This is a genomic window from Microbacterium sp., assembly GCF_049650565.1.
Lineage (GTDB): Bacteria > Actinomycetota > Actinomycetes > Actinomycetales > Microbacteriaceae > Microbacterium.
In genome coordinates this window covers 1-57,671 of sequence record NZ_JBASAK010000043.1, presented here as the reverse complement: position 1 = coordinate 57,671, position 57,671 = coordinate 1, and the positions used below count along the sequence as shown (strand labels likewise).

Here is a 57,671-nt window from a genome sequence, read left to right as displayed (position 1 = left end):
GGCGGCATCCGTCAGCCGGAACCGGGCCAGCAGGGCATCCGCCGCCGCTCCCGGATCCGGAAGATGCCGGAGCTTCCCGACCAGCACGAGGTTCTCGCGCCCGGTGAGAATCTCGTCGACCGCGGCGAACTGCCCGGTCAGGCTGATCGACCGGCGCACGTCGAGCGGCCGGGCCGCGACGTCGAAGCCGTTCACGGTCGCGCCACCGGCATCCGCCCGTGACAGCGTCGAGAGGATGCGCACCAGCGTCGTCTTGCCTGCCCCGTTCGAGCCCAGCAGCGCGAAGATGCTGCCGCGCTCGACGGTGAAGTCCACGCCCCGCAGCACGTGCAGGTCGGTGAAGGACTTCTGCACGCCGCGGACGGTGATGGCCTCGTTCATGATCCCGCTCCCTTCTCGGCGTCCTCGATGGCCTTCGTGAAGCGCGCGCGCTCCTTGTCCTGCCACTCCTTCGCGGCGTACGCCTTGGCGAACGTCTCCGCGAAGTCGACCGGATCGTCGCCGACGATGCCTCGCACCGGCGTGCCGTCGACGGCGGCCGCCTCCCAGAGGTCGGCCAGGTCGGTGAGCATGCGGATGATGACGTCGCCGTCGACGATGCCGCTGGTGTTCAGCAGATAGCGGTGCATCGCCTTCGCGGCGGTCCCGTACGGTTCCGGCAGGCCGTCGATGCGGGCCTTGTCCTGCTTGTACTGCTTCTTCTGCTCGAGCGATCCCGTGACCGCCTCGATCCACTTCATTGCCATGTCAGTTCTCCCTGTTCTTCGGGTTCAGTTCTTCGATGCGTTCTGCGAGGGAACTCCAGGTCCTCCAGAACTCGGCGAGCTCCTGCGAGCCCCGGGCGTTGAGCGTGAAGACCTTGCGCGGCGGGCCCTTCTCGCTGGGCACCTTCTCGACGTCGACGAGCTTCTTCTGCTCGATGCGCACCAGCAGTGCGTACACGGTGCCCTCGGCGATGTCCTCGAAGCCGCGGTCCCGCAGTTGCGCGGTGATCTCGTACCCGTACGCCGGCCGGTCGGCCAGCAGCGCCAGCACGATGCCCTCGAGCGTGCCCTTGAGCATCTCGGTCAGCTGCCTGCCCATCGGGTGCTCCTTGCTACTCAGTGTCATTGACTACCAGTACATAGTAACGCCGAGTACTGAGAATGCAAGAGGAATTTTATGTATACGCAGAACGGTTCAATCCAGCAAATATTGGCGTTAGGACTCTTTTGTGTATACGATGAGCGATATGAGCATCACCGTCGAGTCTCCGCGCGCCAGTGAACGCGCCTACGCGGCGCTGCTCGAGGAGATCCAGTCGGGCGTGCTGCCGGCCGGCGCCGTCCTGGCCGAGGCCGAGCAGGCCGAGCGCTTCGGAGTGAGCCGCACACCCCTGCGCGAGGCACTGCGCCGACTCGTCGCTGACGGCCTCGCCGTGCAGCAGTCTCCGCGGGTCACGGTCGTCGCGGCGCTGGATGCCGACGACATCCGCTCCCTGTTCGAGATCCGCCGCGCGCTGGAGGAGACCGCCGCCCGACTGGCCGCCCAGCGCGGGGACCGGGGTGCGTTCGCCGCGCTCGCGGCAGAGTTCTCGCACGTCGACCTGGCGGGAGACGACGGCCGCGACGCCTACTACGCGCTCATCGCGCGACTGGATGCCGAGATCGACGCCTCGCACGGCAACGACTACCTCACCTCCGCCCTGCGCACCGTCCGCACCCACCTCGTGCGCGTGCGCCGCATGGCGCGGGACAAGCCCGAGCGGCTGGCCGCCTCGGCATCCGAGCATCTCCTGATCGCCCGCGCCCTGGCATCGGGCGATGCCGAGCTCGCCGCGCACGCCACCCACGTCCACCTGCACAACGCCCTCACCGGCATCCTCGAATCGCTTCAGAACGAAGGAACCCCATGACCGTCACCCACCACGTCCGCGTCCATCGCTCCGAGGAGGAGCTGCCCCGTGAGGAGCAGCTGGCCTGGAAGATCGCCGAAGTCGCCACCGACCCCGTGGAGGCCCTGCCCGAGGTCGTCGAGATGATCATCAACCGCATCATCGACAACGCCTCGGTCGCAGCGGCATCGCTCACCCGCGGACCGATCATCGCCGCCCGTGCGCAGGCCTTCAGCCACCCGGTCTCGACCGGGGGAGCGGGGTCGACGATCTTCGGCGCCGAGCTCGACCACCGCACCAGCCCGGAATGGGCGGCGTGGGCCAACGGCGTCGCCGTGCGCGAACTGGACTACCACGACACGTTCCTGGCAGCCGAGTACTCGCACCCCGGTGACAACATCCCGCCCATCCTCGCCGTCGCCCAGCACGCAGGCTGCGATGGACGCGCGCTGGTGCGCGGCATCGCCACCGGTTATGAGATCCAGGTCGACCTGGTCCGCGCCATCTCGCTGCACGCGCACAAGATCGACCACGTCGCCCACCTCGGCCCCTCGGCCGCGGCCGGCATCGGCACCATGCTGAACCTCCCTGCCGAGACCATCTACCAGGCCGTCGGCCAGGCGCTGCACGTGACCACCGCCACCCGGCAGAGCCGCAAGGGCGAGATCTCCACGTGGAAGGCGCACGCCCCGGCGTTCGCCGGCAAGATGGCCGTCGAAGCCGTCGACCGCGCCATGCGGGGCCAGACGTCGCCCAGCCCGATCTACGAGGGCGAGGACGGCGTGATCGCCTGGATGCTCGACGGACCCGACGCCTCGTACGACGTGCCGCTGCCCGCTCCCGGCGAGGCCAAGCGCGCGATCCTGGACACCTACACCAAGGAGCACTCCGCCGAGTACCAGGCGCAGGCCATCATCGATCTGGCCCGCCGACTGGGCGTCGCCCGCCCCGAGCTGCGCGACCCTGCGAACATCGCGTCGATCGTCATCCACACCAGCCACCACACGCACAACGTCATCGGCTCCGGCGCCAACGACCCGCAGAAGTACGACCCGACCGCGTCGCGCGAGACGCTCGACCACTCGGTGCCGTACATCTTCACGGTCGCGCTGCAGGACGGCACCTGGCACCATGTCGATTCGTACCTGCCGTCTCGTGCGGCGCGGCCGGACACCGTCGAGCTGTGGCACAAGGTGACCACGGCCGAGGACCCGGAGTGGACGCGTCGCTATCACTCCATCGACCCGGCGGAGAAGGCTTTCGGCGGCCGTGTGGAGATCACCCTCGCCGACGGCTCCACGGTCGTCGACGAGATCGCCGTGGCCGACGCGCATCCGCTGGGCGCCCGCCCATTCGGCCGCGAGCAGTACATCCGCAAGTTCCGCATCCTCGCCGAGCCCGTGCTGGACGCGGCGGAGATCGATCGCTTCCTCGAGCTGGTGCAGCGCCTGCCGGAGCTGACCGCCGCCGAGGTGGGCGAGCTGTCCATCATCGCGAAGCCGGGCATCCTGGCATCCGCTCCCGAGGCGCCGACGGGACTGTTCTGATGCTGATGCTTCGACAGGCTCAGCAGCCCAGGGGTGGATCCCTGAGCCTGTCGAAGGGTCGCCCGTCCGATTCGAGGAGATTCTGATGCTGTACTCATCCACACCCGCGCACGAGAAGCGCCGGCTGTTCCGCGAGCGGCTCGCGAGCGGCGAACTGCTGCGGTTCCCCGGTGCGTTCAACCCTCTGTCGGCCCGGCTCATCGAGCAGAAGGGCTTCGAGGGCGTCTACATCTCCGGCGCCGTGCTCTCCGCCGACCTCGGCCTGCCCGACATCGGCCTCACCACGCTCACCGAGGTGGCCGGCCGCGGCGCGCAGATCGCCCGGATGACCGAGCTGCCGGCCATCATCGACGCCGACACCGGGTTCGGCGAGCCGATGAACGTCGCCCGCACCATCCAGACGCTGGAGGATGTCGGGATCGCCGGCACCCACATCGAGGACCAGGTCAACCCCAAGCGCTGCGGCCACCTCGACGGCAAGCAGGTCGTCGACGAGCAGACCGCGCTGAAGCGCATCCGCGCCGCCGTCGACGCACGCCGCGACGAGAACTTCCTCATCATGGCGCGCACCGACATCGCCGCCGTCGACGGGCTCGACGCCGCGAAGGACCGCGCGAAGGCGCTGGTGGATGCCGGCGCCGACGCGATCTTCCCCGAGGCCATGCGGACGCTTTCGGAGTTCGCGGCCATGCGGGATGCCGTGGACGTGCCGATCCTGGCCAATATGACCGAGTTCGGCAAGAGCGACCTGTTCACCGTCGACCAGCTGCGCGACGTGGGCGTGAACATCGTGATCTGGCCGGTGTCGCTGCTGCGCATCTCCATGGGCGCATCGGCCCGCGCACTCGATACGCTGATCGAGGAGGGGAATCTCACCTCCAGGCTCGGCGAGATGCAGCACCGCGCCGACCTGTATGACCTCATCGACTACGAGTCGTACAACCACTTCGACTCCGGCGTCTTCAACTTCACCGTCACGAAGGGCTGAGCAATGACCGAGGACATCAAGAAGGGCCTCGCCGGCGTCGTCGCTGACGTGACGGCCATCAGCAAGGTCAACCCCGAGACCAACAGCCTGCTGTACCGCGGCTATCCGGTGCAGGAGCTGGCGGCCACTCAGCCGTTCGAGGCGGTGGCCTACCTGCTGTGGAACGGCGAGCTTCCGGATGCCGCGCAGCTGGCGGCCTTCCGCACTGCCGAACGCGCGCACCGTGCGCTGACCCCGGCCGTGCAGGCCGCGATCGACGCGCTGCCGCTGGACTCGCATCCGATGGACGAGGTGCGCACCGCGGTCAGCGTGATCGGCGCGTTCGAGACCGCGGGCACCGGCAACGTGCTGGATGCCGTCGGCACGCCCGCCGAGAACCTGGACCGGAGCCTGCGGCTGTTCGCCGTGCTGCCGGCGATCGTCGCCTACGGTCAGCGTCGTCGTCGCGGGCAGGGGATGATCGAGTCGCGCGACGATCTCGACTACGCCGCGAACTTCCTCTGGCTGACCTTCGGCGCGGAGCCGGAGCCGCAGGTCGTCGACGCCTTCAACCGCTCGATGATCCTGTACGCCGAGCACTCCTTCAACGCATCCACGTTCACCGCCCGCGTCATCACCTCCACGCTCAGCGACATGTACTCGGCCGTGGTCGGCGCCATCGGCGCGCTGAAGGGCCCGCTGCACGGCGGAGCCAACGAGGCCGTCATGCACATCTTCGACGAGATCGGCGAGGCGTCTCGCGTGAAGGCATGGCTGGATGACGCGCTGGCGAACAAGCGCAAGATCATGGGTTTCGGGCACCGCGTCTACAAGCGCGGCGATTCTCGCGTGCCCACCATGAAGGCGGCACTCGACACCCTGATCGCGCACTACGACCGGCCGGATCTCGCGGCGCTCTACGAGACGCTGGAGAGCGAGTTCGTCTCGCGCAAGGGCATCTACCCGAACCTGGACTATCCGTCGGGCCCGGCGTACAACCTGATCGGCTTCGACACGCTCACGTTCACGCCGCTGTTCATCGCGGCGCGCGTCACCGGCTGGACCGCGCACATCCTCGAGCAGCAGTCCCGCAACGCCCTGATCCGCCCGCTGTCGGCGTACGACGGCGTCGATGAGCGCCACGTCGCCGGGTACGCGCCGGACACCGCGGCCATCGACGTGCAGCGGCGGCCGGAGGAGGCCGCCGGCTGACCGGCATCCGCTCCTCGAGACGTCGCTTCGGGCACGAGCATCACGCGAGAGCGTGGTTCTCGTGCCCGTTGCCTTTTCTGCCGGAGGGGACGCGGGCAAGGTCACGATCCCGTAACAGGGCTTGCAGGAGGCAAAATGTTTACGTAATCATTCTGATGTTGCCCGCGACATCGACCGTCGCCGGCAGGGCCGGCGGATCACCCTCCGGCCAGGAGAATCACCGAGAGGACATGCTTCGATGAAGCGCATGACAAAGCTCGCGGCCCTGGCGACCGCAGCGATCCTTCCGCTGTTCGCACTGACCGCCTGCTCCGGTGGCAGCGGCAACGGCGACGCCGGTTCAGGTGACGGCAACACGCTGACCGTGTGGGCGTGGGATCCGTCGTTCAACATCTACGCGATGAAGGAGGCCGAGAAGATCTACCAGAAGGATCACCCCGACTTCACGCTCAAGATCGTCGAGACGCCGTGGGAGGACCTCCAGGCCAAGCTCACCACGATCGCCCAGTCGCAGCAGACCAAGGAACTGCCCGACATCTTCCTGATGCAGAACAACGCATTCCAGAAGAACGCGATCAACTACCCGGACCTGTTCGCCGACTACAAGGACTCCGGCATCGACTTCTCGGAGTTCCCCCAGGGCGTCACCGCCTACTCCGTGATCGACGGCGTCAACTACGGCATCCCGTTCGACTCCGGCACCGCGGTCGACGCGCTGCGCACCGACGTGCTCGAGCAGGCCGGCTACACCGTCGACGACTTCACGGACATCACCTGGGACGACTACCTCGCCAAGGGCAAGGACGTGCTCGCCAAGACCGGCAAGCCGCTGCTGTCGGGCCAGGCCGGTTCCGCCGACATCCCGATGATGATGCTGCAGTCCGCCGGCGCGAGCCTGTTCGACGCCAAGGGCGAGCCGACCATCGCCGGCAACGACGTGCTCATCGACGCCATCAACAAGTACGTCGAGCTGGTCAAGTCCGGCGTGCTCGTCGAGGTGAACTCGTGGGATGAGTACATCAGCACCTTCGTGAACGGCTCGGTGGCGGGCACGATCAACGGCATCTGGATCGCCGGCTCCATCCAGACCGCCGAGGACCAGTCCGGCAAGTGGCAGGTCACCAACCTGCCCAAGCTCGACGACGCCGCGAACGCCACGAACTACTCCGCCAACGGCGGCTCGTCGTGGGCGATCAGTTCCAGCGGCAACACCGAGCTCGCCCAGGACTTCCTGAAGTCGACGTTCGCCGGCTCCGCGGCCCTGTACGACACGATCCTGCCGAAGTCCGGTGCCGTGGCGAACTGGATCCCCGCCGGCGACAGCAGCGTCTACGCGGAGCCCAGTGAGTTCTTCGGGGGGCAGCCGATCTTCCAGAAGGTCGTCGAGTTCGGCGCCCAGGTGCCCAGCAACAACACCGGCGTCTACTACTACGAGGGCCGAGACGCGGTCAGCGCCGCGATGACCAAGATCCTCGGTGGAACAAGTGTCAAGGACGCACTCGCCGAGGCTCAGGCCAACGTCGAGTTCGCGATGAAGTGACACCCCTTCGCCCGGGCGGGGAACAGAGCCCCGCCCGGGCATCCCCCTTCTCCTCCATGGAAAGCGAGCGCATCGTGGCGACTCAGGCGATCGTGACGGCCGGCGACGGCCGTCGCCGCCGGCGGAACAGCCCTCCGCCGGACTTCACCCCGCGGGACAGACCGTGGATGGACACTCGGCGGCGGCGCAGCCTGACCGGGTGGGGCTTCCTGCTACCGGCCGCGCTGCTGATCACGCTGCTGAGCTTCGTGCCGATGATCCAGGCCTTCCTGCTCTCGCTGCAGACCGGGCGCGGAGCGCGGCTGGCGTGGTCCGAGCCGCTGTGGTCGAACTTCGCGCGGCTGCTGGACGACGAGATCTTCAAGCTCACCATGTTCAACACGCTGTTCTACCTGGTGGTGCAGGTGCCGATCATGCTGGTGCTGGCGATGGTGCTCGCCAATCTGCTCAACGACCCCAAGCTGCGGGCCAAGGCGTTCTGGCGCACCATGATCTTCCTGCCCTGCGCGGTGTCGCTGGTGGCGTACTCGCTGGTGTTCCGCACCATGTTCGCCACCGACGGGCTGGTCAACGACATGCTGATGGGGCTGGGCCTCATGCACGATCCGCTGAACTGGCTCGGCGAGCCGTGGACGGCGCGGTTCGTGATCGTGATCGGCCTGCTGTGGCGGTGGACCGGCTACAACATGATCTTCTTCCTGGCGGCGCTGCAGAACGTGGACCAGTCCACGCTCGAGGCCGCGCGCATCGACGGTGCAGGCGCCTTCAAGACCTTCTGGTTCGTCACGGTGCCGCAGCTGCGGCCGATGATCGTGCTGACGGCGATCATGTCGATCAACGGCACGCTGCAGCTGTTCGACGAGTCCTGGGCGCTGACCCACGGCGGCCCGTCGTACAACTCGATGTCGATGTCGCACTACCTGTACGAACTGGCGTTCCTGAAGAACCCCAACGTCGGGTACGCCTCCGCGATCTCGTACGTGATCCTGATCATGGTCGCCGTGCTGGCGCTCATCCAGATGAAGGTGGGTGACAGGCGTGACTAGTCTCACGACGGATGCCGCAGCGGCGGCTGCGCGGACCCGACCCGTCAGGCGGATCAACTGGCGCCGCGTGCCCGGCTACGCGTTCCTCAGCGTGTTCGCGCTGTTCTCGGTCTTCCCGCTGTACTTCATGGTGGTCTCCGCCACCAACTCCACCCAGGACGTCATCGCATCGCGGATGACGCCGGGAGGGCACCTGCTGGACAACTTCGTCGCTCTGACGAAGCAGCAGGACATCGGAGCGGCCATGACCAGCTCGTTCCTCATCGCCATCGGCACGACGGTGCTGGCGCTGGTCGTCTGCGCCGTCGCCGGCTACGGGTTCGAGATCTACCACTCCCGCGGCAAGGACGTCGTGATGGCGATCCTCATGCTGGCCATGATGATCCCGTTCGCGGCCATCATGATCCCGCTGTTCCGCATGTTCGCGCAGTTCGGGATGGTCAACTCGCTGTTCGCCGTGATCATCCCGTCGATCTCGGTGCCGCTGCTGATCCTGCTGTTCCGGCAGGCGTCGCGCTCGTTCCCCTACGAGATCATCGAGGCCGCGCGCATCGACGGGCTCACGGAGCTGTCGATCTTCGCGCGCATCTACGTGCCCACCATGAAGTCCACGTTCGCGGCGGCAGCCGTGATCACGTTCATGGCCTCGTGGAACAACTTCCTGTGGCCGAGAGTCATCCTGCTCGACAACGCCGTGCAGACCATGCCCATGCTCATAGCCAACCTCACGGCCGGCTACGTCACCGATTACGGCGTGCTGATGCTGGCCGTGCTGCTGACCTCTCTTCCGACCATCGCCATCTTCCTCATCCTGCAGCGCGCGTTCGCTCAGGGGATCACCGGAGCCATCAAGTGACTTTCGACATCGACCGCATCGCCGACCCCGCGTTCTTCTCCGACAACCGCGTTCCCGCGCACTCCGACCATCGCTGGTTCGCGGACGCCGCTGAGGCCGGCACGGGGGCCAGCTCCTTCGAGCAGTCCCTGAACGGGCGGTGGTCGTTCCGCTGCGCCCGCAACCAGCACGAGGTGCCCGTCGGGTTCACCGACGCCGGATACGACGTGTCGGCGTGGGATGAGATCCGGGTGCCCTCGCATCTGCAGCTGGAGGGCTACGACCGCCCGCAGTACGTCAACGTGGGCTATGCCTGGGACGGGCAGGAGGACATCCAGCCCGGTCAGGTTCCCGAGCGCGACAATCCCGTCGGATGCTACGCGCGCACCTTCACGCTCGATGCGCCGCTGCGCGAGGGCGAGCGGCTGAGCGTGAGCTTCCACGGCGCGGAGAGCGCCATCGCGCTGTGGCTGAACGGGACGTACATCGGGTACAGCACCGACAGCTTCACCCCCAGCGAGTTCGACCTGACCGACGTCCTCCTCGAGGGGGAGAACCGCATCGCCGCGCAGGTGTTCAGCTACAGCGCCGGGTCGTGGCTGGAGGACCAGGACTTCTTCCGCTTCTCGGGCATCTTCCGCGACGTGGTGCTGTACCGCCGCCCCGCCGTGCACGCCGAGGACCTGCACCTGAGCACGCTCGTCGCCGACGACCTGGCCTCGGCCGACGTGGTGCTGCGGGTCGAGCTGGCGGGTGCGGGTTCGGCATCCGCTCGCATCGACGGCCTCGGCGAGCTGACGGAGCGCGAGGACGGCGCGCTGGTGCTGCATGTCGAGAACCCGCGGCTGTGGAGCACGGAGGACCCGCACCTGCACGACCTCGTCATCGAGGTGCGCGACGAGGCGGGGGTGGTGACGGAGGTCATCCCGCAGCGGGTCGGCATCCGCCGCTTCGGCATCGAGAACGGCGTTCTGTCCCTGAACGGCGCCCGCGTCGTCTTCAACGGCGTCAACCGCCACGAGTTCTCGCTGGACGGCCGCGTGCCCTCGCGGGCGACGACCGAGTCCGACATCCGGGCGATGAAGGCGCTGGGCGTCAACGCCGTGCGCACCAGCCATTACCCGAACGACTCTGCGTTCTACGCGCTCGCCGACGAGTACGGGCTGCTGGTCATCGATGAGATGAACCTGGAGACGCACGGCCGCTGGGCCAGCATCCGCGAGGGCGGTGCGTCGCTGGATGCTGCGCTGCCGGGCGACCACGACGAGTGGCGCCCCGCCGTGCTGGACCGCGCCCGCAGCATGCTGCGGCGCGACCGCAACCACCCCAGCGTCGTGATCTGGTCGTGCGGCAACGAGTCGTTCGGCGGCTCGGTGCTGCGGGACGTCGCCGACTGGTTCCGCTCGGCCGACGGCCGCCCCGTGCACTACGAGGGCGTGCACTGGGATCCGCGCTACCCCGAGACCACCGACATCACCAGCCAGATGTACACCACGGCGGCCGGCGTGGAGCAGCACCTGCGCGAGCACCGCGACAAGCCGTTCCTGCTGTGCGAGTACGCGCACGCGATGGGCAACTCCTTCGGCGGAGTGGGGGACTACATCGACCTCGCCTACCGGGATGAGCTGTTCCAGGGCGGGTTTATCTGGGACTTCGCCGACCAGGCCATCCGCATGCGCGACCGGTACGGGCGCGAGTTCTTCGGCTACGGCGGCGACAACGGCGAGGCGCCGCACGACGGCGACTTCAGCGGCAACGGCATCCTCTTCGCCGATCACACCCCCACGCCGAAGGCGCAGGAGGTGAAGAAGCTCTACCAGGGCTTCGTCGTGGACGTCACCCCCGCTGAGGTCGTGCTGACGAACCGGATGCTGTTCACGGCGTCCTCCGCGTACGAGACGCGCGCGACGATCTCCCGCGAGGGACGGGTCGTCGCCTCAGGAGTCATCGACACCGATGTCGCGCCGGGCGCTGCGGGGGCGTACCCGCTTCCCGTCTCCGTGCCGGACGTGCCGGGGGAGTACGCGATCGTCGTGTCGCTGCACCTGCGCGCGGCCACCGAGTGGGCGCCTGTCGGGTATGAGATCGCCTGGGGCGAGCACGTGGTGTCGGTCGGCGCGCCCGCGACGCGGGTCTCGGCGCCCACACCGCAGGTGGTGGAGGGCACGGTGAGCATCGGCGTGCACGGGCCCGGGTTCCATGTGCTGTTCTCGCGCATCTTCAACGGGCTGAGCTCGTACCGCTTCGGCGGCTCGCGGATGGGCGGGCGGGAGCTGCTCTCGGGCGTCGTGACGCCGAACTTCTGGCACGCGCCCACGTCGAACGAGCGCGGCTGGAACGGCCCGTTCGAGGAGGGGCAGTGGCTGCTGGCCAGCCGGTACGGCCGCGCCAGCGGCTACCACCAGCCGGCCGACATCTCGGTCTCGGTGGAGGAGCCCGGCGTGCGCATCGGCTACCGCTACGAGCTGCCGACGAACCCGGTGACGCACTGCGACCTCAGCTACCTCGTCGACGGCTCCGGCCGGGTGGAGGTCACGCAGCGGATGCACGTGCCGGAGGGCCTGCCGCAGATGCCGGAGTTCGCGACCATGCTGGCCATGCCCGCCGACTACGACCGGGTGCGCTGGTACGGCGAAGGGCCGGAGGAGTGCTACGTCGACCGGCGCGCGGGAGCGCGGCTGGGCGTCTACGAGCGCAGCGTCGCCGACATGCTCCCGGCGTACCTGAAGCCCCAGGAGTCGGGCAGCCGCACGGGCGTGCGATGGGCGGAGGTGACGGATGCCCGCGGTGTCGGCCTGCGCTTCGAGGGCGACCCGACCCTGGAGTTCTCGGCGCTGAGCTGGACGCCGGCCGAGATCGAGAGCGCGCAGCATCCCCACGAGCTGCCGCCCGTCCATCGCACGATCGTGCGCCCGGCGCTCATGCGCCGCGGCGTGGCCGGCGACGACTCGTGGGGCGCGCGCCCGCTGGAGCGGTACCTGCTGCCCACCGGCGACCTCGAGCTGCGCTTCGCGTTCCAGGGGATCTGATCCGCCGACGATCTACCTCGTCGCCCCTGTCGTCCTCATGGACGGCGGGGGCGGCGCCGTGCTGGCGCGTTCGACGAGCTCGGTGGCGACCGGGCCCGGGTTCTGCGCGGGCCGGTGCTCGATCTGGTCGATGAGCATGCTCACGGCGGCGGCCCCGACCCGGTCGAAGTACTGGTGGACGGTGGTCAGCGGCGGCTGGAAGTCCGCGGACATGCCCATGTCGTCGAATCCGACCACGCTCACCTCATCCGGCACGGTGCGCCCGGCGTCGCGGAGCGCGCGCATGGCGCCCAGCGCCATCTCGTCGTTGGCGGCGAACACGGCGGTGACCGACGGGTCGGCGGCGAGGATGCGTCCGGCCGCGTAGCCGGATGCCGTGCTCCAGTCGCCGTGCTGCAGCGGAGGCACCTCGCGGCCGTGCGCGCGCAGGGTGGCCTCCCAGGAGGCCGCACGATCGCGCGCGGAGAACGAGTCGCCGGGGCCGCTGATGTGCGACACAGTGCGGTGTCCGAGGTTCAGAAGGTGCTCGGTGGCCAGGCGTGCACCCTGGGCCTGGTCGATGTCGATGGAGGGGTAGGGGTGCGAGTCGCCGGTGGTCACGACGACGGCGGGGATGTCGGCGATGTGCGCGAGGTCGGAGGCCTCCAGCTCGTGGGCCTCGAGCACGACCAGCACGCCGTCCACGGCCTGCTCGGCGAGCCGGACGAAGGCGCCCGAGAACCCCGCCTGGGCGATGGTCCACAAGGGGGTCAGCGCCAGCGAGTACCCGGCCTTCGCCGCCTCGTTGGCGATGGCCTCCAGCGAGCGCATGTTGCCGTAGCTGGACAGGCCCGACATGATCACGCCGAGCGTGCGGAACTTCCCCGTCTTCAGGGCCCTCGCCGCGGAGTTCGGGCGGTACCCCAGCCGGTCCATCGCGGCCTGGACCTTGTCTCGGGTGGACGGCCGCACGATGTCCATGCCGTTGGCCACGCGCGACACGGTCTGCGCGGAGACGCCCGCCTCACGGGCGACGTCGATGATCGACGGCGCTCGCCACACGCGCGCGTCGGCTGATCGAGATGCCACAGGTTCTCCCCTCGCCCTCGCCACGATATCAACCGGCGCGCGCGGGAGCCGTCAGCTCGTCGGCAGCCAGACCCGCATGGTCGAGGGGCCGCGCTGCGCCCAGGAGTGGTACGGGATCAGCCGCACGTCGTGCGCCTCGCCGCCGCGACGGGCGATGCGCGCCCATACGGCGCCGTCGCGCTCGAACGGAGCGGATGCCGCATCCGCGACGGCCTCTCCGACGTCGGTTCCGAAGTCGGGCGACTCCAGTGCCATCACCTCGGGGCCGCGTTCGATCGCCACGCAGCCGCGGACCGCGTCCACATGAGGGTCGGCCACGGTGATCCGCGGCGTCACGGGCAGCTCCAGCTCGACGACGTCGCCGGCGCGGAACGCCCGGTGCACGCGCAGCGCGCCGGGGGCGGCATCCAGGGCCTCTGCCGAGCCGTCGCGGATGAACCGTGCGTCGGCGCCGACGGCCCAGGCGGGCACGCGCAGGCTCAGCGTCCACTCGCCGTCGTCGGCGATCGTCACCTGCACCGTGCCCTGCGACGGGTACGTCGTCTGCACGTCGAACGCGACGCGCGTGCCGTCGGTCAGCGTCGTGCGCACCGTGCAGGGCGCGAACTGGTGCACCTGCACCCCCTCGTCATCCGCGGTCGCGACGTACGCCGCCAGGCTGGCGAAGGTGCGCGCGAGGTTGTTCGGGCAGCAGGACACCTCGAACCACGGCGCCCGCATGGCCGACGAGGCCCGCGGTGAGGTGGCCTCGGAATCCACCTCGGTGGTGGGGGTGCGCTTGTGCAGGGTGTTCGCGTAGAAGAAGGCGCGGCCGTCGGGGGCGGGCGAGGTGGCGACCACGTTGAACAGGGTGCGCTCGATGAGGTCGGCATAGCGTTCATCGCCGTCGGCCAGCAGCAGCCGCCACGAGAACATGATCGACCCGATCCCCGCGCAGGTCTCGGAGTAGGCCCGGTCCGGCGGCAGCTCCCAGTCCTCGCCGAACGCCTCGTCCTGGTGATGCGAGCCCTGCCCGCCCGTGATGTAGGTGCGGCGCTCTGCGGTGCGCGCCCACTGCGCGCGCAGGGCGTTCATCAGCTCGGCATCCTGATTCTCGACGGCCACGTCGACGGCGGCGGCAGACAGGTAGTTCGCGCGCACCGCATGCCCGCGCAGCACCTCGGCATCGCGCACGGCCACATCGTCCTGGAAGTACTCCCGGCCGTACTCGATGTCTCCGAGCGACCCGCGGCCGTGCCGCTCGATGAACAGCGCCGCCTGGTCGATGTACTCGCGGCGCCCGGTGGCCCGGCCGAGCTCTGCCAGCCCGACCTCCACCTCGGCGTGCCCGCAGATGGCGTCCCGCCCGTCGGGGCCGAACTCGCGGCACACGAGGTCGGCGGCGCGCAGCGCCACCTCGCGCAGCCCGTCGTCGGCATCCGGCCTGGTGCGGATGCGCGCGACCGCCGCCTGGAACAGGTGGCCCAGGCAGTACAACTCGTGTCCCCACTGCAGATCCGACCAGCGCGGGCGCTGCCCGGGCCTGCCGAACATGGTATTCAGGTAGCCGTCGGCCTCCTGCGCGGCGGCCACCCGGCGCACGATCGCGCGGAACCGGGCCTCGAGCGCGGGGTCGTCGGTGCGGGCGATCTCCCACGCCATGCCCTCCAGCAGCTTGTAGGCCTCGGAGTCGGAGAACTCCCTGCCGCGCCGGCCCTCCGGCAGCGTTCCGGCCGCGGCCAGATCGAAGTTCGCCAGCCACCCCTCGGTCTCCTGCTTGGCCTCGGCGTGCGCAAGCGTGGCGGTGCCGTTGACGCGCTGCCGCTCGGCCCAGAAGCCGTCGGTCAGCACCACCTCGGAGAGCCCCAGCGGGCGCAGTCGGCCGCGTGCCGGAATCACCGGCGTCATGATCTCGGTCATCACTCACCCCTTGAAGGCGCCGGACATGAATCCGCGCACGTAGTGTCTCTGCAGAAGAAGGAACAGCAGGATGCACGGCAGCGCCAGCACGACGACACCGGCCTCGGTGGCGCCGTAGTCGACCACGCCCTGCACCTGGCCTCGGAGGTTCGCGACGGCCAGCGGCAGCGTCATCCGGTTGGTGTCGTTGATGAGGATCAGCGGCGCCATGAAGTCGTTCCACGCGGTGAGGAAGGCGAACAGCCCCACGGTGACCAGCCCCGGCTTGACGGCCGGCAGCAGCACCCGCCACAGCGCGCCCCAGCTGGAGCATCCGTCCACCAGAGCCGCCTCGTCGAGCTCGCGGGGGATCGACTCGAACGAGATGCGCATCATGAACATCGAGAACGGCAGCTGGAACATCGTGATCACCAGCGAGACGCCCACCAGGGAGTTCTGCAGGCCCACCGCGTTCAGGATCACGTACAGCGGGATCAGCAGCGTGGCGTACGGCACCATGAGGATCGCCAGCGTCAGCAGGAACAGCGCGTTCTTGCCGGGGAACGAGAACCGTGCGAACGCGTAGCCGCCCAGCAGGGAGATGAACAGGGTGAGGGCCACCGTGAGCACCGACACTACGGTCGAGTTCCACAGGTACACCCAGATGCCGGCCTGGTAGTCGCCGAGCGCGGCGTAGTTGCCGAAGCCCCAGCCGTCGGTCTGGCTGGTGCCGGCGTGCGGGCTCACGCTGGAGACCGCCGTCCAGATCAGCGGGTACAGGAAGATCAGCGCCAGGGCGCCGGTGAAGACCCGATAGGGGATGCCGAAGGCCAGCGGCATTCGACGGTGGGGGGCGCGCACGGCGCCGGGGGCGACGATGGCGCCGGTGGAGTCCGTGCGGTCATCGGTGAGGGTCATATCGGACTCCGCTCAGTTCTCGTCGCCGCGTCGGAACGCGCGCAGCTGGAAGATGTTGATCACGACGAGGGCCAGCAGCACGATCACCGACAGCGCGCCGGCGATGCCGAGGCTGTTCTGCCCCTGGAACGCGACGTTGTAGATCAGCTGCACGACGGTCATGGTCGAGTTGTCGGGCCCGCCCTTGGTGAGGATGTAGAACTGCTCGAACGCCAGCAGCGACCCGGTCACGCACATGATGGTGGTGAGCGCGAACGTCGGCCGCAGCAGCGGCACCGTGATGTCGCGGAAGGTCTGCCAGCGGCCGGCGCCGTCGATGCGGGCCGCCTCGTACACGTCGTCGGGGATGCCCTGCAGGCCCACCAGCATCAGCAGCATGTAGAACCCCGCATAGCGCCAGACGATGAGGAAGATCGTCGACCACAGTGCGCCGGTGGGCGTGCCGAGGAACGTGATGCCCCACGACTTCATCAGATCGGCGAAGGGCCCGGCGATGGGGGAGTACAGCACGTAGAACAGCAGTGATGCGGATGCCAGGCCCAGCGCGCTGGGGATGAGGAACGCCGTGCGCAGGAAGCCCTTCCACCGGGTGGACTCCTGCACCAGCAGCGCCAGGCCCAGCCCGAGGGCGATGAGGATGACGGTGGTGATCCCCGTGTAGATCAGGGTGAAGCGCACCGAGTCCCAGAACAGCCGGTGCATGACGGCATCCGAGAAGTTCTTCGGGAGATTGATCCCGCGGTTGCCGCCGAGCAGCGGCCAGTCGGACGCCGACATCTGCAGCACGAGAAGCAGGGGGATCACGAACAGGCACGCGACGAAGATCGCGGTCGGCGACGCGTACAGCCAGCCCCGCAGGGACTCGCCGCGGCGGCGCCGCGGACGGCGCACGGTTCGCGGCACCACCTGTCGGGCGGTTGCGGTGGAGGTCATCGGATTCCCTTCGAGCGGATGCCGGGGACGGAAGCGGATGCCGGGGGCGGGCCCGGTCGCCCGCCCCCGGGCTGAGGTCACTGGCCCAGGACGGCCGTGATCTCGGAGTTGTCGGCCTTCACCGAGTCGGCGCCCTTGAGCACCGCGTTGCGCACGAGCGACAGCCACGGGCTGCCCGGTGCGTTGAAGGCCTGCTGGAAGTTCAGCGCCACCGGGGTCTGGCCGTCGGAGGCCACCTTGTTGATCGTGACCATGCGCGGATCCTTCGCCGCGTACTCGTTGTCGGCCAGGTCGGCGCGTGAGACCGCGTCGTCGTCCTTGGCGAGCACGCCCACCTGGGCGTCCTCCGACATCATCCAGCTGAGGAAGTTCCAGGCCTGTGCGGCCTTCTTGGAGTCCTTCGAGATGCCGATGCCGTCGCCGCCGACGAACGTCGAGGCGCCGCCGGAGACGCCGGGGATGCCGGCCACGCCGGCCTCGAAGTCGAGAGAGGACATCAGCGTGGCGGGGAACGGCATCACGCCGACCTTGCCCTCGCTGAAGGCTGCGGTCCACGTGGCGCCGGTCTCGTCGGTGGAGCTGGGCAGCACGGCGCCGGAGGACTCGAGGTCCTTCCAGGTGTCGTAGACGGCCGTCGCGGCTTTGCCGTCGAGCAGCGCGCTGGAGCCGTCCTTGCTGAGCACCTGCTCACCGGATGCCCAGATCGACGGGAACCAGGTGAAGACCAGGCATCCGCCGCAGTTCAGGCCGGTGGCGGTGCCGTAGGTGTCGGGCTTGTTCAGCGCCTGCACCTTCTTGGCCGCGTCGGCGAACTCCGCCAGGGTGCTGGGCGCCTTGTCGGGGTCCAGTCCCGCCTCGGTGAACAGCTCCTTGTTCCACATCAGCATCGACAGGTCCAGCACGAACGGCAGCACGTGCTCCTTGCCGTCGAGGGTGCCTGCGCTCAGGTGGCCCTGGTTGATCTGGTCCTTGTAGTCCAGGCCGTCGACCTGTCTGGTGATGTCGGTGAACAGGCCCTGCTTCACCCAATTGGGCACGTAGACGATGTCGGCGGCGAACAGGTCGGGCAGTCCGCCCGAGCCGGCTGCCGCGCCGACCTTGGCGACGTAGTCGTCGTTGGGCACGATGGTCAGCTGCACCTGGTTCTTGTGCGAGCTGTTGTAGGCCTCGACGAGCAGTTTCGCCTGCTTCTCCAGCGGTGCGCGCGTCCAGAGCGTGAGTTCTGCACCGTCGTCCGTGCCGTTGGCGGTGATGGGACCGGCCGAGGGGGTGCCGTTGCCGGCCGGTGCGCAGGCTGCGAGGCCGGCGACCAGCGTGCCGGCGGCGATGACTGCGGTGGCCACGCGGAGCGCGGCGCGATGTCGGGTGTTGTGCATGGGGACTCCTTGGCTCTTCTTCGAGAGGGGGACTTCTCGGGTGGCTTCTCGCGCGGTTCGAAAATTACGAAAAGCCTTTCGAAAAGGTATAGCGTGAGTTCGTGCCGCACGTCAAGAGGTCAGGCGATAACCTTTCAGGGGGAGCAGGATGACAGACATCACCGCAACGAAGGCCGTGACGCTCAGCGAGGTCGCAGCACGAGCTGGGGTGTCCATCGCCACGGCGTCGAAGGCGCTCAACGATCGGGGCGATGTGGCCGCGAAGACGCGGGCTCGGGTGCTGGCGGTCGCCGAGGAGCTGTCCTTCACGCCGAACGCCATGGCCAGGGGCCTGCTGGCCGGGCGCACCGGAACCGTCGGACTGCTCACCAGCGACCTCGAGGGCCGGTTCATGCTGCCGATCCTGATGGGAGCGGAAGACGCCTTCGGCGCGGGGCGCATCAACGTCTTCCTGTGCGATGCGCGCGGAGATGCGATCCGTGAGCAGCACCACCTGCGGGAGTTGCTCAGCCGGCGCGTCGACGGCATCATCGTCGTGGGCAGGCAGACCGATCCCCGCAGCTCACTGGGGCAGAGCATCCCCGTGCCGGTGGTCTACGCCTACGCGCCCTCGGACGATCCGCGCGACCTGTCGCTCACGCCGGACAACGTCGCCGGCGGGAGGCTGGCGGTCGAGCATCTGCTCTCCTGCGGGCGCACCCGCATCGCGCACGTCAACGGCGACCCGTCCTACGCCGCCGCGCAGGACCGGCTCACCGGGGCGCGGCAGGCTCTGGCGGATGCCGGCCTCGAGCTCATCGGCGATCCGATGTTCTCGGAATGGACCGAGCACTGGGGCCGGGATGCCACCGCCCTGCTGCTGCAGCAGCATCCGGAGATCGACGCGATCTTCTGCGGCTCCGATCAGATCGCCCGCGGCGCCCTGGACTCCGCGCGAGACCTCGGCCGCGCCGTGCCGGACGACCTGGCCGTGATCGGCTACGACAACTGGGAGGTGCTGGCCGAGAACTCCCGGCCGGAGCTCACCAGCATCGACGCGAACCTCCAGCAGCTCGGCCGTCTGGCCGCGAAGAAGGTGTTCGAGGCCATCGACGGCACCGACATCGGCTCGGGAGTGCGGTACCTGCCCGTGCGCCTGGCGATCCGCGGCTCCACGATCGCGCACCGCTGAACGCGGTGCGCGACCGTCGTCTCACACGTGGTCGCGCCAGGAGTGCTGCGGGTCGAAGCCCAGCACCTCGCGGGCGTGGTCGATCGAGAGCAGCGTCTCGTTCGGCCCGACCTCGCGAGTCACCGGAACGCCGGGGAAGACCTCCGCGATCAGCTCGTCGTCGGGGCGGCTCATGACCGTGTCGGCCGCCGCGATGATGAAACGGTCGAATCCGGGCTTCGCCACCTGCAGGGCGCGCTCCACGGCCTGGGCGCCGTCTCGTGCGTCGATGTACCCCCACAGGTTCCACTTGCGTAGCATCGCGTCGGCGTCGAATGATGGGAACTCCGCGTAGTCCTCCGGCACCATGACATTCGAGAACCGCAGCGCCGTGATCGACAGATCCGGATGCCAGCGCACCAGCTCGCGCGCCAGCTGCTCCTCGAGCGTCTTCACCAGCGAGTACACCGACTCCGGGCGGGCCGGGTACTCCTCGTCGACGGGGATGTAGGGCGGTGGCACGTCGAACGGCAGGCCGAGGACCGTCTCGCTGGACGCGTAGACGATCCGGCGGATGCCGAGCCGCACGGCGGCCCAGAACACGTTGAACGTCGCCGGCATGTTGTTGTGGAAGGTCGCGACATCCGAGCGGATGCCGGGTGCCGGGATCGCTCCGAGGTGCACGACCGCGTCGATCCCGTCGTGCGTGTCGCCGACCGCGGTGAGCGCATCCACGACCTGGCCGTAGTCGGTGAGGTCGACCTGCACGAAGTCGGGGCCGCGGGTGCCCACGACATCCATCCCGATCACGTCCCAGCCGTGCGCCCGCAACTCGCGGGCGACGACCGTGCCGAGCTTGCCGGATGATCCGGTGAGAGCGATGCGCATGGGGGAGGTCCTTCCGTCGGGTGCCTGCTCTGCAACGTTATAGGGTGACTGACGTGAGCGGCAGACGGGGGAGCACGGCATGGCGGTGACGCTGCACGACGTCGCGAGGCTCGCGAACGTCTCTATCAAGACGGTCTCGAACGTCATCAACGACTATCCGCACATCCGCCCCGCCACGCGCGAACGGGTCGAGCAGGCCATCGCCGAGCTGGGCTACACGCCCAACCTCACTGCTCGCAACCTGCGCTCGGGGCGTACCGGCGCCATCGCACTGGCCCTGCCCGACCTGAGCTTGGCGTACTTCGGCGAGCTGGCCGCGCAGGTCATTCGCGAGGCCGAGGCGGCCGGCGTCGTGGTGCTGGTCGAGCAGACCGGCGCCGATCGCGACCGCGAGCTGGAGCTGCTGCGCAGCCCCCGCCTCAAGCTCACCGACGGTCTGATCTTCAGCCCACTGGGCATGGGGCAGGAGGATGCCGCGGCGCTGGACGTGTCGTTCCCGCTGGTGCTGCTGGGCGAGCGCATCTTCGACGGCCCCGCCGATCACGTCACCATGCGAAACATCGACGCCGCTCGCGCGGCCACCGAGCACCTGCTGGCGCTGGGTCGCCGCCGCATCGCCGTCGTCGGCGCGCATGAGGGCGAGGTGCTCGGCTCTGCGGCCCTGCGCCTGCAGGGGTATCGTGAGGCGCTGGAGGCCGCCGGCATCCCGTACGACGAGGACATCGTCGGTTACACGACCCTGTGGCATCGCGCCAACGGCGCCGACTCCATGCGGGAGATGCTGGCGCGCGGCGCGCAGTTCGACGCGGTGTTCGGCTTGAACGACACACTTGCACTGGGTGCCATGCGCGTGCTGCAGGAGGCCGGCCGGAGGGTTCCCGACGATGTCGCGGTGATCGGCTTCGACGGCCTCGACGAGGCCCAGTACTCGATCCCCTCGCTGACCACGATCGACCCGGGCCGGGACTGGATCGCGAAGACCGCCGTCTCGACGCTGCTGCAGCGCATCGCGGGTCAGGCGGATGCCGCGCCGCGCACGCTGCTGGCGGACTTCCGCATCCTCGAGCGCGAGTCCGCGCCCGCGGCCTGAGTCGAGTCGGCACGACCGGGCTGACCGGCCGTCCTGAAAAAGGCGTTGACAGCTCGTCTCCGCTCGGGTCATAATGCATTTACAACGTTGGACTACAACGTTGTAAATCACTCCGAGAGGAACCCAGCACAATGAAGTTCCGGATCCTGGCCGTCGTGGGCGTGATCGCACTCGCCGGCACCGCAATCACCGGCTGCGCGGGCGCGAATGCCTCCGGCGGCGGCAGCAACGAGCTCACGTTCATGTTCCGCGGCAACGACGCGGAGCAGGCGGCCTACACCGCTGCGATCAAGCAGTTCGAGAAGGACAACGACGCGAAGGTCAAGATCATCATGACCACCGCAGACGACTACAACACCAAGCTCAAGGCCGCCATCACCGGGCACAAGGTGCCGGATGTGTTCTACATCGGACCCGGTGACGTGCAGGCCTACGCCAAGTCGGGCGTCATCACCGACATCACCGAGCAGGTCGAGAGCGCGCCGAACTTCGACGACATCTGGGACTACGGCATCGACAGCTACCGCTACGACGGCAACGTGCAGGGCAAGGGCGAGATCTACGCCGTGCCGAAGGACCTCGGCCCGTTCTCGTTCGGCTACAACAAGACGATGTTCGAGAAGGCCGGCATCCCACTCCCCGACAAGGACAAGCCCTACACCTGGGCCGAGTTCGCCGATGTCGCCCAGAAGCTCACGCAGGACACCGACGGCGACGGCGAGCTCGACCACTGGGGCACCGGACTGAACGTCACCTGGAACCTGCAGTCGTGGGTGTGGTCGAACGGCGGATCCTGGCTGAACGACGACCAGACCAAGGTCACCGTCGACACTCCTGAGTTCACCGAGGCGCTGCAGAACTTCGCCGACCTGAGGTCGGTCAGCCCGTCCGCGACCGAGGCTGCGAGCCTGGACACCTATCAGCGCTGGATGAAGGGCGAGATCGGCTTCTTCCCGGTCGGGCCGTGGGACGTGCCCACCTACGAGAAGCTCGGATTCGACTGGGATCTGATCCCCTACCCGGTCGGCAGCACCGGCAAGACCGCCACCTGGATCGGCACGCTCGGCATCGCCGTGAGCGCCAGCACGAAGAACCCCGACCTGGCGACGAAGCTCGCGCTGTACCTCAGCACCGACAAGACCGCGCAGCAGTCGCTCGTGGATGTGGGCGTGCAGATCCCGAACCTCAAGAGCATGGCCGACGCCTGGGTGACCAGCTCCGACCTGCCGCCGGCCAACAAGCAGGAGTTCCTGGACATCGTCAAGGACTCCGGCCGTGCGCTGCCCGCCAACAACACCTACAGCGGCGAGTGGTACGACGAGTTCTGGAAGGGCATCCAGCCGGTGCTCGACGGCAAGGTCACCGCCGCCGACTACGTCAAGAAGGAGCAGCCTGCGATGCAGAAGCTCCTCGACAAGGCCATCCAGGACGCCAAGCTGGGCTGATCCTGCCCGCGGGGGCGTCCGCGACGGACGCCCCCGCTCCCTCCTTCGGCTCGTCCGGACCCGCATCTCACCCCTGGAGGTGGACCGTGGCAGCACTGCCGCTCACCGCGCGTCGTTCCACGCTGCATCGCCGAGAGCACCTGACCGCGCTCGCATTCATCGCCGTGCCGGTCATCGGCTTCCTCGTGTTCATCGCGTTCCCGATGCTCTTCGCCGTGTACGTGTCGTTCACGAAATGGAACGGCCTCACCCAGCCACGGCCCAACGGCATCCAGAACTACATCGACATCATCGCCGACCCGTACTTCTGGCAGTCGATGGGGAACACGATCTTCATGATGATCGGCATTCCGATCGGACTGATCCTCTCGCTCCTGCTCGCGCTGGCGCTGAACCGCAGGATGCGCGGCACCACCTTCTTCCGCACGGTCTACTACGTGCCGGTCATCTCCTCGCTCGCCGCAGTCGCCATCCTGTGGCAGCTGGCGTACAACGGCGACGTCGGGCTGATCAACCACCTGCTCGCGCTGGTCGGCATCGATGGGCCGAACTGGCTGCAGGACCCGCTCTGGGCCAAGCCCGCCATCGTCATCATGGCGATCTGGAAGGGTCTCGGCTTCTCGATGCTGCTGTACCTGGCGGCACTGCAGTCCGTGCCCCGTCACCTGTATGAGGCCGCCGCCATCGACGGCGCCGGCGCGTTCCGCCAGTTCCGCTACATCACGATCCCGATGCTGAAGCCGGTGACCTTCTTCCTGGTCATCACGAGCATCATCGGCGGATCCCAGATCTTCATCGAGATCAACATCATGACCCCGACCGGAGGACCCGAGTTCTCCACGGCATCCATCGTCTGGTACATCTGGCAGAAGGCGTTCAACTACTCGCAGATGGGCTATGCGACGGCGATGTCGGTCGTGCTCGGACTCGTGGTCTTCGTCGTCACGGCGATCCAGTTCCAGATCAACCGCCGCTCCCAGTTCTCGATCGAGTGAGGCAGCCATGACCATCGACGCACTTGACACCGTTGCCACCGTCGTCCCGTCCGCGGCGGACCGACGACGCCTGCCCGACTCGATCGGCGGAGGAGAACGTCAGGGCGCGCGCGGGCGCGGTCGCCGGCTGACCAACGTGATCCTGACGATCGTGCTCTCCCTCGGCGGGATCGTCATGGTCGCCCCGCTGGTGTGGACCCTCAGCACCGCGCTGAAGTCCAAGACGGCGGCCCTGACCGACCCGCTGCAGTGGATCCCCGACCCGATCCACTGGGACAACTTCGTGCGGGTGTGGGAGGCCGGCCCGCTCGCCGCCGGCATCATGAACAGCCTCATCGTCTCGGTGAGCGTGACCGTCGTGGGCACCGGGTTCTCGGCGCTGGCCGCCTTCGCGTTCGCGAAGATGCGCCTGCCGTTCAAGAACGCGATCTTCCTCTCGCTGCTCGGCGCGATCATGATCCCGTTCCCGACGATCATGATCCCGCAGTTCATCATGTTCGCGAATGCCGGTCTGGTGGACACGCTGTGGCCGCTGATCCTGCCGGGGCTGTTCGGCAACATCGTGATGGTCTTCTTCCTGAAGCAGTTCCTCGACTCCGTGCCGGACTCGATCATCGAGGCGGCCAAGCTCGACGGCGCCGGATACCTGCGGATCTTCACGACGCTGATCTTCCCCGCGATCCGGCCCGCGATCGCCGCGCAGTTCATCCTGTGGTTCATGGCGGTGTGGAACGACTACCTCGCGCCGATCATCTACCTGAACACCCCGGAGAAGCAGACGCTGCAGGTGGTGATCGCCACCTTCAACTCGACCTATGCGACCCAGCGCGACTACCCGCTGATCATGGCGGCGTCGTTCATCGCGCTGATCCCGGTGCTGCTGGTGTTCGTCATCTTCCAGAAGCAGATCATCGAGTCCGTCGCCCTGACGGGTGCGAAGGGCTGATCATGACCGAGCTCGACACCGCTGCTTGGGGTGCCCGGAACGCGCACGATCCGACGATCGTCCGCGGCGACGACGGCCTCTGGTACATGTTCTCCACGGATGCCGCCGCCGGCGTCGACGACGTCCCGGCGGGTGCGCACGTGCGCACCTCGCCGGACCTGGTGGACTGGACCTTCCGCGGCACCGCCCTGCCGGGCGTGCCCGCACCCGCCGCCGAATGGTCGGGCGCCGTCGGACTGTGGGCGCCCGAGGTCGTGCGATGGCCGGATGCCGCGGGCGAGCCGCGCTGGCACATGTACTACTCCGCCTCGACGTTCGGCTCCCGCACCTCGGCGATCGGGCTGGCCACGGCATCCGATCCCGCCGGCCCCTGGGCCGACCGGGGCATCGTGATCGCCACGCGGCACGATCGCGACGAGGTCAACGCCATCGACGCGGCGGTGGTCTTCGACCGCGACGGCGCACCGTGGCTGATCTACGGCTCGTTCTTCGGCGGCATCCACGCCGTGGCGCTCTCCCTCGAGACCGGCAGGCGCGTGCGCGATGAGCCCGGCGTGCTGATCGCGCGTCGCCCGCGCAGCGTGGACGGCGCCATCGAGGGCGCGTACGTGCTCGAGCACGACGGGCGGTACTTCCTGTTCGTCTCCTACGACTCGCTGGCCGACACCTACAGTGTGCGCGTGGGCGTCGCGGACGCCATCACCGGGCCCTACGTCGACCAGCAGGGACGACCCATGACATCGCCGTCCGACGAGGACGCCCTGGTCACCGGCACCAAGGTGCTGGGCGGGCTGCGGTTCCCCGGCGGCATCGGCCTGATCGCGCCCGGCCACAACTCGATGTTCACCGAGGGCTCCGACACCTTCATGGTGCACCACGTGCGCCTGGCGGATGCGCCGGCCCAGCACCGGGCGCAGGTGCGCCGCGTGCACTGGACGCCCTCTGGCTGGCCGGTGGTCTCGCCGCACCCCTACGCGGGAGCGGACACCGAGCGGCTGGCCTCCGCCGAGCGGATCGCGGGGGAGTGGGATGCCGTGCGCTTCGCGCCCGAGGTCGCCTCGCTCGTGGACGCGCAGCGAGTCACGGTGGCCTCGGATGCGCTCTCGGACGGGACGCCGGCAGCGCAGCGGATCGTCGTCGACGACAGCCCCCTGGATGCCGTGGTCTTCGGCGCCCGGGACCCGGTCGCGCAGCGCACGGTGCTGGCGTTCAGCGGCATCGACCCGGATGGCGTGGTCTGGAGCGGCTCGAAGGCGGTGACGGCGTGAACACCCGCATCGTGCGTGCCGACGCGCAGCCCGCCCTGGGCTGGGCCGGACGCGTCATGCAGTGGCTGAACGCGGTGCTGACGCTGGTGCTCGTGAACCTGCTGTTCGTCGTCGGCGTGCTGGCGGGGCTCGTGGTGCTGGGCATCATGCCGGCGGCCACGGCCGCGGCATCCGTGCTGCTGCGCGATGCCGACGGCATCGAGAGCGCCGGCGGCACGTCACGGCTCTTCCTGCGCACCTACCGGGCCGAGTTCCGCCGGGCGAACCTCACCGGCATCCCGTTCCTCGTCGCGGGGACACTGCTGGCGGCGGATGCCGTGGTGCTCCCGCACCTGCAGGGCCCGGTGGCCGCGGCGCTGAGCGCCCTGACTCTGGTGGCCACGGCCGTGGTGCTGCTGGCGGCGCTGGTGGCGGTCACCCTGCTGGTCCGCTACGACGACGGCCCCCGCGCCGTGCTGCGCTTCGCGGTGACGGTGCCCCTGGCCTATCCGCTGACCGCGGCCGGCGTGCTGCTGGTGCTGATCTCGTTCGGCGTCATCGCCGGCATCCTGCCCGTCCTTCTTCCGCTGGTGGGAGCCTCGCTCCCGCTGGCCGTCGCCGTGCGTCTCATCGACCGCCGGCTCACCCGTTGACCACCCCACCCAGAAAAAAGAGGAACACCGTGACTCAGGCACGCATCTCCATCGACCGCGAGGCGGTCGTCGCCCCGATCGATCGGCGCATCTTCGGCTCCTTCGTCGAGCACCTCGGCCGCTGCGTTTACGACGGCATCTACGAGCCCGGCCACCCCACCGCGAACGAGGACGGCTTCCGGATGGACGTCGTCGACCTGGTGCGCGAGCTCGGCTCGAGCACCATCCGCTACCCCGGCGGCAACTTCGTCTCGGGCTTCCGCTGGGAGGACTCCGTCGGACCGCGCGAGAACCGCCCGGTGCGCCGCGATCTGGCCTGGCACTCCCTGGAGACCAACCAGGTGGGCGTGGACGAGTTCTCGCGCTGGCTGAAGCTGACCGGCTCCGAGCTGATGATGGCCGTGAACCTCGGCACCCGCGGCATCCAGGCCGCCCTCGACCTGCTGGAGTACTGCAACCATCCCTCCGGCACCGCGCTCAGCGACCAGCGCATCGCCAACGGCACCCCCGAGCCGCACGACATCAGGATGTGGTGCCTGGGCAACGAGATGGACGGCCCCTGGCAGACCGGCTACATGACCGCCGATGACTACGGCAAGCTCGCCGCCCGCACCGCGCAGGCCATGAAGGCAGCCGACCGCAACCTGGAGCTCGTCGTGTGCGGGTCGTCCGGGTCGTCGATGCCCACCTTCGGCGACTGGGAGCGCACGGTGCTCGAGCACGCTTACGAGCACGTGGACTTCATCTCCTGCCACGCCTACTACCAGGAGCGCGGCGGCGACCTGGACTCGTATCTGGCCTCCTCGCTGAACATGCAGTACTTCATCGAGACCGTCGTCGCCAGCGCCGACCACGTGGGCTACAAGCGGGGGAGCGACAAGAAGATCAAGCTCTCCTTCGACGAGTGGAACATCTGGTATCTCGACGAGCACCGTGAGTCCGACGAGGTCAACGACGAGTGGCGCTACGCGCCGCGCCAGCTGGAGGACGTCTACTCGGTGGCGGATGCCGTGGTGCTGGGCAACCTGCTGATCACCCTGCTGAAGAACCACGATCGCGTGGCATCGGCCTCGCTCGCGCAGCTGGTCAACGTGATCGCCCCGATCATGACCGAGCCCGGCGGCGACGCCTGGCGGCAGACCACCTTCTTCCCGTTCTCGGTGACCTCGCGGCTGGCCAAGGGCGAGATCATCAAGCCGCGCATCGAGGTCGGCACCTACAGCACGGCTGAGTACGGCGATGCGCCGCTGGTCGACTCGGTGGTCACCACCGACGGTGCGGGCTCCGCGGTGTTCCTGGTCAATCGCAGCCGCACCGAGTCCATCACCGTCACCATCGGGACGACCGAGCTGGGCGCCACCCGTATCGACGAGGCCGTCACGCTGTGGGACGACGACGTGTACGCCAAGAACACGCTGGCCGACCAGAACCGCGTCGGGCTGAAGACGCTGGAGGGCGTCGAACTGGCCGACGGCGTGCTGACCGTCACCCTGCCGCCGGTGTCGTGGTCGGCGGTCGCGCTGTCGTGAGCCACCATCTGCTGCGCCTGGTCGGCGCGGTCGTCGCGGTGCTGGCCACGACCGCCGCGCTGACCGGGTGCGCCCCGTCGGCACCCGCCGCACCGCAGCTCAGCGGCGACGTCTTCGTGCACGACCCCGCCTACGTGCACACCGAGCACGGCGACTTCGTGTACTCCACCGGCAACGGGCAGATCGCCGACGGGAACATCCAGATCCGCCGTTCCGAGGACGGCGCGGACTGGGAGTACGCCGGCGAGGTCTGGAAGCAGAAGCCCGCGTGGCTGGCGGATGCCGTGCCCGGCGTCGACAACCTGTGGGCGCCCGAGCTGTACCAGCACGACGGCACCTGGTACCTCTACTACGCGGCATCCACCTTCGGCAGCAACCGCTCAGTGATCGCGCTGGCGACCAGCACCACGCTGGATCCCGACGATCCCGACTTCGAATGGGTGGACCGCGGCGAGGTGATCGGCAGCGCGGACACCGACTTCAACGCCATCGACCCCGGCATCGTCGAGGACGCCGACGGCACACCGTGGATGGCGTTCGGATCGTTCTCCTCCGGCATCCGCATGGTGAAGCTGACCTGGCCCAGCGGGCTGCGCGCCGACGACGCCGAGCCGCTGCGCCTGGCCGACCGCGGTCTGGTCGAGAACGCCATCGAGGCGCCCTACATCGTCAGCCACGACGGCTGGTTCTACCTGCTCGCATCGCGGGGCTTCTGCTGCCGCGGCACGGACAGCACCTATGAGATCATCGTCGGCCGGTCCCGCTCCGTCGAAGGCCCGTATCTGGATGCCGACGGCGGGAAGCTGCGGGAGGACGGCGGCACGGTCCTGCTGACCACCGACGGCGACCGCATCGGCCCCGGCGGCCAGTCGGTGTCGGGCGGGATGCTGGCCTTCCACTGGTACGACGGAGCAGCAGACGGCGTGCCGACCCTCGGCATCCTGCCGCTGGTCTGGAAGGACGGCTGGCCGACGGCGGAGTGGCCCGCGCAGCCCTGAAGCCGAGCGGGCGCTGAGCGGGTGCTCTCAGCGCAGCATCCGCAGCGTGCCGACGGCAGGGGAGGGCAGCCCGGCGACGGCGGTGAACCGCACTTCCGCCGTCGTGGGGCCCTGGCCGCCGAGCTCGTAGTCGATGTCGAGCACCTCTCCTTCGCCGCCGGCGAAGCGCTCCTCGGCCACGAGGACGTCAGCGACATGCACGAGGACCGCCGTCGACTGCGATCGCGTGAGGTACCGCACCCGCAGGATGCGGGCACCGGACGTCTGCATCCGCACCGACATGCGCTCCGTGGTCGTGCGCCACCGCCGATCGCCGATCGTCAGCACCTCCGAGCCCGTACCGGCGAAGGCGTGGTCGGACTCCGGCTGCTGCTCGCCGAGTGCCACCGCATCGACGGTCGCGGCATCGAGCGCGAGACCGTCGTCGAGGTCGCGCAGTTCCGCGCGACGGGTGGCGACATCGCCGTCCGCGGTCGGCCAGTACACCGTGTACCGGGAGTCGTGGATGTCCGCGAACGGCTCCAGCCCCGCCGGCACTTCGCCGGGGGAGAGGATCGGCAGGTCGACGAAGGGCAGCAGCGGGCCGTGCGCGATGTGGCCCATTCTGCTGTCGTCCGCGCGCAGCCCGTCGAGATGCGCCTCGCCGCTGCGGGCGGCGAGCACCGAGGGACCCGCGAGGAACGCCTGCCACGGCGAGCCGTCCGGCAGCCGTTCTGCGCGCACCTCGATCGGCAGTCCGAACGTCACCCGGTCGCCGGGGTGCCAGTCGCGCTCGATCACGACGGCTCCTGCGGCGTCGGAGGCCTGGACGGTCCGCCCGTTGACCTGCAGATCGATGAGGGCGCCGGCCCAGGCCGGCACCCGCAGGCGCAGCGAGAACCTTCGAGCGGTCGTCGGATCGACGCTGACGACGACGTCGCCGCTGCGAGGCAGGTCGGCCTGCACTCGGAGGCGGACTCCGGGCAGGGCGGCATCCGTCTCCGCCGGCAGGTACAGATTCACCGCCGGGGAGCCATCCTCGATGCCGAAGACCCACTCGGCGGCCGAGCGCGCCTGCGCCTCGAGCCCGGTGCCCACGCAGCACCAGAACCCCAGCTGCGCCTGCGAATACACCCGGTAGTGCCGCGGGCGCATCGAGGTGAAGTAGACGAAGCCGCCGTGCTGCGGATGCTGCGAGGCCAGCACGTGGTTGAAGATCGCGCGCTCGGCGTAGTCGAGCAGCTCGGGGCGCAGCGCGTGCTCGGCGAGGGTCCGCGTGAGCTTCAGCATGTTGTACGTGTTGCAGAACTCGGGCCCTTCGCGGTCGTCGATCATCGGGGTGAAGTCCCGCGCATCGTGGAAGTGCTCGCGCACGCTGTTGCCGCCGATCGCGACGGTGCGGTGCTCGACCACCAGGTGCCAGAACGTGTCGGCCGCACGCAGGTAGGAGTCGTCGCCGGTGGCCTGCGCCGTGCTGGCGTAGCCGACGGCCTTGGGGATCTGGGTGTTCGCGTGCAGCCCGGTCAGCGCGTCCTCCCCGCGCAGCAGCGGGTCGAGCACCGCGCGATGCGAGAACCGCTCGGCCTGCGCGGCGTATTCTGCACGGCCAGTCAGTGTCGCCAGCAGTGCGAAGGCGTCGTTCATGCCGCCGAACTCCGTGTCCAGCATCCGCTCGAACGTCGCATCGTCGATCCGATCGGCGATGCGCAGCCACCAGTCGGCCAGCGCGGCCACGATCCGCAGCGGCTCCTGGGCGCCGGTCACCGCGTGCGCGTCGATCAGGCCCTGGAACGTCTTGTGCAGGTTGTACCAGGGCACCCAGTGCTCACTGGATCCCAGGTTCGCGACGGCGGCGTCGTCGTCGGTCGCCAGCGCCTCGAACAGTGCCTGCCCGCCCGGGATGCCGCCGACGTAGCCGCCGCCGTTCGCGAGCTGGCACTCCGCGAGGTCGGCGATCATCGCATCGAGTCTGCGCCGTGCCTCGGCGTCGCCCGTCGCCGCCCACAGGAACGAGAGCGCGGACAGCTGATGCCCTGCGATGTGACCGTCCAGCCCGGAGTCCTCCCAGTTCCCGTAGCCGGGCGCGCGGGCGGGCAGACCCGCCTCCCGCCGGAACGGAGAGAGAAGCCGGTCGGGGTCGAGGGCGAGGGCGTACTGCAGATCCGTTTCCACCGCGCGTGCGAACGGGCTCTCCAGCAGGCGGACACGGTCCAGGGGCAGGAACTCCATGCAAGTACTGTAGCGTTACAATTCCGGTACCGATCCACCCCCCCCATCGAGGACGCGCATGATCACTCTGTCCCGCGCCGCAGGCGCCGCCACCATCGACCGTCGCATCTACGGCCAGTTCGCCGAGCATCTCGGCCGTTGCATCTACGAGGGCGTCTGGGTGGGAGCCGACTCCGCCATCCCCCACCGCAACGGGCTGCGGGTCGACGTCATCGATGCGCTGCGGCGCATCAAAGTGCCGCTGGTCCGGTGGCCCGGCGGATGCTTCGCCGACGAGTACCACTGGCTGAAGGGCGTCGGGCCCGAGCGCCAGCCCATGGTCAACACGCACTGGGGCGGCGTCGTCGAATCGAACGAGTTCGGCACGCACGAGTACTTCGAGCTGCTGGACCAGCTCGATGCCGAGGCGTACATCAACGGGAACGTCGGCAGCGGCACAGTGGCCGAGATGCAGGACTGGATCGAGTACATGACACTCGACTCCACGGCACCGATGGCCGAGCTGCGCAAGCGGCACGGCCGAGAGCAGCCCTGGAAGGTGGAGTTCTTCGGCGTCGGGAACGAGAGCTGGGGCTGCGGGGGCAACATGCTCCCGCTGCACTACGCGAACCAGTACCGGCAGTTCCAGACCTACGTGCGCAAGTACGGCGAGCATCCGATCTCGAAGATCGCCTGCGGTGCGAACTCCGACGACTACGAGTGGACCGAGGTGCTCATGGCGCGCGCCGCCGAGCACATGGACGGCCTCAGCCTGCACTACTATACGCTGCCCACCTCGGACTGGGAGAAGAAGGGCGCCGCCCTCGACTTCACCGGCTTCGAGTGGCATGAGACGCTGCGCCAGGCGCGTCGGATGGACGAGCTGATCACGCGACACGGTCGCGTCATGGACAAGTACGACCCGTCCCGGCGCGTCGCTCTGATCGTGGACGAGTGGGGCACCTGGTACGACGTGGAGCAGGGCACGAACCCCGGTTTCCTGTATCAGCAGAACACGCTGCGGGATGCCGCCGTCGCGGCGATCACGCTGAACATCTTCCACCGGCACGCCGACCGGGTGCGGATGGCCAACATCGCGCAGATGGTGAACGTGCTGCAGGCCATGATCCTCACCGACGGCGAGCGGATGCTGACCACGCCGACCTACCACGTGTTCGACCTGTACACGGATCATCAGGATGCCGAGTACGTCGACGTGCCGGTGGGCGCGTTCGGCGCCGATGCGGACGCGACGGCCTCGTTCAAGGACGGCGCGTACACGGTGAGCATCACCAGCACCGCCCTGGACCGTGAACTCGAGGTGGCGTTCGAACTGCCCTCGACCATCACCGGAGTGCTCCGCGCAGAGGTGCTCGGCGGCGCATCCGCCACGGCGCACAACACCTTCGATGTGCCGTCGGCCGTGGTGCCGGTCGAGCTCGCGGTGTCCGTGCAGGGGCGCTCGGTGAAGACGACCCTGCCGCCGCACTCGGTGGCCACGGTGCGCCTGACTGTCGCAGACTGATCCCGAGGTTCAGCGGCGAGGAGACGACATGACGACGATGCAGGATGTGGCGAGGCTGGCGGGCGTGTCGGTGATGACCGTGTCGAACGTGATCAACGAGCATCCGCACGTGCGCGACAGCACCCGCCAGAAGGTGGCTGCCGCGATCACCGAGCTCGGCTATCACGTCAACACCTCTGCACGCAGCCTGCGACAGGGGCGCACCGGCGTGATCGCCCTGGCTGTGCCCGAGATCGATCGTCCCTACTTCGGGCTGCTGGCCAACCTGCTCATCGAGCGCGCCGCCGCCCGTGGCTTCGAGCTCGTCGTGGAGCAGACCGCCGCCAGCCGCGAGCGGGAGCTGGACGCCATCTCGCGCTCGCGACTGCGAAACTACGACGGCCTGATCCTCAGCGCTGTCGAGCTGCACGATGACGACGCCGTGCTGCTGCGGGGCGACTACCCGACGGTGATCCTGGGCGAGAGAGGATTCAGCGGGCCCCTCGATCACGTCGTCATGGCCAACGAGGAGGGCGCTGCGCTCGCCGCCGCGCACCTGGTCGACCGCGGCTGCCGGACCATCGCGATGCTCGGCGGGTATCACAGCGACAGCGGAGCGGTGGACGTGTCCACATCGCGCGTCCGCGGATTCGAGAGCGCGCTGGTCTCCGGCGGCATCACTCCGGATGCTCGTCTGGTGCGTCCCACGGCGTACACGCTCGAGGGCGGCCGCTCGGCGATGACGGAGCTGCTGGGGGAGTTCCCCGACGTCGACGGGGTGTTCTGCGCGACAGATCTCATCGCGGTCGGCGCGATGCGGGCGCTCGCGGATGCCGGTCGGCGCATGCCCCAGGATGTTGCGGTCGTCGGCTTCGACGACGTCCCGCTGGCGTCCTTCCTCACACCTTCGCTGACGACGATCGCCCCCGACCATGCGGCCATGGCGGATGCCGCCGTCACGATGCTGATCGACCGCATCGAGGGCAGCCGCGCCGACGACGACTACAGGACGGTCGTCGGGCCGGTGCGTCTGGTCGAGCGGGAGTCCACGGCGCGCTGAATCGTCACGACCGGATCCGAACAGTCGAAGGAGCACTCATCCATGCGCACGTCGATCTCCGCACGCCCGCCGATGGGCTGGAACAGCTGGGACTGCTACGGCACCTCGGTGACCGAGGCCGAGGTGCTCGCCAACGCGCGATTCATGTCGGAGCATCTGCGGGAGTTCGGCTGGGACACGATCGTCGTGGACATCGACTGGTCCGATCCGACGGCCCGCAGCCACGGGTACAACGACAGCGCTCCGCTGTGCATGGACGATCATGGTCGCCTGATACCCGATCCGGAGCGGTTCCCGAGCTCTGCCGGCGGACGCGGCTTCGCCCCGCTTGCCGCGGAGATCCACGCACTGGGCCTGCGGTTCGGCATCCACACCATGCGCGGGATCCCGCGCCGGGCGCTGGTCGCCGACGCAGTGGTCCTCGGCACGGATGCGAGGGCGGCCGACATCGCCGATCCGTCCAACGCGTGCGAGTGGAACCCCGACATGGTCGGGCTGGACCATCGGCATCCTGCCGCGCAGACGTACTACGACAGCACGCTCGCGCTGTACGCGCAGTGGGGCGTCGACTTCATCAAGGCGGACGACATGCTGTGGCCGTATCAGGCGGCCGATATCGAGGCCTACGCGCTGGCCATCGAGCGCAGCGGGCGCGCGATGGAGCTGAGCCTGTCGCCGGGGCGGGATCTGTCGCTGGCGCACCTGGAGCATCTGCGCGAGCACGCCACGATGTGGCGCATCTGCGATGACCTGTGGGACCGGTGGGAGGACGTGGAGGCGAACTTCGCCCGGTTCGCCCGGTGGGCCCCGTTCGCCTCCGGGCACGGCTGGCCCGACGGCGACATGCTGCCGCTGGGTCGGATCGGCATCCGGGCTGAGCGCGGCGAGCCCCGCCAGGACTGGCTGACGCCTGCCGAGCGGATGTCGATGCTGACGCTGTGGTTCATCGCGCGCTCGCCGCTGATGGTCGGCGGTGATCTGCCCAGCAGCGATCCGTCGACCATCGCGCTGCTGCAGAACGCCGAGGCGCTCGCCGTGCATGCGGACTCGACGGGGAACCGGGAGCTGTTCCGCGAAGGGGACACCGTGCTGTGGGGCGCCGAAGGGCCCGGCGGGGTTCGATACGCCGCGGTCTTCAACCTCGCTGACGACCCGCGCGAGCTGGTGGTGGACGTGGGGTCGCTGGCGTTTCCCGCGGATGGCGCCGTCACCGAACTGTGGTCGCGTGAGTCGGTCGCGCTCGAGTCGGTCGTGGTGCAGTCGGATGCCGCGCGCGGTGTGGCTCCCGGCAGTCGAGCGCTTCGTCTGGACCTTCCCGCCCACGGGGCGGCGCTGCTGCGCTGGGCCGCAGGCGCCGAGGCCTGAACCCCTCAGCCCAGCTCGATCACCGACCAGCTCAGCGCCGGCAGCGTCGCGCGCACGGCGCCGTCCACGACCTCGGCACCTGTCAGCGGCACCATGTGCACGGCATCCGGTGTCGCCTCGAGGTTGGCGGTGTGACGGTCGCCGCCCTCCGGGATCGTCAGGGTCTCCGCAGCATGCACCCGCAGGTCGCCGAAGCCGCGCAGGTCGACGGTCAGGTCGTTCGCCTCCGTCAGCGAACGGTTCGCGACGAACACGACCACGCGCCCGGTCTCCTCGTCCCAGGTCGCCGCGGCGTCGACGGAGTCGACATCGCCGTAGCGCTTCGTGGCGACCTGCGATGCCGACACGGCCAGCCGCAGGATGCGGCCGCGGGCGAGCCGGGCCATGCGCTCGAACGGCCAGAAGCTGGTCTGCCGCCAGGCGGGTCCGCCCTGTTCGGAGCGGATCGGCGCGATCACGTTGACCAGCTGCGCCTGATTGGCGATCTTCACGCGGTCTCCGTGGCGCAGCAGGCTGTTCAGGAAGGTGCCGACGACCACGGCATCCGTCACCGAGTAGGTGTCCTCGATGAGACGCGGATGCTTGCGCCAGGCCTTCGAGACCTGGTGCGGCTGGTCCTCGGTGTCCAGGCCGGACTGGTACCAGACGTTCCACTCGTCGAACGAGATGTCCACCTGCTTGGTGTGCTTGCCCGCGGCCTTGACCGCGTCGATGGTCGACACGACGCCGTCGATGAAGGCGTCCATCTCCACCGCCTCGGCCAGGAACGACTCGGCGTCGCCGTCGTGCTCCTGGTAGTACGCGTGCATGGAGATGTAGTCCACCTCGTCGTAGGCGTGCGTGAGCACGGTGTGCTCCCAGGTGCCGAAGGTCGGCATCCCACGGCTCGACGATCCGACAGCCACCAGTTCGATGGAGTCGTCGACGAGCTTCATGGCCTTGGCCGTCTCCTGCGCCAGCCGCCCGTACTCGTGCGCGGTCTTGTGGCCGATCTGCCACGGACCGTCCAGCTCGTTACCCAGGCACCACAGCCTGATGTCGAAGGGGTCGGAGGCGCCGTTCGCACGCCGCAGGTCCGACCAGTACGTGCCACCCGGATGGTTGGCGTACTCCACCAGGGCGCGCGCCTCCTCCACGCCGCGCGTGCCGAGGTTGATGGCCTCCATCACCTCGACATCCGCATCGCGGGCCCAGTCGACGAACTCGTGCAGGCCGAAGGCGTTGGTCTCGATGGTGTGCCAGGCGCCGTCGATGCGCACCGGCCGGTCGGCCACCGGACCCACGCCGTCCTCCCACCGGTAGCCCGAGACGAAGTTGCCGCCCGGGTACCGCACGACCGTCGGCCCCATCTCCCGCACCAGCTCCAGCACGTCGGTGCGGAAGCCGCGCTCGTCTGCCTGCGGATGCCCGGGCTCGAAGATGCCGGTGTACACGCAGCGCCCCATGTGCTCGACGAAGGAGCCGAAGAGGCGCCGGGGAACGTCGGCGATGGTGAAGTCGCGGTCGATGGTGATGCGGGCGTGGGACATGGGTCTCCTTGTGGTGAGGGGATGGGGATGGGTCACTGGCCGCCGAAGCCGCTCGTGGCGACGCCCTTGACGATCTGCTTCTGGAACACGATGAACACGGCGATCAGCGGCAGTGCCGCGAGCACGGCCTGTGCCATCACCTGGGCGTACTGCACGCCGTAGGCGCTGATCACGGTCTGCAGGCCCACCGGCAGCGTCATGAGCGTGGTGTCGTTGATCACGAGGAACGGCCACAGGAAGTTGTTCCACGCGCCGATGAACACGAAGATCGCGACGGATGCCAGGATCGGGCGCGACAGCGGCAGGACGATCGACCAGAAGATGCGGAACCGGCTGGCGCCGTCCACGCGGGCGGCGTCCTCCAGCTCGATGGGTATGGCGTCGAAGAACTTCTTCAGGATGAACACCATCGCGGGCGCCACGACCTGCGGCAGGATCAGGCCCCAGTAGGTGTCGACCATGCCGAACGCCAGCATCTCGTAGAACAGCGGGATGATCAGCACCTGCGGCGGCACCACGATGGCGGCGATGATGGCGACGAACAGCCAGCGGCGGCCGCGGAAGTCCAGCCGCGAGAAGGCGTAGGCCGCCAGTGCCGAGATGGCCACGGTGATGACCGTGATGGCCACTGAGGTCAGTAGGCTGTTCCACGCCCACAGGTACACGTTGCCCTGCGACAGGATGGCTGTGAACGCGTCGGTCGTCGGACCCGATGCGCCGATCCACGAGGGATCGCCGGAGGCGGCATCCGTCTCGGTCTTGAAGCCCGTCGCCACCGCCCACAGGAACGGCAGCAGCCAGCCGATGGCCATCAGCGCGAGCACGAGGAACGCCACGACGCGCAGCGGGCCGAACGGCCGGTGCCCGGGCTTGCGGGTGTGCTTGGGACGATCGGCGCGGCCGGGGACGGTGACGGCCTCGGTGGGGGAGAGCGTTGCGGTGGACATCACAGCTCCTTCTTCCGGCGGGTCACGACGGCCTGGGCCACGCCGATGATGATGATGATGGCGAAGAACACGTAGGAGATGGCGGCCGAGAACCCGAACCGGTAGTTCACGAAGCCGGCCTCGTAGATGTACTGCACGATCGAGCGGGTGGTGTCGCTGGCGACGCCGCCGAGCATCTGGTACGCCTGGTCGAACAGCTTCAGGGATGCGAGGATCTGCAGGATCAGGATCAGCACAGTGGCCGGTCCCAGCTGCGGGAGCGTGATCGACCAGAACTGCCGCCAGCCGCCGGCGCCGTCCAGCGACGCCGCCTCGTACTGCTGCGACGGGATGTTCTGCATGGCGGCGAGGTACAGCAGGAAGTTGAAGCCCACTGTCCACCAGACCGTCGCGATCACGATCGAGATCATGTTGGTGTCGGGATTCTGCAGCCAGGCGATCGGCTCCAGCCCCATGGCCTTCAGGATGTTGTTGGCCGCGCCGATCTGGGGGTTGAAGATCCACACCCAGATCTGCGAGATGACCGTGGAGGCCAGCAGGTACGGCATGAAGAACGACAGCCGCCACAGCCACTGGCCGGGAAGGCCGCGGTCGACCAGTGCTGCCATGAGCAGCGCCAGCGCCACCAGCGGCACGGTGGACAGCAGCGTGAACCACACGGTGTTCCACAGCGACTGCCACATGACCGGGTCGCCCAGCGCCTCGGCGTAGTTGGCGAAGCCGACGAAGCCGCCGCCGGCGCCGGTCAGCGACTGGTCGGTGAAGCTCAGGTACAGGCCGTGGACGATGGGCCAGGCCAGGAACAGCACGAAGGCGATCAGGAACGGGGCGAGGAACGCCCAGCTGACGAGCTGCTCGCGCTTCTGGGGTCCCGCGGTGCGGAACGGCGCCGAGCTGTTGCGGCCGGTGACGACCGCGCGGGTGCTGGCTGTCGTCGTCATCACTTCCACTTCCCTTCGGGGTCAGCGGGATTGGGCTGCGTGAGCAGGGTGTTCACGCGTCTTTCGAACCTGTCGACGGCGGCGCCGGGATCGTCGCCGCGCAGGAGCACGTTCTGCACGGCAGCGCCGAACTCGCCTTGGAAGTTGGAGCCGGAGCCGGTGAACCAGGCCTCGGGGTCGTAGACCACGTGGTCGGCGGCCTCGGCGTAGTGCGCCTGCGGCAGGAGGTCGGCGTACTCGGGTGAGGTGGTCACGGGCAGGTACGCCGGAATGTGCCCGGCCTCGGCCCAGCCGAACGATCCCTTGAGCATGTCGGCGACGAACTGGTACGTCAGCGCACGGCGCTTCTCGTCGGCGTGCGCCTGGTGGGGCAGCACGAACGAGTGCGAGTCGGCGTACGCGGCGGGCGTGCCGTAGATCGTCGGGATCATGGTGGCGTCGAAGGGGAGCTTGGCGTTCTGCATGGTGCGCAGCTCCCAGACGCCGGTCATCAGCATCCCGCTCTTGCCTGTGGCGAACTCCGCGACGGCCGTGCCGTAGTCGTTCTGGGCTGCGGCGATCTTGCCGTCGAGCAGGGTCTTCATGAACGTCAGCGTCTCGACCGCGGCATCCTTGTCGATGCCCATCCTCCCGCCGGTCGGCAGTTCGATGGCGAGGCCGTGCTGGGCGTAGAGCCCGTAGAAGAGCCGCCACATCTGCGCGCCGTCGCCGAGGTAGCCGTACGAGAGGGCGTGGCCCTTCGCGACCGCGCCGACGGCCTTCAACTGGTCGAGGAACTCGTCGGGGGAGGACGTCTTCTTCAACTGCCCGTCGGAGTCGAGCTGGTCGGCGGCACCGCAGATGTCGGTGTTGTACATCAGCACGAACGGGTGGGCGTCGAGCGCGACGCTGAACCGCTTTCCGCCGACGATGCCCTTCTTCCAGATCGGTTCGGGGAAGGTGGATTCGTCCACGCCCAGTTCGGCGAGGCGGTCCAGGTCCCAGCTGTCCAGCAGGCCGCCCGGCGCCCAACCCGGCACACGCGTGGCGTGCATGATGGCGACGTCGGGGGCGCGCCCGCCCGCGCCGGCCATGGCGAGTTTGGTGTAGTACGGGGTGCCCCAGGCCAGCACGGTGGGGCGGATGCGGTAGGCGCTCTGCGCCTTGTTGACCCGTTCGAGCAGCTGTGACATGGTCACGCCGTCGCCGCCGGAGAGCAGGTGCCAGAACTGCAGCGTCTGCGCGGTGGAAGCGGATGCCGTGCCGGGGGCGCAGCCGGTGAGGAGGGCCGCTCCCGCAGTGAGGGATGCGGCGGTGAGGAACTGCCTGCGAGAGAGATCGAACGGGGGTGTCATGAATCACTCCTTCGTGAACGGCTCCATCATTACATCGTGGTAATCCGACGCGCAAGAGTCGATTCTCGGATGCCGGAGATCAGACCGTCACGGATGCAGGCCGCGGGGCGCGGCGGCGGTGCTGGCGCGCACGCGCAGCAGGTGCGGCAGCGTCACGCCGCGCGGCGGCACCTCGCGATCGTCCATCCGCGAGGTCAGCAGCGACAGCGCGGCATCCGCCAGCGCGTCGCGATCGAAGGCCACGGTGGTCAGGGCTGGCGCGGTGAACGACGACAGCTCCACGTCGTCGAATCCCGTCAGCAGCACGTCGTCGGGCACGCGGATGCCGTGCTCGGCCAGCGTGTGCAGCGCCCCGAAGGCCAGAGAGTCCGTGAAGGCGATCACTGCGTCGAACGGGAGCCGGCGCTGCAGCAGCTCGGTCATGGCCTCGGCGCCGGAGACCATCGACCAGGGCAGCCGGTCGATCTCCAGCCGGGGATCGGGGTCGATGCCCGCCTCCCGCAGCGCGTCGTGCACGCCCTCCAGCCGCAGCCGGCTGGTAGCCGTCGCGAGCTCGTGATCGCTGTGCCCGCCGATCACGGCGATGCGCCGCGCGCCCTGGCCCAGCACATGCCGGGCGACCTCGGCGGCCGCCGTCCTGCTGTCGATCAGCACATGGTCGGCGCGGTTCTGCTCCACCTCGCCGATCACCACGATCGGGGGCAGGTCGGCGGTGTCGCGCAGCACGCTGTCCTCCAACCGCACCGGGTTGAGGATCAGGCCGTCGACCAGTCTGGTGCGGGCGCGGGCCAGCAGCTCGTTCTCACGCTCGGGGCTCAGGGCGGTCTCCTCGAACTGCACGGCCAGGCCCCGCTGGTGGGCGGCGGTCACGAGGCTGTGCACGAGCTCGGCGGAGTACGCGGTGGCGAGGTCGGGCAGCGCCACCGCGATGGTGCCCGAGCGGCCGGTGCGCATCCGCCGCGCGCTGAGGTTGGGCACGAAGTCCAGCTGCGACATGGCCTGCTCGACGCGGGTGCGGGTGGCCTCGTTGACCGCGAAGGCGCCGGTCACGACGTTCGACACGGTCTTCGGCGAGACGCCGGCGAGAGCCGCGACGTCTTTCATCGTCGCTCGACGGGGTGGCGACGCGCTCATGCGGGCCAGCCTAGTCCGGGTGCGGGCGTGCGCCCGACGGGTTCGTTACCGACTCGTTGCAGAGGGGCGGAAATCGCTATTGTGAGCGCTAACAGTGAGCGCTAACATTTCTCGCGGAGGCCATGGCGGCCCGCCCCGGAACGCACGCTGTCCGGCAGGAACAAGGAGGTTCACACAGTGAAGAAGAAGCTCATCGCGCTGGCAGCCGTCGGCGCGCTCATCATCGGCCTGGCCGGCTGCTCGTCGGCCCCCGCGGCGCCCGGCGGCGACGCGCCCGCCGCGAAGGACCTGAAGGATCTCGTCGTCGGGTTCGCCCAGGTCGGCGCGGAGTCGGGATGGCGCACGGCCAACACCAAGGACATCCAGGACTCCTTCAAGGAGGCCGGCATCGAGCTGAAGTTCTCCGACGCGCAGCAGAAGCAGGAGAACCAGATCAAGGCCATCCGCTCCTACATCCAGCAGAAGGTGGACTACATCGCCTTCTCGCCCGTCGTCGAGACCGGCTGGGACGCCGTGCTCAACGAGGCCAAGGCCGCGGGCATCCCGGTCATCCTCACCGACCGCGCGGTGGACTCCAAGGACGAGTCGCTGTACAAGACCTTCCTCGGTTCGGACTTCGTCGCCGAGGGCAAGAAGGCCGGCGAGTGGGTCAAGACCGAATTCGCCGACGCCGACTCGGTGAAGATCGTGCAGCTGGAGGGCACCACGGGTGCAGCTCCCGCCATCGACCGCGCCGAGGGCTTCGCCGATGTCATCAAGGGTGATAAGAAGTTCGACATCGTGGCCAGCCAGACCGGCGACTTCACCCGGGCCGGCGGGCGTCAGGTGATGGAGGCGCTGCTGAAGTCTCAGCCGCACATCGACCTGGTCTACGCGCACAACGACGACATGGGGCTGGGCGCCATCGAGGCCATCGAGGCCGCCGGCCTCAAGCCGGGCAAGGACATCAAGATCGTCACCGTCGACGCGGTGCACGACGGCATGCAGGCCCTGGCCGATGGCAAGATCAACTTCATCGTGGAGTGCTCGCCGCTGCTGGGCAAGCAGCTGATCGACGTGATCAAGACCCTCAACGAGGGCGGCACCGTCGAGAAGCGCATCGTGACGGAGGAGACCACCTTCACGCAGGAGCAGGCGGCCACCGCGCTCCCCGACCGCAAGTACTGATCGGCATCGGTGCCCCGGCTCGCGCCGGGGCACCGGACCTCGAGGAGGAGGCGACATGACAGAGCACGAGCGACCGCCGGCGCCCGCCGGGGTCACGGCCCCGGTCGTGGAGATGACCGGCATCACCATCGCGTTCCCGGGCGTCAAGGCGCTCGATGACGTGTCGTTCCGGATGTTCCCCGGCGAGGTCCATTCGCTGATGGGCGAGAACGGCGCCGGCAAGTCGACCCTGATCAAGGCGCTCACCGGCGTCTACCCGATCGACTCCGGATCCATCCTGCTCGACGGGCGGCGGGTGTCGTTCCGCGGCACCGCACAGGCACAGGATGCCGGCATCAGCACGGTGTACCAGGAGGTGAACCTGCTGCCGAACCTGTCGGTGGCCGAGAACATCCTGCTGGGCAGGGAGCCGCGTCGCTGGGGGTCCATCGACCGGGGGGCGATGCGGGCGCGCAGCCGCGAGGTGCTCGCATCCATCGGGCTCGACATCGACCCCGACTCCATGCTCGGAACGCACTCGCTGGCCGTGCAGCAGCTGGTGTCGATCGCCCGTGCGGTGCACGTCGACGCCAGGGTGCTGATCCTCGATGAACCCACCTCCAGCCTGGACGCCGATGAGGTCGCGGAGCTCTTCCGCATCATCCGGTCCCTGAAGGAGACGGGCATCGCCATCCTGTTCGTCTCGCACTTCCTCGACCAGGTCTACGAGATCGCAGACCGGCTCACCGTGCTGCGCAACGGACGCCTGGTCGGCGAGCACCTCACCCACGATCTGCTGCGCATCGATCTCGTGCAGCAGATGATCGGCAAGGAGATCGCCACCCTCGACGATCTGCAGCAGCGCGTGCAGGATGCGGATGCAGGGGTCGACGAGGCGGATGTGCTGCTGCGGGCGGAGGGCGTCGGCCGGAAGGGCGTCGTCGGTCCCGTCGACATCACCATCCACGAGGGCGAGGTCGTCGGCTTCGCCGGGCTGCTCGGCTCCGGGCGCACCGAAGTGGCGAGGCTCCTCGGCGGCATCGACCGGGCCGACAGCGGCGTGATCGCGCTGTCCGGCCGGGTGTCGCGGCTGCGCAGTCCCCGGCAGGCGCTCTCGCAGCGCATCGCGTTCGCCAGCGAGGACCGCCGCGCTGAGGGGATCATCGACGAGCTGACCGTGCGGGACAACATCGTGCTGGCGCTGCAGGCCGACCGCGGCTGGTTCCGCCCGATCCCGAGGAAGCGCCGGGACGAGCTCGCGCGCAGCTACATCGAGGCCCTGCACATCCGCCCCGCGAACCCGGATGCCGTGGTGCGCAACCTGTCCGGCGGCAACCAGCAGAAGGTCCTGCTGGGCCGGTGGCTCGCGGTCGCGCCGCGACTGCTCATCCTCGACGAGCCCACCCGCGGGATCGACGTCGGCGCGAAGGCCGAGATCCAGAAGCTCGTGATCAGCCTCGCCGAGAACGGCATGAGCGTCGTGTACATCAGCGCCGAGCTCGAGGAGGTGCTGCGGCTGAGTCACCGCGTGGTCGTCATGCGGGACCGCGAGAAGGTCGCGGAGCTCGAGAACGACGGCATCGGCCTCGACGGTCTGCTCTCGCTGATCGCCGACGGCGCCGGATCCGACGAGTCCCGCTCCGCTCCCGCGGGAGCGACCCCGATCGAAGGGAGTGCGCAGTGAACGCGCTGCTCGCCCGTGTGTTCACCAGCCGGCTGTTCTGGCCGGTGGTGCTCCTGCTGGTGCTGTTCGCGATCAACGTGATCGCGTTCCCCGGCTTCCTGTCCATCACCGTGCGGGACGGCAACCTGTACGGCAGCCTCATCGACATCCTGCGCAACGGCGCCCCGATGACCATCATCGCGATCGGCATGACCCTGGTGATCGCCACCCAGGGCATCGACCTCTCGGTCGGGGCGATCGCCGCGATCGCCGGCGCCGTCGCGTGCAGCATCCTGCTGGGATCCGACGACCCGGGCAGCCCCGGCGTGGTCGCCCTGGCGATCATCGTCGCGGTGCTCATCTCCCTGGTGCTGGGCGTGTGGAACGGCTTCCTGGTGGCGGTGCTCGGCATCCAGCCGATCATCGCGACGCTCGTGCTGATGACGGCCGGCCGCGGTGCGGCGATGCTGCTCACCGAGGGTCAGATCCTCACGGTCACCAGCGCGCCGTTCAAGGCGCTGGGTGCCGGTTTCCTGTTCGGCATCCCGATCGCCGTCTACATCGCGGTGGGCGTGTTCGTTCTCGCCGCCGTGCTGACCCGCCGCACGGCGCTGGGACTGTTCATCGAGTCCGTCGGCATCAACCCCGAGGCCGCGCGCCAGGCGGGCGTGCGGGCGCGGGGACTGCTGTTCGCGGTGTACATCTTCGTCGGCATCTGCTCGGCGGTCGCCGGGCTCATCCTCACCGCCAACACGATGGCGGCGGATGCCAACAACACCGCGCTGTTCATCGAGCTGGACGCCATCCTGGCCGTCGTCATCGGCGGCACCTCGCTGATGGGCGGCCGATACTCGCTGACCGGCACGCTGGTGGGCGCGCTCGTCATCCAGACCCTCGTCACGACCGTCTACACCGTGGGCATCCCGCCCATCGCGACCATGGTCTTCAAGGCCGCCGTGGTCACCGTGGTGTGCCTGCTGCAGTCGCCCAGGACCAACCAGGCCCTCGTCACGATGCGCCGCCGCCTGCGGTCGCGCTCCATTGAGAAGGAGGTGCTCGCGTGAGCGTCGCCATCCCCGCGCAGGAGTCCGTCGCGAGCCGGGTGCGCCGCAGCATCCGGAACGTCCTCTCCAGCCCCAAGTACGGTCCCGTGCTGATCACGGCGCTGCTGTTCCTCGCGATCTACCTCGCGGGCGGGGTGCGCTACCGGGGCTTCTTCAGCGGCCAGGTGCTGCTGAACCTGCTCATCGACAACGCCTACCTGATCGTGCTGGCGGTGGGGATGACGTTCGTGATCCTCACCGGCGGCATCGACCTCTCGGTCGGCGCGGTCGTCGCCCTGGCGACCATGATGACGGCCAGCATGCTGCAGAGCGGCTGGAGCGCGGGCGTCGTGATCCCCATCATCATCGTGGCCACGAGCTTCCTCGGGCTGCTGGTCGGGGTGATGGTGCACTACTTCGACGTGCAGCCGTTCATCGCCACGCTGGCGGCGATGTTCCTGGCCCGCGGCCTCTGCTACATCATCAGCCAGAGCTCGATCTCCATCACCGACCCCACGTTCATCGCCCTGGCCGTGACGAGGATCCCGTTGGGCGGCGGCCTGTCGATCACCTGGAGCGTGGTCATCGCGGTCATCGTGGTGGCGGTCGCCGTGTGGGTGCTGCAGTGCACGCGCTTCGGCCGCACGGTCTACGCACTCGGCGGCAGCGAGCACAGCGCTCTGCTGATGGGCCTGGCCGTGGCGCGCACGAAGGTGCTGGTGTACGTGATCGCGGGCCTGTGCTCGGGCATCGCGGGCATCCTGTTCTCGTTCTACACGCTCTCGGGGTACCCGCTCACCGCCATCGGCACCGAGCTGGACGCCATCGCCGCGGTGGTGATCGGCGGCACGCTGCTGACTGGCGGCTACGGCTACGTGCTCGGTTCGGTGCTGGGCGTGCTGGTGCTGGGGATCATCCAGACCATCATCACGTTCGAGGGCACGCTGTCGTCGTGGTGGACGAAGATCTTCATCGGCGCGCTGCTGCTGGTCTTCATCGGCCTGCAGCGGATGCTCTCCACCCGGTGGCGCTGACATCGGCGAAGGGCTGTTCAGCCGGATAATGTCAGGTGGGACGCGTACCGCGGCTCCCGGAGCCAGGACGAGCAGGTGAGCATGGCGGACGATCAGAACCGCGCGCCGACGATCTTCGACGTCGCGCGGCTCGCCGGCGTCTCGCACCAGACGGTGTCGCGAGTGCTCAACGAGCTGCCCAACGTGCGGGCGGCAACCCGCGAGCGCGTGCAGCAGGCCATCCGGCAGCTGAACTACGTGCCCTCGCAGGCTGCGCGCGCCCTGGTGACGCGCAGGTCGCGCACCATCGGCCTCATCGCGACCGGGCTGCCGGACTTCGGCCCGTCCAGCATCGTGCTCAGCGTCAACCGCTCGGCGCGGGCCGCGGGCTACGCCGTGATCGGCGTGAACCCGGTCGGCGTGGACGAGCAGACCCTGCGCTCCGCGGCGGAGATGCTGATCCGCCAGAGCGTGGAGGCCATCGTGCTGGTCGCCGCGGAGCGCGAGGCGGCGGATGCGCTGAACGGCGTGGAGCTGGGCGTCCCGCTGGTCGCCGTGGCCTCGGAGCCGCGGGCGGGCGTGCGGGTCGGGCTGGACCAGTACGAGGGCGCACGCCAGGCCACCGCCTACCTCATCGGCCTGGGGCACATCGACATCCGCCACATCGCAGGCCCCGCCGCGTCGATGGATGCCGCCGAGCGCCGCCGCGGGTGGCAGGACGCCCTCCACGCCGCGGGCCTGGCCGCCGCGGAGCCGCTGCGCGGGGACTGGTCGAGCGAGTCCGGTCACCGCGCCGCCGAGCGGATGCTGGCCGACGGCGTGCCGGATGCGGTGTTCGCCGGCAACGACCAGATGGCGCTGGGATTCCTGCACGCAGCGGCCGAGGCGGGCCTGAGCGTGCCGCGCGACGTGAGCCTGGTGGGCTTCGACGACCTGCCGGAGGCCGCGCACTTCTCACCGCCGCTGACCACCGTGCGGCAGGACTTCACGGCACTCGGGCAGGACGCGATCCGCGCAGCCCTCGAGGTCATCAAGGACGACGAGTCCTCGCCGGTTCTCGAGCACCGCGTCCCGCAACTGGTGGTGCGCAGCAGCACGCGAAGCGCCTGAGGCGCTCGCCGTACACTCGGGCTCGTGGATCAGCCGAACCGGACGCGAGTGCGCGCCGTGGGCGTGCGCGATGTCGCCGCACTCGCCGGGGTGTCCAGGCAGACCGTGTCGCGCGTGCTCAATGACAATCCCGAGGTGGCGGAGGCCACTCGCGAGCGCGTCATGGCGGCGATGGCCGAGCTCGGCTACCGCGTGAACAACGCGGCCCGCGCGCTGGGCACCCGCCGCTCGCGCACGCTGGGCGTGCTGGCCTCGAACGCCGAGCAGTACGGCCCGTCGCGCAGCATCGCCGCCATCGAGGCGTCGGCCCGCGCGGCCGGGTACTGGGTCAGCGCCGCGTTCGCCGAGGCGGGCGACGCGGATGCCGTGGTCGCGGCGGTCGACCACCTGATCTCGCAGGGCGTGGAGGGCGTCGTCGTGGTCGCGCCGCACGCCCGCACCCTGGATGCGCTGGATGCCCTGCGCATCGACGTGCCCATCGTCACACTGCACTCCTCGGGCCGCGGCACCCGCGGGCTGTCGGTCGACCAGGCCGCCGGCGCCCGTCTTGCCACGGCGGCGCTGGCGGATGCCGGCCACACCCGCATCGCGCATCTCGCGGGGCCCGCGGACTGGCTGGAGGCCGAGGCTCGTGCCGAGGGGTTCGCCGCCGAGACGGCCGCCCGCGGCCTGCCTGCAGGGCCGGTCATCGCGGGGGACTGGTCGGCGGCGTCCGGCTACGCCGCGACCGCTGCCGTGATCGAGTCCGGCGTGACCGCCGTGTTCAGCGCCAACGACCAGATGGCGCTGGGGCTGCTGGGCGGCCTGCACGAGGCGGGTCTGGCAGTGCCGGGCGATGTCAGCGTGGTCGGCTTCGACGACATCCCCGACGCCGCGTTCTACTGGCCGCGGCTGACCACGATCCGGCAGGACTTCACCGAGCTCGCCAGGCGCGCGGTCGCCGCGCTGGTCGCGGGGCCGGATGCTGCGGCATCCGCTCTGCTCCCCGTCGCCCCCGCGCTGATGCGGCGCGACTCCGTCGCCCCGCCCCGTCGCTGAGCGCCCTTCCCTCCCCTCCTCTTCCGCCGGGGGCACGGGACCTCGCCGATCGCGCGGCTTGTCGGCGCGAAGTTCCCGTGCACTCGCCGAGGTGTCGTGCTCTCGACGAGGGAGACCGGGTGTTGACGGGGCGGTGAGGGCGTGTCATGCTGAAGCATGTGACCGGTCACACTGACCGGTGAGCACGTCGAGTCAGTGAGGTGCCGTGAGCAAGGAAGCCCCCTTCAGCCCCGAGGTCGAAGCATCCATCCAGGCTGTGCGCCGCGATGTCGCGCGTCTGCACGGCGAACTCGTCCGCAACGGCCTGGTGGTCTGGACCGGCGGCAACGTCTCGGGTCGCGTGCCCGGCGCGGACCTGTTCGTCATCAAGCCCTCGGGCGTCTCGTACGACGACCTCGCCCCCTCGAACATGATCCTGTGCGACCTGGACGGCAGTGTCATCCCGGGTACGCCCGGCAGCGACCGCTCGCCCTCCAGCGACACCGCGGCGCACGCCTACGTGTACCGGCACATGCCCGAGGTGGGCGGCGTCGTGCACACCCACTCCACCTACGCCGTGGCCTGGGCCGCGCGCCGCGAGGAGATCCCCTGCGTGATCACCGCGATGGCCGACGAGTTCGGCGGACCGGTGCCGGTCGGGCCGTTCGCCATCATCGGCGACGACTCCATCGGCCGCGGCATCGTCGAGACGCTGCGCGGCCACCGCTCGCGCGCGGTGCTCATGGCCAATCACGGTCCGTTCACGATCGGAGCCGATGCGAAGGATGCCGTGAAGGCCGCCGTCATGGTCGAGGATGTCGCGCGCTCCGTGCATCTCGCCCGCGAGGCGGGGCCCCTGGTGCCGATCCCCCAGGAGGCCATCGACAGCCTGTACGACCGGTACCAGAACGTGTACGGCCAGAACTCGGACACTCGGCGATGAGCACTCCACGGGACGACGCTTCGACGGGCTCAGCGGCCCAGGGAGGCTCGGCGACGCAGGGGGGCTCAGCGGCCCAGGCGGGTTCAGCGGCCCAGGCGGGTTCGGCGGCCCAGGCGGGTTCGGCGGCCGGGGTGTCACCCAGGCAGGACATCCTCGCCGGCCGGACGAGCCTCGGCATCGAGCTGGGCTCCACACGCATCAAGGCGTGCCTGATCGGCGCGACGCCCTCCGTCGTGCTGGCCACCGGCTCGTTCTCGTGGGAGAACCGGCTGCAGGACGGGCTGTGGACCTACTCGCTCGACGACGTGTGGACGGGCCTGCAGGCGGCGTTCGCCGACCTCGTCGCCGACGCGGATGACCGATACGGCGTACGCCCCGACACCTTCGGCGCCATCGGCGTCTCCGCCATGATGCACGGCTACCTGGCCTTCGACGGCGCAGGCGAGCTGCTGGCGCCGTTCCGCACCTGGCGCAACACCAACACGGGGCCGGCCGCTGCCGAGCTCACCGACCTGCTGGGCGTGAACATCCCGCTGCGCTGGTCGGTCGCGCACCTGCGGCAGGCCCAGCGGGATGCTGAGCCGCACGCCGCCGACGTGCGCTTCCTCACCACGCTGGCGGGCTATGTGCACTGGCAGCTCACCGGCCGGCGGGTGCTGGGCATCGGCGACGCCTCGGGCATGTTCCCCATCGACTCCGCCGCCCGTGACTACGACCAGCGGCTCATCGCCCGCTACGACGCGCACACCGGCGGCGACCTGCGTGCGCTGCTGCCCGAGGTGCTGGTGGCGGGAGCGGATGCCGGATCCCTGACCGCAGCGGGCGCCCGGCTGCTGGATCCGTCCGGTGCGCTGAAGCCCGGCATCCCGCTGTGCCCGCCCGAGGGAGATGCCGGAACAGGCATGGTCGCGACCAACGCGGTCGCCCCGCGCACCGGCAACGTCAGCGCAGGCACCAGCATCTTCGCGATGGTCGTGCTCGAGCGCCCCCTGGCCGAAGTGCATCACGAGCTCGACCTGGTCACCACTCCGGCCGGCGATGCCGTGGCCATGGTGCACTGCAACAACGGCGCCAGCGAGCTGGCGGCCTGGGTGGGGATGTTCACCCGGTTCGCCGAGGCGTCCGGCATCCGCGGTTCTGCGGATGACGTCTTCGAGACGCTGTTCCGCGAGGCACTGGAGGGAGAGGCGGATGCCGGTGGGCTGATCGCCTACAACCATCTGGCCGGCGAGCCCATCGCGGGCCTGGACGAGGGGCGCCCGCTGTTCGTGCGCACGCCCGACAGCCGCTTCACGCTGGCCAACGCCATGCGCGCGCAGCTGTACGGCGTCTTCGGCACGCTGGCCCTCGGCATGCAGGTGCTGGCGGACGAGGGCGCCGCGCTGGATCGGATGTATGCCCACGGCGGAATGTTCCGCACGGCCGGGGTCGCACAGCGCTTCCTGGCCGGGGCGCTGAACGCCCCCGTGGCGGTCGGCGAGACGGCATCCGAGGGCGGGGCATGGGGCATCGCGGTGCTCGCGTCCTACCTCTCGGCGGCGGGCGAGCTCAGCCTGGACGCCTATCTCGACCAGCGCGTGTTCGCCACGGCCTCCGTCTCCGTCGTCGACCCCGACCCGACAGACGTCATCGGCTTCACCACCTACCTCGACCGCTACCGCGCGGGTCTGGCCATCGAGGCCGCCGCCATCGACTCCCTCTAAGGACTGCATCCATGCCCAAGCTCACCACCGCCCTCGACGGCTACCAGGTCTGGTTCCTCACCGGCAGCCAGCACCTGTACGGGCCCGAGACGCTCGCGCAGGTCGCCGAGCAGTCCCGTGCCATCGCCGACGCCCTCGACGGCGCGGACGAGGTGCCGGTGCGCATCGTCTGGAAGCCCGTGCTGACCGACTCCGCCGCCATCAAGAAGGTCATGCTCGAGGCGAACGCCGACGAGCGCGTGATCGGTGTCGTCGCCTGGATGCACACCTTCAGCCCGGCGAAGATGTGGATCTCCGGCCTGGACGCGCTGCAGAAGCCTCTCGCGCACCTGCACACGCAGGCCAACGTCGAGCTGCCCTGGGCCGACATCGACTTCGACTTCATGAACCTCAACCAGGCCGCGCACGGCGACCGCGAGTTCGGGTACATCCAGACCCGGCTGGGTGTGCCGCGCAAGACCATCGTCGGGCACGCCTCCGACCCGCGCGTGCGGGCGGAGCTGGGCACCTGGCAGCGCGCAGCGGCGGGGCTCGCGGCATCGCGCTCGTTGAAACTCGCACGCTTCGGCGACAACATGCGCTTCGTCGCCGTCACCGAGGGCGACAAGACCGAGGCCGAGCTGCGGCTGGGCGTGCAGGTGAACACCTGGGGCGTGAACGAACTGGCGGATGCCGTGGCCGTGGCCTCATCGTCGGACATCGACGCGCTGGTGGCGGAGTACGAGGAGCTGTACGAGGTCGCCCCCGAGCTGCGTCGCGGGGGAGACCGGCACCAGTCGCTGCGCGACGGCGCCGCCATCGAGATCGGGCTGCGCTCGTTCCTGGAGGAGGGCGGCTTCGGCGCCTTCACCACCTCGTTCGAGGACCTCGGCGCGCTGAAGCAGCTGCCGGGGCTCGCCGTGCAGCGGCTGATGGCCGAGGGCTACGGCTTCGGCGCCGAGGGCGACTGGAAGACCGCGATCCTCGTACGGGTCGCCAACGTCATGGGTTCCGGGCTGCCGGGCGGGGCGAGCCTGATGGAGGACTACACCTACGACATGACGCCCGGTGACGAGCTGATCCTCGGGGCGCACATGCTGGAGGTCTCGCCCTCGCTGACCACCGCTCGGCCCACGCTCGAAGTGCACCCGCTGGGCATCGGCGGCAAGGACGACCCGGTGCGCCTGGTGTTCACCGCCGACCCGGGCCCCGCCGTCGTGGTTGCGCTCAGCGACATGCGTGACCGATTCCGCCTGACCGCCAACGTGGTCGAGAACGTCGAGCCGCGCGCCGCGCTGCCCAAGCTCCCCGTGGGTCGCGCGGTCTGGAAGCCCGCACCGGACTTCACCACCAGCGCCGCGGCCTGGCTGACCGCCGGCGCCGCGCACCACACCGTGATGTCGACGGCCGTGGGGATCGAGGCGTTCCGCGACTTCGCCGAGATGGCTGGTATCGAGCTGCTGGTCATCGACGAGGCGACCACCCTGTCCGAGTTCCAGAAGCAGGTGCGCTGGAACCAGGCGTACTACCGGCTCGCGCAGGGTTTCTGAGCGGCGGTCGGCGACGCCGAAAACAGGAGACCGACCTCGCAACAGGGTGATTCGTCGGGAATCCTCCTGTTGCCGGGCTGTCGTCCTGTTCCGAGCGGATGCCGGCAGACGGGCCGCGATGACAGCCTGCCGCCTCAGGCGCCGAGCACCCGCGCCGCCTGCCGCGCCGCGCCGAGTGCCACGTACTCCGCCGGCTCCGGCACCTCGACGGGGATGCCCAGCACGGCGGGGGCGATCTCGCGCACGGCCTGCGACTGCGCGCCGCCGCCGATCAGCAGGGCCCGGTCGAGTCGGACGCCCCGCTCGCGCAGCGCATCGAGTCCCGCGCCGAGACCGGACAGCATGCCCTCGACGGCCGCACGCGCGAGGTTCTCGCGGGTGGTCGAGGCCAGTGTCATGCCCGAAAGGGTGGCCGTGGCATCGGGGAGGTTCGGGGTGCGCTCGCCCTCGAAGTAGGGCTGCAGGTGCAGGCCGCCGGCACCTGCCGGAGCCGACAGCGCCAGCCGGGAGAGTTCGTCATGGTCCACGCCCAGCAGGCGCGCGATGGCGTCCAGCACCCGGGCGGCGTTGAGCGTGGCGACCAGCGGGAGGAAGCGTCCGTCGGCATCCGCGAAGCCCGCGATCGTGCCGGTCTCGTCGTGCACGGGCTTCTCGCTGACGGCGAAGACCGTGCCGCTCGTGCCGATCGACACGACCACATCGCCAGGAAGAGCCCCGACGCCGAGTGCAGCTCCGGCGTTGTCGCCCGCGCCCGGCCCGACGCGCCTGCGATCGGCATCCGTGACCCACTCGTCAGGCCCCAGCACGCGCGGCAGCACCGCGTCGTGCCCGAGCGCGGCGATCAGCAGCTCGCGGTCGTATCCGCCGGTCGCGGGATTCCAGTAGCCGGTGCCACTGGCATCCGATCGGTCGGTGACCAGCTCGTCCAGCCGAGGATCAGATGGACCGAACCCGCGCAGCCGCCAGGTCAGCCAGTCGTGCGGGAGAGCGACGGCCGCGACCCGCTCCGCGTTCTCGGGCTCGGCATCCCGCAGCCAGCGCAGCTTGGTGATGGTGAACGACGCCACCGGCACCAGCCCGGTGCGCTCCGCCAGAACGGATGCCCCGAACTCGGCCACCAGGTCGACGGCGGCCCCCGCCGAGCGGGTGTCGTTCCACAGGAGCGCGTCGCGGATGACAGCACCGGATGCATCGAGCGCGACCATGCCGTGCTGCTGGCCGCCGATGGCCCACGCCTGCACGTCCGCCATGCCGCCGGCATCCGCGATGGCCTGCTGCAGGGCATCCCACCACGCCTCGGGGTCGACGGACGTGCCGTCCGGGTGCGGCGCGCGCCCAGTGCGCACCACTGTGCCCGACGAGGCATCCACGATCACGACCTTGCACGACTGCGTCGACGAGTCGACCCCCATCACCAGTGCCATAGCGTCATTCTCTCTGCTCGATCTGTCGCCGAGACCCCGGGATGCAACCGAGACCCCGCCTTGCGGTCGCCCGCAGGGCGGGGTCTCGGCGCCAAGCCGGGGTCTCGGCGAAGAGGGGTGGGGCTCAGCGGGCGCCCATCAGGTGCTCGGATGCCAGCTGCTGCAGCCGCACGAAGCCGAAGCCGCGGGCGCCGAAGTACGCCGAGGCGTCGAAGTCCTCGAACGCGCTGCGGTCGGCGAGCAGGTCGTCGTACGACTCGCCCTCGTTCAGCGTCGGCTGCGAGAGCTCGGCGACCTTCGCGGCGGCCAGCGCCTCCTGCACCTCGGGGTCGGCGCGGAAGGCCTCCGCGCGCTCCTTCAGCAGCAGGTACATCCGCATGTTGGCGGCGGCGGAGTCCCACACGCCCGACTCGTCCTCGGTGCGGCTGGGCTTGTAGTCGAAGTGGCGCGGGCCGTCGTAGGCCGGCACTCCGCCGGGGCCGCCGTTCTCCAGCAGGTCCACCAGGGCGAACGCGTTGTGCAGGTCGCCGTGGCCGAACACCAGGTCCTGGTCGTACTTGATGCCGCGCTGGCCGTTCAGGTCGATGTGGAACAGCTTGCCGTGGTACAGCGCCTGCGCGATGCCGGCGGCGAAGTTCAGGCCCGCCATCTGCTCGTGCCCGACCTCGGGGTTCAGGCCCACCAGCTCGGGCCGCTCCAGGGACTCGATGAACGCGAGGGCGTGTCCGAGCGTCGGCAGCAGGATGTCGCCGCGGGGCTCGTTGGGCTTGGGCTCGATGGCGAACCGGATGTCGTAGCCCTTGTCGGTCACGTAGTCGCCGAGCAGGTTGACGGCCTCGCGGTAGCGCTCCAGCGCCGCGCGGACGTCCTTGGCGGAGTCGTACTCGGCGCCCTCGCGGCCACCCCACATCACGAACGTCGCAGCTCCCAGCTCGGCGCCCAGATCCAGCTGGCGCAGCACCTTGCGCAGAGCGAAGCGACGCACCTGGCGGTCGTTGGAGGTGAAGCCGCCGTCCTTGAAGACGGGCGCGCTGAACAGATTGGTGGTGACCATCGGCACGATCAGGCCGGTGTCGGCCAGGGCGCCCTTGAGGCGGTCGATCTGCTTCTGCCGCTCGGCATCCGTCGATCCGAACGCGAACAGGTCGTCGTCGTGGAAGGTGAGTCCGTACGCGCCGAGCTCGGCGAGCTTCTCGACGGCGTGCACGACGTCGAGCTGGGGCCTGGTGGGACCGCCGAAGGGGTCGGTGCCGTTGTAGCCGATGGTCCACAGGCCGAACGAGAACCTGTCGGCCTTGGTGGGGGTGAGTGACATGATGATCCGCCTTCAGCGACGTCGATGAAATGTTGTAGTGCAGAACATATCAAGTCGGGAGAGCGGATGCAACGGGGCAGAGTCTCGGCGATGCCGGAGTCCCCGATGTTCCGGTGCCTCAGCGTCTCGGCGGCGCCGTCGTCTCGCGCACGACCAGCTCCGCCGGCATCCGCACGTCCTCGCGCTCGCCGCCGTCCAGCATTCGCAGCAGCAGCCGCACCGCAGCGGCACCCATCTCGGCCAACGGCTGACGCACGGTGCTCAGCTGGGGCACGTGCGCCGCGGCCTCGGAGATGTCGTCGAAGCCGATCACGGACAGGTCCTCGGGCACGCGCAGTCCGCGCTCGGCGGCCACCCGCAGCAGCTCGATGGCGGACAGGTCGTTGGCGGCGAAGATCGCGGTGGGTCGGTCCGCGCGCTCCAGCAGGGCGTGCGCTCCGGCGGTGGAATCAGCCGCGCGGTATCCGCCGTCGGCGATGAGTGCGGGATCGAAGGGGATGCCGGCGGCATCCAGTGCCTCGCGGTAGCCCTGCTCACGCTGCTGGGCGGAGATGAGGTCGGTGCGACCGCGAAGGTGTCCGATGCGGCGGTGCCCCAGCGAGATGAGGTGCTCGGTGGCGGCTCTGGCCCCGTCGACGTTGATGACGCTCACGGTGGCGGGTCCGTCCGGACCCTCGTGCGGGTCGATGGCCACGATCGGCACCGCTGCCTCGGGTGTGGAGGTGGGGGTGACCACGATGGCGCCGTCGATGAGCGTTCCGGCCAGACGGGACAGCGAGCGGCGCTCCCAGCCGCGGTGCTCGCCGGCCGACACGCTGCCGGCGTACGCCATCACGTCGAACCGGGTTCCCTGCAGCTCGGTGGAGACGCCGCGCAGCAGCTGCAGGGCGAACGGTTCGAACTCCGCGACCAGCACGCCGATCACATTGGTGCGCCGCCGCCGCATCGACGTCGCCACCAGTGAGCTCGCGTAGCCCAGTTCATCGACCACGCTCATCACGTGCGCGAGCGTGGCCGGGGCGACGCCGTCGCGGCCGTTGACGGCCTTGGACACCGTGGCGACGGAGACTCCGGCGGCGTGGGCGACATCGTTGATGGTCGGGCGGCGGTTCATGACTTCCACCCTAATGATGGAAAACGTTATCGATAACGATTGACACGGACCGCATTCCCGTGTCAGAGTGGCCGGAGCACATTCGGTGTAGTCGGCAACAAATGTGGCCGGAACCGGTGACAACTCGAAGAGGAGACACGGCATGAAGATCGGCAAGGCATGGGTCGCCACTGTGGCGGCCGTGGCGACGCTGGGGATGCTCGGACTCGCGGGCTGCTCGAGCAGCTCCGACGGCCCCAGCGACAGCGGCAAGACCACGCTCACGATGTGGCACAACTCCACCACGGGCCCCGGCAAGCAGTACTGGAATGATGCGGCGGCGGCCTTCACCAAGGAGAACCCCGACGTGACCATCAAGGTCACCTCCATTCAGAACGAGGACATGGACGGCAAGCTGCAGACCGCAGTCAACTCCGGCGACATGCCCGACATCTTCATGGCCCGCGGCGGCGGCAAGCTGGCCGACATCGTCAAAGCCGGCAAGGTCAAGGACCTCACGAAGCTCGTCGATCCGGACGTGAAGAAGGCCTTCGGTGACGCGCCGTTTAGCGCCTTCACGGTCGACGGCAAGATCTATGGCATGCCCAGCGCCGTGCTCCCCGGTGGCTTCTTCTACAGCAAGGACCTGTTCACGCAGGCCGGCATCACCTCGGAGCCCACGACGATGGATGAGCTCGAGGCAGCCGTCGGCAAGCTGAAGGGCGCCGGCATCGAGCCGATCGCCCTCGGCGCCAAGGCGGCCTGGCCCGCAGCGCACTGGTACTACTTCTTCGCCTTGCGCGCCTGCGGACAGGATCTCATCCAGAACCTGGCCGTCAAGGCCGACTTCAGCGACCCGTGCTGGCTGACCGCGGCGAAGAACCTGCAGGACTTCGCCGGGACGCAGCCGTTCAACAAGGGCTTCCTGACCACGTCGCCGCAGGAGGGCGCGAACTCCTCGGCCGGTCTCGTGGCGAACCACAAGGCCGCCATGGAGCTGATGGGCGCATGGGACGTCGGCGTGATCGCGAGCCTGACGCCCGACGAGAAGCCGCTGCCCGATCTGGGCTGGTTCCCGTTCCCCGAGGTCTCCGGCGGTGACGGCGGCACCGGCGCCATGATGGGCGGCGTGGACGGCTACTCCTGCTCGGCCGATTCCCCGGCCGCCTGCGAGAAGTTCCTCAACTTCGTCTCGTCCAAGGAGTGGCAGGAGAAGTACGCGGTGGCGTTCCAGACCATCCCGGCCAACCAGGATGCCACCGGTGCGGTCACCGACCCGTCGCTGAAGCCCCTGATGGAGGCGTACTCCAAGGCGCCGTACGTGGCCCTGTGGCTGGACACCGCTCTCGGGCAGAACGTCGGCAACGCCCTGAACACCAGCGTCGTCGAGATGCTCGCCGGCCAGGGCAGCCCGCAGAAGCTCGTCGACACGGTCACCAAGGCCGAGGCGAGAGGCTGACAGCAGCATGCACAACACTCAGGCACTCCGGCGCACCCCGGCGGTGCCT

48 protein-coding genes (1 of these 48 running past the window's edge) are annotated in these 57,671 nt (G+C 69.2%); 30 read left to right on the top strand and 18 right to left on the bottom strand.

The genetic code is table 11. From position 1 onward, the window contains the following. The 3 genes in view from WA967_RS08420 to WA967_RS08410 are tightly spaced (at most 1 nt apart) and all read right to left on the bottom strand, a layout consistent with a single transcriptional unit that may run on beyond the window. A protein-coding gene (locus WA967_RS08420) for an ABC transporter ATP-binding protein (RefSeq protein ID WP_424421161.1) crosses the window boundary here: on the bottom strand, positions 1-381 show its start. 435 nt of this gene lie to the left of the window's left edge; the window shows 381 of its 816 coding nt (coding positions 1-381); the start codon lies at positions 379-381; its stop codon lies beyond the left edge, outside the window. Then, positions 378-746, bottom strand: coding sequence for a DUF1048 domain-containing protein (locus WA967_RS08415; RefSeq protein ID WP_424421159.1), 369 nt, complete (start codon positions 744-746; stop codon positions 378-380). The genes WA967_RS08420 and WA967_RS08415 overlap by 4 nt, the downstream gene beginning before the upstream one ends. Before the next feature lies 1 nt (position 747). Next, entirely contained in the window at positions 748-1,083 is a 336-nt protein-coding gene (locus tag WA967_RS08410; RefSeq protein WP_424421156.1) for a PadR family transcriptional regulator, read from the bottom strand. A gap of 148 nt (positions 1,084-1,231) precedes the next feature. On the opposite strand from WA967_RS08410, the gene WA967_RS08405 reads away from it, so the two are divergent. The 8 genes from WA967_RS08405 (at position 1,232) to WA967_RS08370 (ending at position 12,049) form a co-directional block, all read left to right on the top strand. Beyond that, a complete protein-coding gene (locus WA967_RS08405) occupies positions 1,232-1,894 on the top strand; it encodes a GntR family transcriptional regulator (RefSeq protein ID WP_424421153.1) in 663 nt (220 codons plus the stop codon). Beyond that, positions 1,891-3,420 (top strand): MmgE/PrpD family protein, encoded by a 1,530-nt coding sequence (locus WA967_RS08400; protein ID WP_424421150.1) that lies wholly within the window; start codon positions 1,891-1,893, stop codon positions 3,418-3,420. The genes WA967_RS08405 and WA967_RS08400 overlap by 4 nt, the downstream gene beginning before the upstream one ends. A gap of 85 nt (positions 3,421-3,505) precedes the next feature. Next, positions 3,506-4,408, top strand: coding sequence for a methylisocitrate lyase (gene prpB / locus WA967_RS08395; protein WP_424421148.1), 903 nt, complete (start codon positions 3,506-3,508; stop codon positions 4,406-4,408). A gap of 3 nt (positions 4,409-4,411) precedes the next feature. Next, positions 4,412-5,599: a bifunctional 2-methylcitrate synthase/citrate synthase gene (locus tag WA967_RS08390; protein WP_424421146.1), complete on the top strand. Its 1,188-nt coding sequence runs from the start codon at positions 4,412-4,414 to the stop codon at positions 5,597-5,599. A 238-nt stretch (positions 5,600-5,837) separates the two neighbouring features. Beyond that, the gene (locus WA967_RS08385; protein ID WP_424421143.1) at positions 5,838-7,139 is read left to right on the top strand and encodes an ABC transporter substrate-binding protein; all 1,302 of its coding nucleotides are present in this window, start codon (positions 5,838-5,840) and stop codon (positions 7,137-7,139) included. Between the two features lie 167 nt (positions 7,140-7,306). After that, the gene (locus WA967_RS08380) at positions 7,307-8,185 is read left to right on the top strand and encodes a carbohydrate ABC transporter permease (protein ID WP_424421140.1); all 879 of its coding nucleotides are present in this window, start codon (positions 7,307-7,309) and stop codon (positions 8,183-8,185) included. After that, the gene (locus WA967_RS08375) at positions 8,178-9,041 is read left to right on the top strand and encodes a carbohydrate ABC transporter permease (protein WP_424421137.1); all 864 of its coding nucleotides are present in this window, start codon (positions 8,178-8,180) and stop codon (positions 9,039-9,041) included. Before WA967_RS08380 ends, WA967_RS08375 begins: the two co-directional genes overlap by 8 nt. Next, a complete protein-coding gene (locus tag WA967_RS08370) occupies positions 9,038-12,049 on the top strand; it encodes a glycoside hydrolase family 2 TIM barrel-domain containing protein (RefSeq protein WP_424421136.1) in 3,012 nt (1,003 codons plus the stop codon). The genes WA967_RS08375 and WA967_RS08370 overlap by 4 nt, the downstream gene beginning before the upstream one ends. 12 nt (positions 12,050-12,061) lie before the next feature. Here the strand turns inward: WA967_RS08370 and WA967_RS08365 are convergent, their stop codons facing one another. The 5 genes from WA967_RS08365 to WA967_RS08345 form a co-directional block, all read right to left on the bottom strand. Then, on the bottom strand, positions 12,062-13,117 hold the full coding sequence (locus WA967_RS08365) for a LacI family DNA-binding transcriptional regulator (protein ID WP_424421133.1): 1,056 nt from the start codon (positions 13,115-13,117) through the stop codon (positions 12,062-12,064). Between the two features lie 51 nt (positions 13,118-13,168). Beyond that, on the bottom strand, positions 13,169-15,016 hold the full coding sequence (locus WA967_RS08360; RefSeq protein WP_424421131.1) for a glycoside hydrolase family 127 protein: 1,848 nt from the start codon (positions 15,014-15,016) through the stop codon (positions 13,169-13,171). A 3-nt stretch (positions 15,017-15,019) separates the two neighbouring features. Beyond that, positions 15,020-15,913 (bottom strand): carbohydrate ABC transporter permease, encoded by an 894-nt coding sequence (locus tag WA967_RS08355; protein WP_424421128.1) that lies wholly within the window; start codon positions 15,911-15,913, stop codon positions 15,020-15,022. Between the two features lie 12 nt (positions 15,914-15,925). Continuing rightward, positions 15,926-16,846 carry a carbohydrate ABC transporter permease gene (locus tag WA967_RS08350; RefSeq protein ID WP_424421126.1) on the bottom strand — a complete coding sequence of 307 codons (921 nt, stop codon included), beginning with the start codon at positions 16,844-16,846 and terminating at the stop codon, positions 15,926-15,928. A gap of 77 nt (positions 16,847-16,923) precedes the next feature. Then, positions 16,924-18,222 (bottom strand): ABC transporter substrate-binding protein, encoded by a 1,299-nt coding sequence (locus tag WA967_RS08345; protein ID WP_424421124.1) that lies wholly within the window; start codon positions 18,220-18,222, stop codon positions 16,924-16,926. A 148-nt stretch (positions 18,223-18,370) separates the two neighbouring features. Here WA967_RS08345 and WA967_RS08340 point away from each other — a divergent pair, with 148 nt between their 5' ends. After that, the gene (locus WA967_RS08340) at positions 18,371-19,393 is read left to right on the top strand and encodes a LacI family DNA-binding transcriptional regulator (RefSeq protein WP_424421121.1); all 1,023 of its coding nucleotides are present in this window, start codon (positions 18,371-18,373) and stop codon (positions 19,391-19,393) included. 21 nt (positions 19,394-19,414) lie between these two features. On the opposite strand, the gene WA967_RS08335 is transcribed toward WA967_RS08340, so the two are convergent. After that, the gene (locus WA967_RS08335) at positions 19,415-20,260 is read right to left on the bottom strand and encodes an NAD-dependent epimerase/dehydratase family protein (RefSeq protein ID WP_424421119.1); all 846 of its coding nucleotides are present in this window, start codon (positions 20,258-20,260) and stop codon (positions 19,415-19,417) included. Between the two features lie 79 nt (positions 20,261-20,339). Between WA967_RS08335 and WA967_RS08330 the strand changes: the two genes are divergently transcribed. The 8 genes from WA967_RS08330 (at position 20,340) to WA967_RS08295 (ending at position 29,163) form a co-directional block, all read left to right on the top strand. Then, the gene (locus tag WA967_RS08330; protein ID WP_424421116.1) at positions 20,340-21,350 is read left to right on the top strand and encodes a LacI family DNA-binding transcriptional regulator; all 1,011 of its coding nucleotides are present in this window, start codon (positions 20,340-20,342) and stop codon (positions 21,348-21,350) included. A 131-nt stretch (positions 21,351-21,481) separates the two neighbouring features. After that, positions 21,482-22,795, top strand: coding sequence for an ABC transporter substrate-binding protein (locus WA967_RS08325; protein ID WP_424421113.1), 1,314 nt, complete (start codon positions 21,482-21,484; stop codon positions 22,793-22,795). Between the two features lie 86 nt (positions 22,796-22,881). Next, positions 22,882-23,790: a carbohydrate ABC transporter permease gene (locus tag WA967_RS08320; protein ID WP_424421110.1), complete on the top strand. Its 909-nt coding sequence runs from the start codon at positions 22,882-22,884 to the stop codon at positions 23,788-23,790. Between the two features lie 7 nt (positions 23,791-23,797). Further along, on the top strand, positions 23,798-24,736 hold the full coding sequence (locus WA967_RS08315) for a carbohydrate ABC transporter permease (RefSeq protein WP_424421108.1): 939 nt from the start codon (positions 23,798-23,800) through the stop codon (positions 24,734-24,736). Positions 24,737-24,738: 2 nt separating this feature from the next. Next, positions 24,739-26,004, top strand: a complete 1,266-nt coding sequence (locus tag WA967_RS08310; protein ID WP_424421106.1) for an arabinan endo-1,5-alpha-L-arabinosidase — start codon at positions 24,739-24,741, stop codon at positions 26,002-26,004. After that, complete coding sequence (locus WA967_RS08305; protein ID WP_424421103.1) at positions 26,001-26,636, top strand: DUF624 domain-containing protein; 636 nt, start codon at positions 26,001-26,003, stop codon at positions 26,634-26,636. The genes WA967_RS08310 and WA967_RS08305 overlap by 4 nt, the downstream gene beginning before the upstream one ends. 29 nt (positions 26,637-26,665) lie before the next feature. Further along, positions 26,666-28,165: an alpha-N-arabinofuranosidase gene (locus tag WA967_RS08300; RefSeq protein WP_424421101.1), complete on the top strand. Its 1,500-nt coding sequence runs from the start codon at positions 26,666-26,668 to the stop codon at positions 28,163-28,165. Beyond that, on the top strand, positions 28,162-29,163 hold the full coding sequence (locus WA967_RS08295; RefSeq protein ID WP_424421098.1) for an arabinan endo-1,5-alpha-L-arabinosidase: 1,002 nt from the start codon (positions 28,162-28,164) through the stop codon (positions 29,161-29,163). Before WA967_RS08300 ends, WA967_RS08295 begins: the two co-directional genes overlap by 4 nt. Before the next feature lie 27 nt (positions 29,164-29,190). Here WA967_RS08295 and WA967_RS08290 read toward each other — a convergent pair whose 3' ends face one another. Continuing rightward, positions 29,191-31,371 (bottom strand): beta-L-arabinofuranosidase domain-containing protein, encoded by a 2,181-nt coding sequence (locus tag WA967_RS08290; protein ID WP_424421096.1) that lies wholly within the window; start codon positions 31,369-31,371, stop codon positions 29,191-29,193. 58 nt (positions 31,372-31,429) lie between these two features. On the opposite strand from WA967_RS08290, the gene WA967_RS08285 reads away from it, so the two are divergent. Genes WA967_RS08285 through WA967_RS08275 form a run of 3 tightly spaced genes read left to right on the top strand, consistent with a single transcriptional unit; the run spans position 31,430 to position 35,279 of the window. Continuing rightward, positions 31,430-32,875: an alpha-N-arabinofuranosidase gene (locus tag WA967_RS08285; RefSeq protein WP_424421093.1), complete on the top strand. Its 1,446-nt coding sequence runs from the start codon at positions 31,430-31,432 to the stop codon at positions 32,873-32,875. A 28-nt stretch (positions 32,876-32,903) separates the two neighbouring features. Then, on the top strand, positions 32,904-33,914 hold the full coding sequence (locus WA967_RS08280) for a LacI family DNA-binding transcriptional regulator (protein ID WP_424421091.1): 1,011 nt from the start codon (positions 32,904-32,906) through the stop codon (positions 33,912-33,914). Positions 33,915-33,956: 42 nt separating this feature from the next. Beyond that, the gene (locus tag WA967_RS08275) at positions 33,957-35,279 is read left to right on the top strand and encodes a glycoside hydrolase family 27 protein (protein ID WP_424421089.1); all 1,323 of its coding nucleotides are present in this window, start codon (positions 33,957-33,959) and stop codon (positions 35,277-35,279) included. Positions 35,280-35,284: 5 nt separating this feature from the next. Here WA967_RS08275 and WA967_RS08270 read toward each other — a convergent pair whose 3' ends face one another. The 5 genes from WA967_RS08270 to WA967_RS08250 form a co-directional block, all read right to left on the bottom strand. Beyond that, positions 35,285-36,808, bottom strand: coding sequence for an alpha-N-arabinofuranosidase (locus WA967_RS08270; protein WP_424421087.1), 1,524 nt, complete (start codon positions 36,806-36,808; stop codon positions 35,285-35,287). Between the two features lie 32 nt (positions 36,809-36,840). Continuing rightward, positions 36,841-37,755, bottom strand: a complete 915-nt coding sequence (locus WA967_RS08265) for a carbohydrate ABC transporter permease (protein ID WP_424421084.1) — start codon at positions 37,753-37,755, stop codon at positions 36,841-36,843. Beyond that, entirely contained in the window at positions 37,755-38,696 is a 942-nt protein-coding gene (locus tag WA967_RS08260; RefSeq protein WP_424421082.1) for a carbohydrate ABC transporter permease, read from the bottom strand. Before WA967_RS08260 ends, WA967_RS08265 begins: the two co-directional genes overlap by 1 nt. Then, positions 38,696-40,030 (bottom strand): extracellular solute-binding protein, encoded by a 1,335-nt coding sequence (locus WA967_RS08255; RefSeq protein ID WP_424421080.1) that lies wholly within the window; start codon positions 40,028-40,030, stop codon positions 38,696-38,698. Before WA967_RS08255 ends, WA967_RS08260 begins: the two co-directional genes overlap by 1 nt. 87 nt (positions 40,031-40,117) lie before the next feature. Then, entirely contained in the window at positions 40,118-41,164 is a 1,047-nt protein-coding gene (locus tag WA967_RS08250) for a LacI family DNA-binding transcriptional regulator (protein ID WP_424421078.1), read from the bottom strand. A gap of 177 nt (positions 41,165-41,341) precedes the next feature. Here WA967_RS08250 and WA967_RS08245 point away from each other — a divergent pair, with 177 nt between their 5' ends. The 9 genes from WA967_RS08245 (at position 41,342) to araA (ending at position 52,331) form a co-directional block, all read left to right on the top strand. Next, positions 41,342-42,331 (top strand): substrate-binding domain-containing protein, encoded by a 990-nt coding sequence (locus WA967_RS08245; protein ID WP_424421075.1) that lies wholly within the window; start codon positions 41,342-41,344, stop codon positions 42,329-42,331. A gap of 55 nt (positions 42,332-42,386) precedes the next feature. Further along, on the top strand, positions 42,387-43,994 hold the full coding sequence (locus WA967_RS08240) for a sugar ABC transporter ATP-binding protein (RefSeq protein ID WP_424421072.1): 1,608 nt from the start codon (positions 42,387-42,389) through the stop codon (positions 43,992-43,994). Then, positions 43,991-45,037 carry an ABC transporter permease gene (locus tag WA967_RS08235; protein WP_424421070.1) on the top strand — a complete coding sequence of 349 codons (1,047 nt, stop codon included), beginning with the start codon at positions 43,991-43,993 and terminating at the stop codon, positions 45,035-45,037. Before WA967_RS08240 ends, WA967_RS08235 begins: the two co-directional genes overlap by 4 nt. After that, positions 45,034-46,050: a galactofuranose ABC transporter, permease protein YjfF gene (yjfF, locus tag WA967_RS08230; protein WP_424421067.1), complete on the top strand. Its 1,017-nt coding sequence runs from the start codon at positions 45,034-45,036 to the stop codon at positions 46,048-46,050. Before WA967_RS08235 ends, yjfF begins: the two co-directional genes overlap by 4 nt. Before the next feature lie 81 nt (positions 46,051-46,131). Further along, positions 46,132-47,139, top strand: a complete 1,008-nt coding sequence (locus WA967_RS08225) for a LacI family DNA-binding transcriptional regulator (RefSeq protein WP_424421064.1) — start codon at positions 46,132-46,134, stop codon at positions 47,137-47,139. A 24-nt stretch (positions 47,140-47,163) separates the two neighbouring features. Beyond that, complete coding sequence (locus WA967_RS08220; protein ID WP_424421062.1) at positions 47,164-48,177, top strand: LacI family DNA-binding transcriptional regulator; 1,014 nt, start codon at positions 47,164-47,166, stop codon at positions 48,175-48,177. 205 nt (positions 48,178-48,382) lie between these two features. After that, positions 48,383-49,099 carry an L-ribulose-5-phosphate 4-epimerase gene (locus WA967_RS08215; protein WP_424421059.1) on the top strand — a complete coding sequence of 239 codons (717 nt, stop codon included), beginning with the start codon at positions 48,383-48,385 and terminating at the stop codon, positions 49,097-49,099. A 131-nt stretch (positions 49,100-49,230) separates the two neighbouring features. After that, positions 49,231-50,802 (top strand): xylulokinase, encoded by a 1,572-nt coding sequence (locus WA967_RS08210; RefSeq protein WP_424421057.1) that lies wholly within the window; start codon positions 49,231-49,233, stop codon positions 50,800-50,802. A gap of 11 nt (positions 50,803-50,813) precedes the next feature. Further along, positions 50,814-52,331: an L-arabinose isomerase gene (gene araA, locus WA967_RS08205; protein WP_424421054.1), complete on the top strand. Its 1,518-nt coding sequence runs from the start codon at positions 50,814-50,816 to the stop codon at positions 52,329-52,331. Between the two features lie 134 nt (positions 52,332-52,465). On the opposite strand, the gene xylB is transcribed toward araA, so the two are convergent. The 3 genes from xylB to WA967_RS08190 all read right to left on the bottom strand — a co-directional run bounded on the left by xylB (position 52,466) and on the right by WA967_RS08190 (position 56,184). Continuing rightward, on the bottom strand, positions 52,466-53,755 hold the full coding sequence (gene xylB / locus WA967_RS08200) for a xylulokinase (protein ID WP_424421051.1): 1,290 nt from the start codon (positions 53,753-53,755) through the stop codon (positions 52,466-52,468). Positions 53,756-53,879: 124 nt separating this feature from the next. Then, positions 53,880-55,070 carry a xylose isomerase gene (gene xylA / locus WA967_RS08195; RefSeq protein ID WP_424421049.1) on the bottom strand — a complete coding sequence of 397 codons (1,191 nt, stop codon included), beginning with the start codon at positions 55,068-55,070 and terminating at the stop codon, positions 53,880-53,882. Positions 55,071-55,188: 118 nt separating this feature from the next. Next, a complete protein-coding gene (locus WA967_RS08190) occupies positions 55,189-56,184 on the bottom strand; it encodes a LacI family DNA-binding transcriptional regulator (protein ID WP_424421047.1) in 996 nt (331 codons plus the stop codon). 142 nt (positions 56,185-56,326) lie between these two features. Between WA967_RS08190 and WA967_RS08185 the strand changes: the two genes are divergently transcribed. Continuing rightward, complete coding sequence (locus WA967_RS08185; RefSeq protein WP_424421044.1) at positions 56,327-57,622, top strand: extracellular solute-binding protein; 1,296 nt, start codon at positions 56,327-56,329, stop codon at positions 57,620-57,622. Positions 57,623-57,671 lie beyond the last annotated feature (49 nt).

Excerpts from the sequence above, each read along its gene's own strand:
- WA967_RS08225 (WP_424421064.1), top strand. The coding sequence starts at position 46,132 with ATGGCGGACGATCAGAACCGCGCGCCGACGATCTTCGACGTCGCGCGG.
- WA967_RS08240 (WP_424421072.1), top strand. The coding sequence starts at position 42,387 with ATGACAGAGCACGAGCGACCGCCGGCGCCCGCCGGGGTCACGGCCCCG.
- prpB (WP_424421148.1), top strand. The coding sequence starts at position 3,506 with ATGCTGTACTCATCCACACCCGCGCACGAGAAGCGCCGGCTGTTCCGC.
- WA967_RS08400 (WP_424421150.1), top strand. The coding sequence starts at position 1,891 with ATGACCGTCACCCACCACGTCCGCGTCCATCGCTCCGAGGAGGAGCTG.
- WA967_RS08380 (WP_424421140.1), top strand. The coding sequence starts at position 7,307 with ATGGACACTCGGCGGCGGCGCAGCCTGACCGGGTGGGGCTTCCTGCTA.
- WA967_RS08415 (WP_424421159.1), bottom strand. The coding sequence starts at position 746 with ATGGCAATGAAGTGGATCGAGGCGGTCACGGGATCGCTCGAGCAGAAG.
- WA967_RS08410 (WP_424421156.1), bottom strand. The coding sequence starts at position 1,083 with ATGGGCAGGCAGCTGACCGAGATGCTCAAGGGCACGCTCGAGGGCATC.
- WA967_RS08270 (WP_424421087.1), bottom strand. The coding sequence starts at position 36,808 with ATGTCCCACGCCCGCATCACCATCGACCGCGACTTCACCATCGCCGAC.
- WA967_RS08185 (WP_424421044.1), top strand. The coding sequence starts at position 56,327 with ATGAAGATCGGCAAGGCATGGGTCGCCACTGTGGCGGCCGTGGCGACG.
- WA967_RS08325 (WP_424421113.1), top strand. The coding sequence starts at position 21,482 with ATGAAGTTCCGGATCCTGGCCGTCGTGGGCGTGATCGCACTCGCCGGC.
- xylB (WP_424421051.1), bottom strand. The coding sequence starts at position 53,755 with ATGGCACTGGTGATGGGGGTCGACTCGTCGACGCAGTCGTGCAAGGTC.
- WA967_RS08390 (WP_424421146.1), top strand. The coding sequence starts at position 4,412 with ATGACCGAGGACATCAAGAAGGGCCTCGCCGGCGTCGTCGCTGACGTG.
- WA967_RS08350 (WP_424421126.1), bottom strand. The coding sequence starts at position 16,846 with ATGACCTCCACCGCAACCGCCCGACAGGTGGTGCCGCGAACCGTGCGC.
- WA967_RS08360 (WP_424421131.1), bottom strand. The coding sequence starts at position 15,016 with ATGACCGAGATCATGACGCCGGTGATTCCGGCACGCGGCCGACTGCGC.
- WA967_RS08265 (WP_424421084.1), bottom strand. The coding sequence starts at position 37,755 with ATGTCCACCGCAACGCTCTCCCCCACCGAGGCCGTCACCGTCCCCGGC.
- WA967_RS08285 (WP_424421093.1), top strand. The coding sequence starts at position 31,430 with ATGATCACTCTGTCCCGCGCCGCAGGCGCCGCCACCATCGACCGTCGC.
- WA967_RS08310 (WP_424421106.1), top strand. The coding sequence starts at position 24,739 with ATGACCGAGCTCGACACCGCTGCTTGGGGTGCCCGGAACGCGCACGAT.
- WA967_RS08275 (WP_424421089.1), top strand. The coding sequence starts at position 33,957 with ATGCGCACGTCGATCTCCGCACGCCCGCCGATGGGCTGGAACAGCTGG.
- xylA (WP_424421049.1), bottom strand. The coding sequence starts at position 55,070 with ATGTCACTCACCCCCACCAAGGCCGACAGGTTCTCGTTCGGCCTGTGG.
- WA967_RS08260 (WP_424421082.1), bottom strand. The coding sequence starts at position 38,696 with ATGACGACGACAGCCAGCACCCGCGCGGTCGTCACCGGCCGCAACAGC.
- WA967_RS08255 (WP_424421080.1), bottom strand. The coding sequence starts at position 40,030 with ATGACACCCCCGTTCGATCTCTCTCGCAGGCAGTTCCTCACCGCCGCA.
- araA (WP_424421054.1), top strand. The coding sequence starts at position 50,814 with ATGCCCAAGCTCACCACCGCCCTCGACGGCTACCAGGTCTGGTTCCTC.
- WA967_RS08330 (WP_424421116.1), top strand. The coding sequence starts at position 20,340 with ATGGCGGTGACGCTGCACGACGTCGCGAGGCTCGCGAACGTCTCTATC.
- WA967_RS08335 (WP_424421119.1), bottom strand. The coding sequence starts at position 20,260 with ATGCGCATCGCTCTCACCGGATCATCCGGCAAGCTCGGCACGGTCGTC.
- WA967_RS08280 (WP_424421091.1), top strand. The coding sequence starts at position 32,904 with ATGACGACGATGCAGGATGTGGCGAGGCTGGCGGGCGTGTCGGTGATG.
- WA967_RS08290 (WP_424421096.1), bottom strand. The coding sequence starts at position 31,371 with ATGGAGTTCCTGCCCCTGGACCGTGTCCGCCTGCTGGAGAGCCCGTTC.
- WA967_RS08385 (WP_424421143.1), top strand. The coding sequence starts at position 5,838 with ATGAAGCGCATGACAAAGCTCGCGGCCCTGGCGACCGCAGCGATCCTT.
- WA967_RS08340 (WP_424421121.1), top strand. The coding sequence starts at position 18,371 with ATGACAGACATCACCGCAACGAAGGCCGTGACGCTCAGCGAGGTCGCA.
- WA967_RS08355 (WP_424421128.1), bottom strand. The coding sequence starts at position 15,913 with ATGACCCTCACCGATGACCGCACGGACTCCACCGGCGCCATCGTCGCC.
- WA967_RS08250 (WP_424421078.1), bottom strand. The coding sequence starts at position 41,164 with ATGAGCGCGTCGCCACCCCGTCGAGCGACGATGAAAGACGTCGCGGCT.
- WA967_RS08405 (WP_424421153.1), top strand. The coding sequence starts at position 1,232 with ATGAGCATCACCGTCGAGTCTCCGCGCGCCAGTGAACGCGCCTACGCG.
- WA967_RS08345 (WP_424421124.1), bottom strand. The coding sequence starts at position 18,222 with ATGCACAACACCCGACATCGCGCCGCGCTCCGCGTGGCCACCGCAGTC.
- WA967_RS08315 (WP_424421108.1), top strand. The coding sequence starts at position 23,798 with ATGACCATCGACGCACTTGACACCGTTGCCACCGTCGTCCCGTCCGCG.
- WA967_RS08190 (WP_424421047.1), bottom strand. The coding sequence starts at position 56,184 with ATGAACCGCCGCCCGACCATCAACGATGTCGCCCACGCCGCCGGAGTC.